The organism is Luteimonas salinisoli (assembly GCF_013425525.1).
GTDB classification, from domain to species: domain Bacteria; phylum Pseudomonadota; class Gammaproteobacteria; order Xanthomonadales; family Xanthomonadaceae; genus Luteimonas; species Luteimonas salinisoli.
Window position 1 is genome coordinate 113,146 of the sequence record NZ_JACCKA010000073.1, and the last position, 56,920, is coordinate 170,065.

General features: G+C 71.9%; 47 protein-coding genes and 1 pseudogene (2 of these 48 running past the window's edge). 20 read left to right on the top strand and 28 right to left on the bottom strand.

Translation table 11 applies throughout. The features are described from left to right. Positions 1 to 328 carry the 3' end of a Dph6-related ATP pyrophosphatase gene (locus tag H0E84_RS12835; protein WP_307774155.1) on the top strand. Its footprint begins 332 nt before the window's first position, so the window shows 328 of its 660 coding nt (coding positions 333-660); its start codon lies beyond the left edge, outside the window; the stop codon is at positions 326 to 328. A 164-nt stretch (positions 329 to 492) separates the two neighbouring features. Here H0E84_RS12835 and H0E84_RS12840 read toward each other — a convergent pair whose 3' ends face one another. The 5 genes from H0E84_RS12840 to ppc all read right to left on the bottom strand — a co-directional run bounded on the left by H0E84_RS12840 (position 493) and on the right by ppc (position 6,140). Further along, positions 493 to 825, bottom strand: a complete 333-nt coding sequence (locus H0E84_RS12840; RefSeq protein ID WP_180679042.1) for an antibiotic biosynthesis monooxygenase — start codon at positions 823 to 825, stop codon at positions 493 to 495. Positions 826 to 855: 30 nt separating this feature from the next. After that, positions 856 to 1,716 (bottom strand): S-formylglutathione hydrolase, encoded by an 861-nt coding sequence (fghA, locus tag H0E84_RS12845; RefSeq protein ID WP_180679043.1) that lies wholly within the window; start codon positions 1,714 to 1,716, stop codon positions 856 to 858. A gap of 139 nt (positions 1,717 to 1,855) precedes the next feature. Continuing rightward, positions 1,856 to 2,974 carry an S-(hydroxymethyl)glutathione dehydrogenase/class III alcohol dehydrogenase gene (locus H0E84_RS12850; RefSeq protein WP_180679044.1) on the bottom strand — a complete coding sequence of 373 codons (1,119 nt, stop codon included), beginning with the start codon at positions 2,972 to 2,974 and terminating at the stop codon, positions 1,856 to 1,858. A 37-nt stretch (positions 2,975 to 3,011) separates the two neighbouring features. Continuing rightward, a complete protein-coding gene (frmR, locus tag H0E84_RS12855; protein ID WP_180679045.1) occupies positions 3,012 to 3,287 on the bottom strand; it encodes a formaldehyde-responsive transcriptional repressor FrmR in 276 nt (91 codons plus the stop codon). Between the two features lie 126 nt (positions 3,288 to 3,413). Beyond that, a complete protein-coding gene (gene ppc / locus H0E84_RS12860) occupies positions 3,414 to 6,140 on the bottom strand; it encodes a phosphoenolpyruvate carboxylase (protein WP_180679046.1) in 2,727 nt (908 codons plus the stop codon). 201 nt (positions 6,141 to 6,341) lie between these two features. Here ppc and H0E84_RS12865 point away from each other — a divergent pair, with 201 nt between their 5' ends. Then, positions 6,342 to 6,788 (top strand): hypothetical protein, encoded by a 447-nt coding sequence (locus H0E84_RS12865; protein ID WP_180679047.1) that lies wholly within the window; start codon positions 6,342 to 6,344, stop codon positions 6,786 to 6,788. Positions 6,789 to 6,828: 40 nt separating this feature from the next. On the opposite strand, the gene H0E84_RS12870 is transcribed toward H0E84_RS12865, so the two are convergent. The 3 genes from H0E84_RS12870 to yihA all read right to left on the bottom strand — a co-directional run bounded on the left by H0E84_RS12870 (position 6,829) and on the right by yihA (position 10,105). Beyond that, a complete protein-coding gene (locus H0E84_RS12870; protein ID WP_180679048.1) occupies positions 6,829 to 8,208 on the bottom strand; it encodes a glutamate--cysteine ligase in 1,380 nt (459 codons plus the stop codon). A gap of 521 nt (positions 8,209 to 8,729) precedes the next feature. Then, positions 8,730 to 9,293 (bottom strand): hypothetical protein, encoded by a 564-nt coding sequence (locus H0E84_RS12875; RefSeq protein ID WP_180679049.1) that lies wholly within the window; start codon positions 9,291 to 9,293, stop codon positions 8,730 to 8,732. A gap of 206 nt (positions 9,294 to 9,499) precedes the next feature. Next, positions 9,500 to 10,105 (bottom strand): ribosome biogenesis GTP-binding protein YihA/YsxC, encoded by a 606-nt coding sequence (gene yihA, locus H0E84_RS12880; RefSeq protein ID WP_180679050.1) that lies wholly within the window; start codon positions 10,103 to 10,105, stop codon positions 9,500 to 9,502. A gap of 136 nt (positions 10,106 to 10,241) precedes the next feature. Between yihA and H0E84_RS12885 the strand changes: the two are divergent. The 4 genes and pseudogenes from H0E84_RS12885 to H0E84_RS12900 form a co-directional block, all read left to right on the top strand. Then, positions 10,242 to 11,015 (top strand): annotated as a pseudogene (locus H0E84_RS12885) (c-type cytochrome); the annotation flags it as partial. Between the two features lie 343 nt (positions 11,016 to 11,358). Further along, positions 11,359 to 12,039: a thiol:disulfide interchange protein DsbA/DsbL gene (locus H0E84_RS12890; RefSeq protein ID WP_180679052.1), complete on the top strand. Its 681-nt coding sequence runs from the start codon at positions 11,359 to 11,361 to the stop codon at positions 12,037 to 12,039. Continuing rightward, complete coding sequence (locus H0E84_RS12895) at positions 12,036 to 12,863, top strand: thiol:disulfide interchange protein DsbA/DsbL (protein ID WP_180679053.1); 828 nt, start codon at positions 12,036 to 12,038, stop codon at positions 12,861 to 12,863. Before H0E84_RS12890 ends, H0E84_RS12895 begins: the two co-directional genes overlap by 4 nt. Before the next feature lie 63 nt (positions 12,864 to 12,926). Then, a complete protein-coding gene (locus H0E84_RS12900; protein WP_180679112.1) occupies positions 12,927 to 13,673 on the top strand; it encodes an endonuclease/exonuclease/phosphatase family protein in 747 nt (248 codons plus the stop codon). 244 nt (positions 13,674 to 13,917) lie between these two features. Here the strand turns inward: H0E84_RS12900 and H0E84_RS12905 are convergent, their stop codons facing one another. From H0E84_RS12905 to H0E84_RS12915, 3 genes are all read right to left on the bottom strand, one after another. Then, on the bottom strand, positions 13,918 to 16,794 hold the full coding sequence (locus H0E84_RS12905) for a TonB-dependent receptor (protein WP_180679054.1): 2,877 nt from the start codon (positions 16,792 to 16,794) through the stop codon (positions 13,918 to 13,920). Between the two features lie 120 nt (positions 16,795 to 16,914). After that, on the bottom strand, positions 16,915 to 18,192 hold the full coding sequence (locus H0E84_RS12910; RefSeq protein WP_219339733.1) for an MFS transporter: 1,278 nt from the start codon (positions 18,190 to 18,192) through the stop codon (positions 16,915 to 16,917). Then, on the bottom strand, positions 18,189 to 18,977 hold the full coding sequence (locus H0E84_RS12915) for a sulfite exporter TauE/SafE family protein (protein ID WP_180679055.1): 789 nt from the start codon (positions 18,975 to 18,977) through the stop codon (positions 18,189 to 18,191). The genes H0E84_RS12910 and H0E84_RS12915 overlap by 4 nt, the downstream gene beginning before the upstream one ends. A 148-nt stretch (positions 18,978 to 19,125) precedes the next feature. Here H0E84_RS12915 and H0E84_RS12920 point away from each other — a divergent pair, with 148 nt between their 5' ends. Both H0E84_RS12920 and H0E84_RS12925 read left to right on the top strand, forming a co-directional pair. Then, on the top strand, positions 19,126 to 21,057 hold the full coding sequence (locus H0E84_RS12920; protein WP_180679056.1) for a lytic transglycosylase domain-containing protein: 1,932 nt from the start codon (positions 19,126 to 19,128) through the stop codon (positions 21,055 to 21,057). Positions 21,058 to 21,186: 129 nt separating this feature from the next. Further along, positions 21,187 to 22,482 (top strand): multifunctional CCA addition/repair protein, encoded by a 1,296-nt coding sequence (locus H0E84_RS12925; protein WP_257644210.1) that lies wholly within the window; start codon positions 21,187 to 21,189, stop codon positions 22,480 to 22,482. Positions 22,483 to 22,508: 26 nt separating this feature from the next. On the opposite strand, the gene gcvA is transcribed toward H0E84_RS12925, so the two are convergent. Then, positions 22,509 to 23,381 (bottom strand): transcriptional regulator GcvA, encoded by an 873-nt coding sequence (gene gcvA, locus H0E84_RS12930; RefSeq protein ID WP_180679058.1) that lies wholly within the window; start codon positions 23,379 to 23,381, stop codon positions 22,509 to 22,511. 120 nt (positions 23,382 to 23,501) lie between these two features. Here gcvA and bla (H0E84_RS12935) point away from each other — a divergent pair, with 120 nt between their 5' ends. Next, positions 23,502 to 24,386: a subclass B3 metallo-beta-lactamase gene (gene bla / locus H0E84_RS12935; RefSeq protein ID WP_180679059.1), complete on the top strand. Its 885-nt coding sequence runs from the start codon at positions 23,502 to 23,504 to the stop codon at positions 24,384 to 24,386. Positions 24,387 to 24,493: 107 nt separating this feature from the next. Continuing rightward, positions 24,494 to 25,393 (top strand): class A beta-lactamase, encoded by a 900-nt coding sequence (gene bla, locus H0E84_RS12940; RefSeq protein WP_180679060.1) that lies wholly within the window; start codon positions 24,494 to 24,496, stop codon positions 25,391 to 25,393. Between the two features lie 168 nt (positions 25,394 to 25,561). Here bla (H0E84_RS12940) and H0E84_RS12945 read toward each other — a convergent pair whose 3' ends face one another. From H0E84_RS12945 to H0E84_RS12975, 7 genes are all read right to left on the bottom strand, one after another. Continuing rightward, positions 25,562 to 26,392, bottom strand: a complete 831-nt coding sequence (locus H0E84_RS12945; protein WP_180679061.1) for a DUF72 domain-containing protein — start codon at positions 26,390 to 26,392, stop codon at positions 25,562 to 25,564. A gap of 103 nt (positions 26,393 to 26,495) precedes the next feature. Continuing rightward, positions 26,496 to 27,497: an aminoglycoside phosphotransferase family protein gene (locus H0E84_RS12950; protein ID WP_425600491.1), complete on the bottom strand. Its 1,002-nt coding sequence runs from the start codon at positions 27,495 to 27,497 to the stop codon at positions 26,496 to 26,498. A gap of 75 nt (positions 27,498 to 27,572) precedes the next feature. Continuing rightward, complete coding sequence (locus H0E84_RS12955; protein WP_219339734.1) at positions 27,573 to 28,622, bottom strand: acyltransferase family protein; 1,050 nt, start codon at positions 28,620 to 28,622, stop codon at positions 27,573 to 27,575. Between the two features lie 100 nt (positions 28,623 to 28,722). Beyond that, positions 28,723 to 29,862, bottom strand: a complete 1,140-nt coding sequence (gene nagA, locus H0E84_RS12960; protein ID WP_180679064.1) for an N-acetylglucosamine-6-phosphate deacetylase — start codon at positions 29,860 to 29,862, stop codon at positions 28,723 to 28,725. Further along, entirely contained in the window at positions 29,862 to 30,917 is a 1,056-nt protein-coding gene (locus H0E84_RS12965; RefSeq protein ID WP_257644211.1) for an SIS domain-containing protein, read from the bottom strand. The genes nagA and H0E84_RS12965 overlap by 1 nt, the downstream gene beginning before the upstream one ends. Before the next feature lies 1 nt (position 30,918). Continuing rightward, positions 30,919 to 31,977, bottom strand: coding sequence for a LacI family DNA-binding transcriptional regulator (locus H0E84_RS12970; protein ID WP_180679065.1), 1,059 nt, complete (start codon positions 31,975 to 31,977; stop codon positions 30,919 to 30,921). Positions 31,978 to 32,003: 26 nt separating this feature from the next. Next, positions 32,004 to 33,314, bottom strand: coding sequence for a sugar MFS transporter (locus H0E84_RS12975; RefSeq protein ID WP_180679066.1), 1,311 nt, complete (start codon positions 33,312 to 33,314; stop codon positions 32,004 to 32,006). A gap of 423 nt (positions 33,315 to 33,737) precedes the next feature. On the opposite strand from H0E84_RS12975, the gene H0E84_RS12980 reads away from it, so the two are divergent. From H0E84_RS12980 to H0E84_RS12990, 3 genes are all read left to right on the top strand, one after another. After that, positions 33,738 to 34,733, top strand: coding sequence for a glucokinase family protein (locus H0E84_RS12980; RefSeq protein ID WP_180679067.1), 996 nt, complete (start codon positions 33,738 to 33,740; stop codon positions 34,731 to 34,733). A 121-nt stretch (positions 34,734 to 34,854) separates the two neighbouring features. Further along, a complete protein-coding gene (locus H0E84_RS12985) occupies positions 34,855 to 37,659 on the top strand; it encodes a TonB-dependent receptor (protein ID WP_180679068.1) in 2,805 nt (934 codons plus the stop codon). A gap of 95 nt (positions 37,660 to 37,754) precedes the next feature. Beyond that, positions 37,755 to 40,130, top strand: a complete 2,376-nt coding sequence (locus H0E84_RS12990) for a beta-N-acetylhexosaminidase (RefSeq protein WP_180679069.1) — start codon at positions 37,755 to 37,757, stop codon at positions 40,128 to 40,130. Between the two features lie 56 nt (positions 40,131 to 40,186). On the opposite strand, the gene H0E84_RS12995 is transcribed toward H0E84_RS12990, so the two are convergent. Together H0E84_RS12995 and H0E84_RS13000 are read right to left on the bottom strand one after the other, a co-directional pair. Next, positions 40,187 to 40,621 carry a VanZ family protein gene (locus H0E84_RS12995; protein WP_180679070.1) on the bottom strand — a complete coding sequence of 145 codons (435 nt, stop codon included), beginning with the start codon at positions 40,619 to 40,621 and terminating at the stop codon, positions 40,187 to 40,189. Next, positions 40,618 to 41,799, bottom strand: a complete 1,182-nt coding sequence (locus tag H0E84_RS13000; protein ID WP_180679071.1) for a class I SAM-dependent methyltransferase — start codon at positions 41,797 to 41,799, stop codon at positions 40,618 to 40,620. The genes H0E84_RS12995 and H0E84_RS13000 overlap by 4 nt, the downstream gene beginning before the upstream one ends. Before the next feature lie 344 nt (positions 41,800 to 42,143). Between H0E84_RS13000 and H0E84_RS13005 the strand changes: the two genes are divergently transcribed. Further along, positions 42,144 to 42,887 (top strand): pteridine reductase, encoded by a 744-nt coding sequence (locus tag H0E84_RS13005; RefSeq protein ID WP_180679072.1) that lies wholly within the window; start codon positions 42,144 to 42,146, stop codon positions 42,885 to 42,887. 224 nt (positions 42,888 to 43,111) lie between these two features. Here H0E84_RS13005 and H0E84_RS13010 read toward each other — a convergent pair whose 3' ends face one another. From H0E84_RS13010 to tsaD, 5 genes are all read right to left on the bottom strand, one after another. Then, positions 43,112 to 43,942 carry a DUF6159 family protein gene (locus H0E84_RS13010; RefSeq protein WP_180679073.1) on the bottom strand — a complete coding sequence of 277 codons (831 nt, stop codon included), beginning with the start codon at positions 43,940 to 43,942 and terminating at the stop codon, positions 43,112 to 43,114. A gap of 356 nt (positions 43,943 to 44,298) precedes the next feature. Next, the gene (folK, locus tag H0E84_RS13015) at positions 44,299 to 44,832 is read right to left on the bottom strand and encodes a 2-amino-4-hydroxy-6-hydroxymethyldihydropteridine diphosphokinase (RefSeq protein WP_180679074.1); all 534 of its coding nucleotides are present in this window, start codon (positions 44,830 to 44,832) and stop codon (positions 44,299 to 44,301) included. Position 44,833: 1 nt separating this feature from the next. Further along, complete coding sequence (locus H0E84_RS13020) at positions 44,834 to 46,105, bottom strand: mechanosensitive ion channel family protein (RefSeq protein WP_180679075.1); 1,272 nt, start codon at positions 46,103 to 46,105, stop codon at positions 44,834 to 44,836. Between the two features lie 35 nt (positions 46,106 to 46,140). Beyond that, complete coding sequence (gene folB, locus H0E84_RS13025) at positions 46,141 to 46,497, bottom strand: dihydroneopterin aldolase (RefSeq protein WP_180679076.1); 357 nt, start codon at positions 46,495 to 46,497, stop codon at positions 46,141 to 46,143. Positions 46,498 to 46,556: 59 nt separating this feature from the next. Then, positions 46,557 to 47,624 (bottom strand): tRNA (adenosine(37)-N6)-threonylcarbamoyltransferase complex transferase subunit TsaD, encoded by a 1,068-nt coding sequence (gene tsaD / locus H0E84_RS13030; protein WP_180679077.1) that lies wholly within the window; start codon positions 47,622 to 47,624, stop codon positions 46,557 to 46,559. Positions 47,625 to 47,760: 136 nt separating this feature from the next. Here tsaD and rpsU point away from each other — a divergent pair, with 136 nt between their 5' ends. From rpsU to H0E84_RS13060, 6 genes are all read left to right on the top strand, one after another. Then, positions 47,761 to 47,976 (top strand): 30S ribosomal protein S21, encoded by a 216-nt coding sequence (gene rpsU, locus H0E84_RS13035; RefSeq protein ID WP_111267721.1) that lies wholly within the window; start codon positions 47,761 to 47,763, stop codon positions 47,974 to 47,976. Positions 47,977 to 48,149: 173 nt separating this feature from the next. After that, positions 48,150 to 48,599, top strand: a complete 450-nt coding sequence (locus H0E84_RS13040) for a GatB/YqeY domain-containing protein (protein WP_180679078.1) — start codon at positions 48,150 to 48,152, stop codon at positions 48,597 to 48,599. Beyond that, entirely contained in the window at positions 48,599 to 49,123 is a 525-nt protein-coding gene (locus H0E84_RS13045; RefSeq protein ID WP_180679079.1) for a GNAT family N-acetyltransferase, read from the top strand. The genes H0E84_RS13040 and H0E84_RS13045 overlap by 1 nt, the downstream gene beginning before the upstream one ends. A 222-nt stretch (positions 49,124 to 49,345) precedes the next feature. Continuing rightward, a complete protein-coding gene (locus H0E84_RS13050) occupies positions 49,346 to 50,272 on the top strand; it encodes a YihY/virulence factor BrkB family protein (RefSeq protein WP_180679080.1) in 927 nt (308 codons plus the stop codon). A 341-nt stretch (positions 50,273 to 50,613) separates the two neighbouring features. After that, positions 50,614 to 52,356 (top strand): DNA primase, encoded by a 1,743-nt coding sequence (gene dnaG, locus H0E84_RS13055; protein WP_180679081.1) that lies wholly within the window; start codon positions 50,614 to 50,616, stop codon positions 52,354 to 52,356. Positions 52,357 to 52,450: 94 nt separating this feature from the next. Continuing rightward, positions 52,451 to 54,463 (top strand): S9 family peptidase, encoded by a 2,013-nt coding sequence (locus tag H0E84_RS13060; RefSeq protein WP_219339735.1) that lies wholly within the window; start codon positions 52,451 to 52,453, stop codon positions 54,461 to 54,463. Positions 54,464 to 54,683: 220 nt separating this feature from the next. Here the strand turns inward: H0E84_RS13060 and cyoE are convergent, their stop codons facing one another. Together cyoE and H0E84_RS13070 are read right to left on the bottom strand one after the other, a co-directional pair. Further along, the gene (cyoE, locus tag H0E84_RS13065; RefSeq protein ID WP_257644212.1) at positions 54,684 to 55,643 is read right to left on the bottom strand and encodes a heme o synthase; all 960 of its coding nucleotides are present in this window, start codon (positions 55,641 to 55,643) and stop codon (positions 54,684 to 54,686) included. Positions 55,644 to 55,764: 121 nt separating this feature from the next. Further along, a protein-coding gene (locus H0E84_RS13070) for a COX15/CtaA family protein (protein ID WP_180679083.1) crosses the window boundary here: on the bottom strand, positions 55,765 to 56,920 show its 3' portion. Its footprint extends 20 nt past the window's final position; only the last 1,156 of its 1,176 coding nucleotides appear in the window; the start codon falls outside the window, past its right edge; the stop codon is at positions 55,765 to 55,767.

The window sequence follows — 56,920 nt, forward strand, 5'->3', positions numbered from 1 at the left end:
GTGCGCGCGGCTGGGCTGGAGCGCGCTGTTCCCGCTGTTCGGCGCCGACACCGCGGCGCTGGCGCGGGCGATGATCGCGGCCGGCATGCGCACGCATCTGTGCTGCGTGGACACGCAGCAGCTCGACGCCGGGTTCGCCGGACGCGCGTACGACACCGCCCTGCTCGATGCGCTGCCGCCGCAGGTAGACCCCTGCGGCGAGAACGGCGAGTTCCATACCTGCGTCGAGGCCGGGCCGATGTTCTCGCGCGCGCTTTCGCTGCGCCGCGGCGAGACGGTGTTGCGCGACGGGCGCTTCGCCTACACCGATTTCCTGGCGCCGGAGTAGCACGAGGCCGCCCGTGGCCGCGAGCCGTGTTCCTGCGGCCGGGCTGGCGGCGATCCCAGGCGTTGCCGACCGCGTCGGCCTTCGCGTGCATGGCACGCTCCTACGGTGGACTCAGCCAGCCGCCTCTGTAGGAGCGGCCCATCGCCGCGGGCGCCGCGGGCGCGTCAGTCGCGCGGCGCTGCGCGGTGCCACGCTTCCAGCGGTTCGAGCACCTGCGGCTCGCGCGGACCCTGCAGCAGGTCCGGCAGCAGCGCCTCGTACTCGCGCCGGTAGGGCTTGTCCTGGTTCTGCAGGAACGCCTCGACCGAAGGCTCGGCCCAGCGCTCGTAGAGGGTGAACAGCGTCGGGTCCTGGGCGTCGCGGTGCAGCCGGCAGGAGACGAACGTCTCCTCCTGCGACATGCGATCGATGATCGCGCGGACCGCCTGCAGCCAGTCCTCGGCGCGCTCCGGCTTCACCCGGCACTTGACGTAGAACACGAGATCCCGGTCTGACACTTCTCCTCCATCGGGGTGGTGATGCGGCGCTCAGGCCTTCAGGGCCGACGCATGGTACGCGATGTGCTCGCCGATGAAACTGGAGATGAAGTAATAGCTGTGATCGTGTCCGGCACGCATGCGCAGCTGCAGCGGATGTCCGGCCTTCTCGCAGGCGGCCTGCAAAAGTTGCGGCCTGAGCTGGCCTTCGAGGAACTCGTCGGCGCCCCCCTGGTCCACGAGCAGCGGCAGCCGCTCCCGTGCCGCCCCTACCAGTTCCACTGTGTCGTAGGCCTTCCAGGCCTCGCGGTCGTCCCCGAGGTAGGCACCGAACGCTTTCTCGCCCCAGGGCACCTGCGACGGCGCCACGATCGGCGCGAACGCCGAGACGCTGCGATAGCGACCGGGATTCTTCAGCGCGATCGTCAGGGCGCCGTGGCCCCCCATCGAGTGTCCACTGATCGCGCGCACGCCATTGGCGGCCGGGTCGGCCTCCACCCAGGCCGGCAGCTCGTCGACGACGTAGTCGTACATCCGGTAGTGCCGCGCCCACGGCTCGCGGGTGGCGTTGACATAGAAGCCTGCGCCCTTGCCGAGGTCGTAGCCGTCCGCATCGGCGACCTCGTCGCCGCGCGGGCTGGTGTCCGGCGCCACCAGGATGATCCCGTGCTCGGCGGCGTAGCGCTGCGCCCCGGCCTTGGCGATGAAGTTCTGTTCGGTGCAGGTCAGCCCGGACAGCCAGTACAGCACCGGGCACGGCGCGTGCCGGGGATGCGCCGGATCGGCCTGCGGCGGGAAGTAGACGCCCACCGTCATGTCGCAACCGAGCACGTTGGAGCGGTGCCGGTAGACGTCCTGCCAGCCGCCGAAGCAGGCGTGATGTTCGATACGGTCGGTTCGCTGGTTGGTCATTGGGTGAGTCGTGATTGGTGAGTCGTGATTGGTGATTCGAAAGAGCGGTAGAAGCGCACGGATGGAGCGATCTCGGCGATCGACAGGTGTTTCGCTCTTCGCTTTGTCGAATCACCAATCACCAATCACGCACCCCGAATCACGGCTCCTGGAAATGCACCACCGTCCGGATCGACTTGCCCTCGTGCATCAGGTCGAAGGCCTCGTTGATGCGCTCCAGCGGCAGGGTATGGGTGATGAACGGATCGAGGTCGATCTCGCCGCGCATCGCCTGCTCCACCATGCCCGGCAGCTGGGTGCGGCCCTTGACGCCGCCGAACGCCGAGCCGCGCCAGACGCGGCCGGTGACCAGCTGGAACGGCCGGGTGCGGATCTCCTGGCCGGCGCCGGCCACGCCGATGATCACCGACTCGCCCCAGCCCTTGTGGCAGCACTCGAGCGCGGCGCGCATGACGTCGACGTTGCCGATGCACTCGAAGCTGTAGTCGACGCCGCCGTCGGTCATCTCGACGATGACCTCCTGGATCGGCCGGTCGTGGTCCTTCGGATTGACGCAGTCGGTCGCGCCCATGGACCGCGCGAGCTCGAACTTGCCGGGATTGGTATCGATGGCGAGGATGCGCGCCGCCTTCGCCTGCACCGCGCCCTGGATCACCGCCAGGCCGATACCGCCGAGGCCGAACACCGCGACCGTCGCCCCTTCCTCCACCTTCGCGGTGTTGTGCACCGCGCCGATGCCGGTGGTGACGCCGCAGCCGAGCAGGCAGACCTTCTCCAGCGGCGCCTCGGGATCGATCTTCGCCAGCGAGATCTCCGGCACCACCGTGTACTCGCTGAAGGTGCTGGTGCCCATGTAGTGGTAGATGGGCTCGCCCTGGTAGGAGAAACGCGTGGTGCCGTCGGGCATCAGGCCCTTGCCCTGGGTGGCGCGCACGGCCTGGCACAGGTTGGTCTTGCCGGACTTGCAAAACTTGCACTCGCGGCACTCCGCCGTGTACAGCGGGATCACGTGGTCGCCCGGCGCGAGCGAGGTCACGCCCTGGCTGACCTCGACCACCACGCCGCCGCCCTCGTGGCCCAGCACCGCCGGGAACACGCCCTCCGGATCGTCGCCGGACAGGGTGAAGGCATCGGTGTGGCAGACGCCGGTGTGGGTGATCTTCACCAGCACCTCGCCGGCCTGCGGCGGGGCGACGTCGATCTCGACGATTTCCAGCGGCTTGCCGGCTGCGAACGCGACGGCGGCACGTGACTTCATGGGGTTTTCTCCCGGATCCGGATCATTTTTGGGCAGCTCATTTGAGATAGGAGCGAACCAGCGCGACGGCGTCGTCGATGCTGGCCTGGCTGCGCGCCGACGGCGCGGCGATCTGCCCGAGCTCCTCGCGCAGGTGGCTCTGCAGCACCTCCGACATCAGCCCGTTGACCGCGCCGCGGATGGCGGCGATCTGCTGCAGCACCGCGCCGCACTCCGCGCCCTCCTCGAGCGCACGCTCGAGCGCCTCGGCCTGGCCGCGGATGCGGCGCAGGCGGGTGAGGACGCGCTTCTTTTCGGCTGGGGAATGCGGCATGGGATCGCGAACAGATACTGGTGGGGAGTATACACCACCAACGACGCGGATGGCGTCCCCATGCAGGGGCGTGCCGTGCACGCGCAGGCCGGATGCGGCCGGCTGCCGGTTCCTGCGGGCGCGGGCTCAGCCCGTGTTCTGGATGCCCGCGGCGATGCCGTTGACGGTGGCGATCAGCGCCCGCAGCGTCTCCCCGTCCTCGCTGCCGCCGGCGCGCCAGCGGCGCAGCAGTTCCACCTGCAGCAGGCTGATGGGGTCGACATAGGGATTGCGCAGGCGGATCGACAGGCGCAGGCGGTAGTCGTCGGCGAGGATCGCGTCGCGCTGCTTGATCGCCAGGATCGCATCGCGGGTGCGGGCGAACTCGCCGGCGATGTCGGCGTAGAACGCGGCGTGCGCCTCGCCGGCGAGCAGCGAGTAGCGCTCGAAGATCGCCAGGTCGGACTTGGCCAGCAGCATCTCGACGTCGTCGATGGCGGCGGCGAAGAACGGCCAGTCGCGGGCCAGCGCCACCATCTCGTCCAGGCCGTTGCGCCCGATACCATGCGCCAGCGCGGTGCCCACGCCGTACCAGCCGGTCAGGCCGGAGCGGTTCTGCGACCAGGCGAACACCCAGGGGATCGCGCGCAGGTTGCCGACCCCGCCGTCCCGCCGCCGCGACGGCCGCGAGCCGATCTGCAGGCGTTCGATCACGTCGATCGGGGTGGCGGCGCGGAAGTAGTCGACGAAGCCGTCGCGCTCGTGCACCAGCGCGCGGTAGTGCGCGCGCGAGCGTGCGGCCAGGTCGGTCATCACCTCGCGCCAGCGCCCCTCGCGCGGCTCCGGCGGCCGCGGACGCAGGCTCGCGCGCAGCACCGCGCCGGTGGCCTGCTCCAGATTGCGCAGCGCCAGCGCGCGGATGCCGTACTTGCGGTGGATCACCTCGCCCTGCTCGGTGACGCGCAGGCTGCCGTCCACCGAGCCGCGCGGCGCGGCGATGATCGCCTTGCCGGTCTTGCCGCCGCCGCGGCTGACCGAACCGCCACGGCCGTGGAAGAACACGATGCGTACGCCGGCCGCCTTCGCCAGGGCGGTCAGCTCCACCTGGGTGCGCTGCAGCGCCCAGCGCGAGGCCAGCAGGCCGCCGTCCTTGGCGCTGTCGGAATAGCCCAGCATCACCGTCTGGCGGTCGCCGCGTGCGGCGAGGTGGCCGCGGTAGACCGGGTCGTCGAACAGCGCGCGCATCACCGCCGGGGCGGCGTCGAGGTCGTCGACGGTCTCGAACAGCGGCGCCACGTCCAAGGGCACCGCGCCGTCCTCCACGCAGCCCGCCACCCGCGCCAGCGCCAGGACCGCCAGGGCGTCGGCGGCATTGCGGCTCATGCTGATGATGTACGGGCCGAAGGCATGCTCGCCGTAGCGTTGGCGGGCGTCGCGCACGGCGCGGAACACATCCAGCGTCGACACCGCATCCGCGGCGTCCGGCGCGGCCGGCGCCGCGCCGCCGATCCAGCCGTGCAGGTCGGTGGTGCGCGCCTCCACCGCGCGCTCCGGCCAGTCCGGCTCGTCGCGCAGCGCCGCGATCGCGGAATCGTGCACCGCGGAATCCTGGCGCAGATCGAGCGCGGCCAGGTGGAAGCCGAAGCTGCGCGCGCGCAGCAGCACCCGCTGCAGCGCGTAGCGGCCGGCATGCTCGCCGCGGCCGCGCGCCAGGCTGGCGTCGATCAACTCCAGGTCGGCGATGAAACCGCGCGCGTCGGCGTAGCCGGAGGCGTGGCCGCGCCCGGTAGCCGACAGCCGGGCCGCCATCATCTCGAGCAGTTGGCGGTAGACCATGTCGGCCTGGCGCGGCTTGAGCCTTCGCCCCGCGTCCGGCAGCAGCTCGCGGTAGTGGTCGATGCGCGCGGCGACGGCCGGATCGATGGCGACGCGGTCCGGGGTCTGGGTGAGGATGGTCATCAGCCGCCGCAGGTCGTGGCGGTAGCAGCCGAGCACCTGCGCGCGCTGCGCCGCGAGGGTGGCCAGGATGGTGTCGGCGCCAACGTTGGGGTTGCCGTCCATGTCGCCGCCCACCCACGTGCCGAACTGCAGCAGCACCGGCAGCTCCGCCGGCTCGCCGTAGACCTTTTCCAGCGCCTCGGAAAAGGCGCGGTAGTAGGCCGGCAGCACCCGGTACAGCACATCGCCGAGATAGAAGCCGACGTGCTCCATCTCGTCGATCACGGTGGGCCGGGTCGGCGGCGCCTCCGAGGTCTGCCAGGCCGCGGTGAGCGCCTGGCGGATGCGCTCGACGTCGGCCTCGCGCTCGTCCGGGGTGCGGCCGCGATCGATGTCGGCGACCAGGCGGCGGACGATGTCGCGCTCCTTTTCCAGCAGGGTGCGGCGGATCGCCTCGGTGGGATGCGCGGTGAACACCGGCTCGATGCGCATGCGCGCGAGCAGCGAGCGCACCTCCTCGAGCGGCACGCCGTCGTCGCGCAGCTGCGCCAGCACCGCCTCGAGTCCGCCGGGTTGCGGGCCCTCGCCGGCACGCTGGTAGTCGCGGCGGCGGCGGATGCGGTGCACGCGCTCGGCCAGGTTGATGGCACCGAAGTAGGCCGCGAAGGCGCGCACCAGCGCCTCGGCGTCCGCCAGCGGCACGCGCGAGAGCTGCTCGGCGAGCGCGTCGATCGGGTCGCCGGCTTCGCGCCGCGCGATCGCCGCGCGCCGCACGCCTTCCACCTCGTCCAGCAGCGCCGGCGAGCCCTGCTCGGCGAGCACGCCGCCGACCAGGGCGCCGAGCCGGCGCACGTCGTCGCGCAACAGCGCATCGGTTTCGGCGAAGTCGGGTTCGCGCAGGGGTTCGTCGCGGTCGGTCGCTGATGTCGTGGCCATTCCCCGAGCCTAACGCAGGACTGCGTTGCCTGTGCGTGCGCGCCGCCGCCGGCGCGAGCAGCGCGGGCGGCCGAGGGGGCGATCCGCCGCCTGCCCCCAGGGGCACCCAGCCCGCCCGCTTGAACGTCACCCTCGCTTGGATCAGACTGCCGCGACGCACGCGCAGCCACCTTCCCACACCAACAACAGGGACGTCATCCAATGCCCGATCTCTTCCGCCCGCTGTCCTCGCGTCTGCTGTTGGCGCTGGTGCTCGCCACCGCGGCCACCGCCTGCTCGGGACCCGCCGCGCCGGGCGCCGGCGCCGCCACCGCACAGGCCGAACTCGACCCGATCCTCGCCGATCCGCAGCCTGGCGACCTCTACGCCGCCGAGGTCACCCACTTCTCGGGCGTGTCGTTCGGGGACAACGAGGACCGCAAGGCCTATGGCCTGATGAAGGTGCGCGAAGTGACCGCGGATCAGGTGATGGTGATCACCGAGATGGGCGCGTGGCCCAAGGGCCGCGGCGCCGTCAACGAACTGCGCGGCGATCTTTCCGAGATCACCTGGGACGAGCAGGAAGTGATCCCGCTGTATCGCAACGAGCTCGCCGGCCTGGTCGCCGACGGCAAGATCCTCGAGGTGCGCAGGCTCGACGCGGAGTGATTCTCCGCCGGCGCCCACGGGCGCCGGCTGCCGCGCGGGTTCAGTAGGCGAACTCGCGAAACACCCGGTCGATGTCGCCGCCCCACTCGCCGTGGTACAGCGCGAGCTTGCGCTCGGCCGGCGTCTCCCCGGATTCGGCGAACTCGATCAGCGGATCGAGGAAGTGGGTTTCGTCGGCGTCCTGGGCATTGCGCGCATCGCGGCGGCGCAGGCCGGCCACGGAGATCTTCAGCGCTTCGATCGCCAGCTCGCGCACGCTGGCGCCGCGGAACGGCAGCTTGAGCGCATGCCGCGGCACGCCGTCGCGCAGGGCGTGGCGCTCGGCCAGGGTGAAGTCCTTCACCAGGTCCCAGGCGGCGTCGAGGGCGGCATCGTCGTAAAGCAGGCCGGTCCAGAACGCCGGCAGCGCGCAGATCCGGTTCCAGGGCCCGCCGTCGGCGCCGCGCATCTCCAGGTACTTCTTCAGCCGCACCTCCGGGAAGGCGGTGGTCATGTGGTCGGACCAGTCGCGCAGGGTCGGCAGCGTCCCGGGCGCGGCCGGCAGGCGGCCGGCGAGGAAGTCGCGGAAGCTCTGGCCGCTGGCGTCGGCGTAGTTCTGTCCGGAATTCGCGCCGCCGCGGTACACGAAGTACATCGGCACGTCGAGGATGTAATCGACGTAGCGCTCGTAGCCGAAACCCTCGTCGAAGACGAAGTCGAGCATGCCGGTGCGGTCGGGGTCGGTGTCGGTCCAGATGCGCGAGCGGTAGCTGAGGTAGCCGTTGGGCCGCCCTTCCGTGAAAGGCGAGTCGGCGAACAGCGCGGTGGCGACCGGCTGCAGCGCCAGCGACACGCGGAACTTGCGCACCATGTCCGCTTCGCTGGCGTAGTCCAGATTGACCTGCACCGTGCAGGTGCGGGTCATCATGTCCAGGCCGAGGCCGCCGACCTTCGGCATGTAGGCGCGCATGATCCCGTAGCGGCCCTTGGGCATCCACGGCATCTCCTCGCGCCGCCACTTCGGCTGGAAGCCCATGCCGAGGAAGCCCAGGCGCAGGTCGTCGGCCACCGTCTTGACCTCGAGCAGGTGCGCGCCGACCTCGCTGCAGGTCTGGTGGATCGACTCGAGCGGCGCACCCGAGAGCTCCAGCTGCCCTGCCGGTTCGAGGGTGACCGACGCGCCGTCGCGCACCAGGGCGATGGTGCGCTCGTTCTCGCGCACCTCCTCCCAGCCGAAGCGCGTCATGCCGCGCAGCAGCGCCTCGATCCCGCGCTCGCCGTCGAAGGCCGGCGGCTCCAGGTCGTCGAGCCGGAAGCCGAACTTCTCGTGCTCGGTGCCGATGCGCCAGTCGGCGCGCGGCTTCTCGCCGGCGGCGATGTAGTCGACCAGCTGCTGGCGGTGCTCGACCGGCGCGTCGCCGGCTTGGCTGGGGCTGGACAAGGGCGCGCTCGCTCTGGAAACGGAAGCGACGCCGGCACGATGCGGGCGTCGCAGGCGCTCACTATATCCGCTGCGGTGCCCCGGTTAAGCGCCGCACGCGGCGCATCAGTGTTCCGCCACCGTGTGGTGCCGGGCCGGCATCCGGGGGAGCCACCAACGCCGGCGGGACCGCAGGAACCTGCCATGCACGCGAAGACCGGCGCGGCTGGCAGCAACGGAGATCACCGCCCACCCCGCTGGAGCCTCCCGCGGCCTTCGCGGCCATGGGCCGCTCCTACAGAGGAAAATCGCCTGCGCCGTCGGGCGACTGCCCGCGGCATCGAGCTTCCTGTAGGAGCGGCCCATGGCCGCGAAAGCCGGCGCGGCCGAAGACGTCCGCGATCACCGCCAACCCCGGCGAAGTGTTCGTGGCCTTCGGCCGTGGGCCGCGGAGGCCGGCGCGGCGGATGCGTCCGCGAGCACGGCCACTCCAACGGGCCTCCGAGCGCGCCAGGATCCGGCGGCCGGATCGGCGCGTCCGCTCACAGCGGCCGATGGTAGACCTGGAACGCCATGTCGCGGATGCCGCCGGCATCGAACAGCTCGATCCAGGCCGGGCCGTTTCCGTCGGCGATGAAGTAACCGCGCCCGCCGGGGTAGCTGCCCCCGTTCGGCCCCACGTACACGCCGCAGTCGCCGTCGTAGGCGGTCAGCGTGAAGGCGTACTGCCCGGCATCGAGCTTGGCCGGCCTGGTGAACTCGACCATGCGCATGCCCACCGCCGGAGTCGGGATCGAGGTGAACACGTAACCGGGAACCTTCTCCTCGGCCACCACCGAGCCATTGGGCACGCCGCCGCTGGTCTTCTCGATGGTGACGTAGACCGTGGCCTTGGGCTGGCAGGACAGCGGCAGCATCAGGTGGCTGAGCAGCCCCGGCTCGTACAGCTCGAAGGCCTGCGCCAGGCGCTGGTTGACCGACCCGCCGAGGCCGAGCACCAGCGAGGTATCGATGTTCACCTGCTCGGCGCCGAGCTCGGGTTCCACCGCGGCGGCATCGCCCGCGGCCAGCAGTGCAGCCGCCAGGGCCAGGATCCGGATCTTCATCGCGTCTCTCCGTACCGGCAGGGCGCCGGCTCACAGAGGACATACGGAGTGCGGCGCTCGCGAATGCCACCCTCGCCAGAAGGGCGCCGGGTCACGGGTCCTGCCAGCCCCGCGCCACGTCACGGGCGTCGTTCCCCGGAGCGAATGCGGCGGCCATGCAAGCATGTCGGCCGGACGCCGCGGTGGGTGCCGGGCGCGGCGCGGTTTCAGAGCCCGAGCCAGCCCTCGACCACGGCGCGCGCCTCGTCCAGCCCCTGCTTGGCCAACGCCGAAAAGGTCTGCACGCCGACGCCCGCGCCGAACTCGGCCTTCAGGTCGCGGCGGACCGCCTGCAGCGCGTTGCCGGCGCCGCCGCGGCTGAGCTTGTCGGCCTTGGTCAGCAGCACGTGCGCCGGCAGCGCGCGCTGCACCGCGTAGCCGAGCATCTGCCGGTCGTAGTCCTTGAGCGGGTGGCGGATGTCCATCACCACCACCAGCCCGCGGAGCGCCTGGCGGCGCTCGAAGTAGCCGGCCACGAATGCCTGCCAGTGCGCCTGCAGCTCGCGCGGCACCTTGGCGTAGCCGTAGCCGGGCAGGTCCACCAGGTGCCGGTCCTCGTGCGGGGCGATCTGGAAGAACACCAGCTGCTGGGTGCGGCCGGGGGTCTTGGACACCCGCGCCAGGGCGTTCTGGCGGCACAGGGCGTTGAGCGCGCTGGACTTGCCGGCGTTGGAGCGGCCGGCGAAGGCGACCTCGAAGCCGGCGTCGGGGGGCAGCTGCGCGGGAGTGTGCGCGGCCAGGCGGTATTGCGCGCGGGCGAGGGGCTCGGACATGGCGATAGCATCGCACGGCGCGGTCTCCGCGCCGCGACGCGAGGGCGCGGTTTGACCGCGCTCGCGGCCGCCGACGATAATTCCGGGTCATGCCGGGCGCAGGTCGCGCCCGAATCCCGTGCTTCGGAGCCCAGCAATGCGCCACGCCCGCGCCTACGGTATCGCCGGTCTCACCGCCCTCGGGGTGGTGGCTGCGGTCGCTTTCGCCCAGTCCACGACCGTGCCACTGCCCGAGGAGGCGCCGATCGAGGCCGCGCCGCTGGGCGAGACGGCGGTCGCCGACCTGGCCGAGGCCGACTGGGGCGACCCCCAGAACGGCGCCACCCTGGCCGCCACCTGCGCGGCCTGCCACGGGCTCGACGGAAAGGCCACCGTCCGCGAGGTCTACCCGGGCATCGCCGGCCAGAGCGAGCGCTACATCGCCCGCCAGCTGGCGCTGTTCAAGAGCGGCGAGCGGGTCAGCCCGATCATGCAGCCGTTCGCGGCGCCGCTGAGCGCGCAGGACATGCGCGACCTCGGCGCCCACTACGCCATGCAGCAGGCCGGTGCCGGCGTCGCCGACGACACCGTGGTCGCGGCCGGCCCCTACGAGGGCATGAAGTTCTTCGAAATCGGCCAGCAGCTGTTCCGCAGCGGCGATCCGGGCCGCGGGGTTCCCGCCTGCATGGCCTGCCACGGCCCCACCGGCGCCGGCAACCCCGGCCCGCCCTATCCGCACGTCGCCGGGCAGAGCAGCTGGTACTCGGCGCGGCGCCTGCAGGAGTACCGCGACGGCACCACCGGCGAGAGCGATACCCGCCTGTTCGACATCATGCACGAGGTGGCCCAGCGCCTGACCGACGAGGAGATCCAGGCCCTGTCCAGCTACATGGAAGGCCTGCATCCGCGGCCCGACGCGGCGATGCGCGCGGCGATGGCCAGGATCGAGACCGGCCCTGCGCCCATCGCGGCCCCGGCGGCCGGCGACCCGGGCGAGGCCGACATCGGCACCCAGGACGGCGGCACCGTCGCCATCGAGCAGCAGGGCCAGGCCGCCGACGGGGATGCGCCCGAGACGGGCTCCGACCCCGCCGGCCCGCGCAGCGAAGACGCCCAGGCCGAGCCCGATGCCGATGCAGAAGGCGCGACGGGCGATCCGTCGCGGCAGTGAACTTCCGCGGCCACCGCAGGTCGAACCGTCCACAGCCCTTGAAACGATCCGCCGGCCGAGGCACATCGGCCGGCGTTTTTTTTCCCGCCAGGAGGCCCCGCCGATGAACCCGATCCGACGCTGGCTGCCGCCGGTCCTGGCCGCCCTGGCGCTGTGGGCCAGTGCCGCCCATGCCCAGCAGGGCCCGGTCGAGGGCCGCGACTACGTCGTGATCGCCGATGGCGCGCCATGGCAGGCAGCGGACGGGCGCATCGAGGTGGTGGAGATCTTCTCCTATGCCTGCCACGTCTGCGACGAGCTCCACCCGCTGGTCGAGGCCTGGCGCGGCCGCCTGCCCCGCGACGTGCGTTTCGAGTACCTGCCGGTGGTCTACCAGCGCCAGGACGCGTTCGCGACCGGGTTCTTCGCCGTCCAGTCGCTGGGCCAGCTGAGCCGGGTCCACGGCGCGACCTTCGACGCGGTCCATCGCGGCGGCGAGCTGGCCCGCAACGCCAGCACTGCAGAGCTCGCCTGGTTCTACGCGCAGCAGGACATCGATCGCGACGCGCTCGAGCGGGCGATGCACGAGGTCCAGACCGGCCAGAAGCTGAATGCGGCCCGCGAATTCCTGCTTCGCAGTGGCGCGGAAGGCACGCCCACCTTCATCATCGACGGACGCTATCGCGTCCAGGCGCGCAGCCTGCGCGATCTGCTGCGGATCGCCGACCAGCTGATCGCCAAGGTGCGCGCCGAGCGCCCCGACCCGGCAACTTCCGCCACCGACCACGAGGCCAACTCGCCATGACCAAGCGCCTGGGCTTTCTCCCGCTGCTGCTGACCGTGATGCTCGCCGCCTGCTCCGGCGACGATGCCGCTCCGCAGCCGGACGCCACGCCAGCCACCCCCGCCACGACCGCGGCCGAAGGCCCGCCGGCCGCCGCCGAAGCCGTCCCCGGCGCGCAGGCGGAGGCGCCCGCCGCCGACGGCGCCACCATGGACGGCAGCGCAACCGACGCGGGCACCCCCGCCCCGGCGGCGCAGCCGCCCCAGGGTCCCGCCCCGCAGGCGGGAACCGACTACGTCGAAATCCCCAACGGCCAGCCCTACCAGCCGCTCGACGGCAAGATCGAGGTGGTCGAAGTGTTCGGCTACACCTGTCCGGCCTGCGCGCAGTTCGAGCCGCAGATCGCGGCGTGGAAGCGCCGCCAGCCGGCGGACGTGCGCGTGACCCCGGTGGCGGCGCCGTTCGGCGGCTACTGGATGCCCTACGCCAAGGCCTACTACGCCGCCGAGTCGATGGGCCTGGTCGAGCGGACCCACCAGGCGATGTTCGAAGCCGTCCACCTGCAGCGCAGCCTGCCGGTGCAGAACGCCACGCCGCAGGCGATCGGCGAGTTCTACGCCGGTCACGGCACCGACGCCGGGCAGTTCGCCAGCACCATGGAGAGCTTCGCGGTCAGCGGCAAGCTCAAGCGCGCCGAGCAGTTCATCGACCGCGCCGGCGTCGACTCGACCCCGACCATGGTGGTCAACGGCAAGTACCGCGTGCTAGGACCGAAGCAGTTCGACGAAGTGCTGCGCATCGTCGACCACCTGGTGGCGCGCGAGCGCGCCGCGATGCAGCCCTAGCCGGCGGCCGCCCCCCACGGCCGCCCCATGCCGACCGATCCCGAATCGCTGCAGCGGCTGCGACTGCTCAGCGCCAACATCCAGGCCGGTTCGAGCACGCGCCGCTACAGCGACTACGCGATGCGCAGCTGGTCGCACGTGCTGCCGGCCGGCAACAAGCTGCGCGCGCTCGACCAGATCGCCGAGCTGGCGGGCGGCCACGACATCGTCGGCCTGCAGGAGAGCGACCCGGGCAGCTGGCGCTCCGGGTTCACCAACCAGACCCACTACCTGGCCGAGCGCGGCGGCTTCGACTACTGGACCCACCAGCCCAACCGCCGCGTGGCCAATGTCGCCTCCAGCGCCAACGCGCTGCTCAGCCGCTTCGAGCCGATCGAGGTCCACGACCACCCGCTGCCGGGCCGGGTGCGCGGCCGCGGGCTGCTGCTGGCGCGGTTCGGCGAGGGCGACGCGGGCCTGACGATCGCGGTGGCGCACCTGTCGCTGGGCGCGCAGTCGCGGCGCGCGCAGCTGAGCTACATCGCCGAGCTGCTCCAGCAGTATCCGAACGCGGTGCTGATGGGCGACTTCAACTGCACCCCGGATCGGCCGGAGATGGAGATCCTCTACCGCAGCACCTCGCTGCAGCCGCCGTCCTGCCAGGTGCACACCTTCCCCAGCTGGCGCCCGCAGCGCGCGATCGACCACGTGCTGGTCACCAGCAGCCTGGCCTGCGACAACATGCGGGCGATGCCGGCGGCGCTGTCGGACCACCTGGCGCTATCGGTCGAGCTGGTGATTCCGGAACACGCGCTGCGCACGGAAGGCTGATCGGCCCGACGCCCGTGCCTGCGCCTGTAGAGCCGAGCTCGCTCGGCTGCGCGGGCCCCGGAGCCGGGAGCAGCGGAGCAAGCTCCGCTCTACGCATGCCGAATCGCCGGCCCAGGCCCCGAAGCCGCCTGTAGAGCCGAGCTTGCTCGGCTGCGCGGGCCCCGGAGCCGGGAGCAGCGGAACAAGCTCCGCTCTACGAGGGCGGGGCCGGCAGGCGACGATGGTCGCCTGCCGGGCTGATCCGTCAGAACCGCAGGTCCGCGCGCAGGTACCAGAAGCGCCCGCCGGGGATGTCGTAGGTCGAGGCGTCGTAGCCGTTGAGCGAACACGACAGGCAGATCGGCGGGTCCTTGTCGAACACGTTGTTGACGCCGGCGGTCAGCTCCAGCCCGCGCATCCAGTCGAAGCGATAGCCCAACTGCACGTCGTGGTAGGTGGTGGCGTCGAGCGTGTTGAGGCCCCGGGCCTGGTCGCTGCAGACCGGGAACGCGACGGCGGCGCCGCAGTCCTCGGTCAGCTCGGAGATGTGGCGCACCGCCCAGGACGCGCGCCAGGCCTCGCGGCTCCAGTCCAGGGTGGCGGTCGAGGTCCACTCCGGAATCGCGCTGTCCTCCACCTCCACGCCCGGCTCGCGCGGCTGGCGCTGGCCGGCCACGCCGATCGCCTCGTAGCGGGTGACGAAGCTGTTCTGCCAGGCGAGCTTGAACTGCCCGGCGTCGCCGGCCGGCAGGGTCCAGTACAGGTCCACGTCCCAGCCGTCGGTCTTGATCGAGCCGAGGTTGGTCAGGCGGTTGTTGAAGGCGTTGATGCCGCCGGTGGCGGCGCGGCCGATGCCGTCGCAGTACAGCGGATCGAGGGTCTCCACGCACAGGTCCAGCTGGGCCTGGGCGCTGAGCGCCTGGATCGGCCCCTGGATGTCGTGGCGATAGAAGGTGACCTCAAAATCGAGACGCTCGGACCAGCTGGCGCCGCTGGCGAACCACGGACTCCATACGAAGCCGGTGGTGAAGCTGCGTGCGCGTTCCGGCTCGAGCTCGCTGTTGCCGCCGGTGGTCACCGAGATCTGCGGGTTGGGCTGCGCATAGCCGGCGGGCACCCCGAGGGTACGGCAGTTGGGCTCCAGCGACGGATCGAGGAACGGCTCGGAACAGGGATCGCGCAGCTGCGCGTCGAAGCGGCTGTCGGAACCGAACAGCTCGCCGATCGACGGCGCGCGGAAGCCTTCGGCGTAGGTGGCGCGCATCAGGAAGTCGTCGGTGACCTGCCAGCGCAGGCCGTACTTGGGGGTGAACTCGCCGCCGAAGGTCGAATAGTCCGAATACCTGCCCGCAAGGTTCAGGTCCAGGCGCTTGCCCAGCGGCGAGTCGGCGAAGATCGGCACGTTGAATTCGACGAACACCTCGTTGACGTCGTATTCGCCGGAGGTCGGCAGCGACGGGACGCCGTTGTAGTCGCCGCGCACGGTCAGCGGGTCCGGCTGGTACCAGCCCTCGTACTTGCGGTACTCGTAGCCCGCGGCGAAAGCCACGTAGCCGGCCTCGCCCGGCATCCGGAACAGGTCGCCGGACAGGTTGGCGGACACGAGGGTGAGTTCGTTCTCGCTCTCGTCGTGCACCACCGGCTGGATCCAGGCCAGCATCTCCGGGGTGATGGTGCCGGGGCCGCCGAAGATGTTGAGCGGCACGCACCCCGCCACCGCCGCGCAGGCGGCGGGGTCGCCCAGCCCGAGGGCGATGTTGCGGATGTTGTAGCTGCCGTAGTTGGTCTGCTCGGCCTTGTTCTTGCTGTAGGCGGCGTTGACGTCCCAGAACCAGATCGTATCGCGCACGTCGAAGCTGCCTTCCAGGCCGGTGCTGACGTAGGCGGTGTCGACCTCCTGCTCGAACACGCGCGCCCCGCCCTCGACCGGACGGCGGCCGATCAGGATCAGGTTGTCGGACGAATCCAGGTCGAAGCCGAACGGGTTGTAGGGGTTGAGCGCCGAGATGAAGATGCCGTCGGCCTGCGGGTTTCCGGTGCCGGCCTCGGGGCCGAGGAAGATCGGCTCGGGCGCGGCCTGGTTGGTGGATTCGCGGCGGTTGTACAGCGCCTTGGCGTACCACTGCAGGCCGGGACTGATGTCGAAGCGGAACTGGCCGAACACGCCGGTGCGCTCGGAGGGCGTCATCAGCAGGTTGTACTCGGCGAAGTTGAAGCGGTCGGCGTTGGTGAAGCAGTGGAAGCCGTCGGTGCGGTCGCAGCCGGTCTGGGTGGGGTCGTAGGTCGGATCGCTGTCGCCGGTGTTGGGGGTGATGTCGTGGGTGGCGCCGGTGTTCGGGTCGGTGACGATGAAGCGACCGGTCGGCGTGCCCGAACTGCCGAACGCCACCCCGGTGCCGGGGGTCGGGAAGCGCGACTGCTCGCGGGTGCGCGAGTACACCACGCCCTGGTCGACGTGGCTCAGCCCCAGGAACAGGTTGCTGCGTTCGGTGGTGCGGCCCCAGGCGAAATCCACGCCCTTGACGGTGCCGTCGCCCTCGCCGAATTCGCCGTAGTTGAGCGTGACCTGGCCGCCGTCGAAATCGCGCCGGGTGATGATGTTGACCACGCCGGCGATGGCGTCCGAGCCGTACAGCGACGAGGCGCCGTCCTCGAGCACCTCGATGCGCTCGACGATCGCCAGCGGAATGGTGTTGAGGTCGGTCGAGGCGCCGACGCCCGAGGCCGACGCCTCGTTCACCCAGCGGATGCCGTCGACCAGCACCAGCACGCGCTTGGAGCCGAGGTGGCGCAGGTCCACCTGCGCCGAGCCGGCGCCCACGCCGCTGCCGTCGGGCGGGAAGCCGAAGTTTCCCGAGGAGTTGAACTTGGTGTTGAGCGCCGAGCCCGAACCGCTCAGCTGCTGGATCACGTCGCCGATCGAGGTCAGGCCGCTGCGATCGATATCCTCGCGGGTGACCGTGTGCACCGGCACCTGCCCCTCGATCTCGGCGCGCTTGATCCGGGTGCCTGTGACCTGGACGGCATCGAGCGTACGGGTACGCTCCTCGGTGCTTTCCTGGGCGCCGGCAACGGCGGGAACGGCGAGCAGGAGCGACAGCTGGACCGCGAAGGCCAGCCGGCAGGGGTTGGGCGACGTCATCGATCTCTCCTCAGGTTGTGAACGGCCGCCGCGCGCCCCTGTCCACGCGACAATGCACCCCTTGTAAACAATCTGTAAAAAGCGGACTGCGACGGCCATCACTTAAATCGTGAGATCCGCTCAAGTTTTCGTCATGTTCGGCCCATTCGCGGCAGCGTCCGGATCGGCGCCGGGGCCGATCCCCGGACCGGCGTGCCGCGGCCGCTGCAGCGCCAGCATGGCCGCGATGCCCAGCAACGGCCCAGGCACGAGCACGAGGAACACCCAGCGCCAACTGCCGAGCGCGGCGGCGAGCAGGGGCACGATCCAGATGGTGGCCACGGTCAGGGCGAAGCCCAGCGCCAGCTGCAGGGTGAGCGCGGTGCCGATGCTGCGCTGGTCGCCGTGCTCGGTGACCAGCGCCGAGAACTGCGCCGAGTCGGCGATCACGCTGATCCCCCAGACCAGGGCCACCGCCACCAGCAGCCAGCCGGGCCCGGCGTGGGCCCAGCCGGCGGCGACGCAGCAGGCGCCCGAGACCGCCATCGCCGCCGCCGCGGTGCGTGCGCGCCCGAAGCGGTCGGCGAGCGCCCCGGCCAGCACGCAGCCGGGAAGGCCCGCGGCGATCGCGGCGAAGGCCAGCAGCGACGCGCGGACCGGGTCGCCGCCGACGGCCGCCGCGGTCAGCGCGAACGCCGAGAACCAGGCCCACATCGCGTACAGCTCCCACATGTGGCCGAGGTAGCCGAGCGAGGCCAGGACCACGCCGCGGTTGCGCACGATCGCCGCCACGTCGCCGACCCGGAACGGCGCGCGCGGAAAGGGGTACGGGCCCTCGCGCACGCCGAAGGCGACCACAGCGGCGCCGGCCAGGGTCAGCGCCGTGGTCCAGACGATCACGCCCTGCCAGCGCGCGCCGCCGAGCGCGTTGACCAGGTGCGGCAGTGCCGAGCCGACGGTGATCGCGCCGATCAGCACGCCCAGCGCCAGCCCGCGGCCGCGCACGAACCAGGTGGCCATGAGCTTCATCGCCGGCGGGTACACCGCCGCCAGGCAGGCGCCGGTGACCGCGCGCGCCAGCAGCAGCTGGGCCGGAGACTCCACCAGCAGCACCAGGGCATTGGCGAGGGCCGCAGCGCAGGCCGCGGCGGCGATCAGCCGCGGCGCGGGCACGCGGTCGGCCAGGCCGAGCAGCGCCGAGGCCAGCGCCCCGGCGACGAAGCCGAGCTGCACCGCGATGGTGATCCAGGCCGCCAGCGACTCGCCGAAGCCCCACTGCGCGCGCAGCTGCATCACCACCGCGCTCGCCGAGAACCATGGCGACATCGCCAGCACCAGCGCCAACGCCATCAGCGCCAGCGCGCGGCCGCGCCCCGGGAGCGGAGCCGCGTCCGCCGCCGGTGCCGCCGCGCCGCTCACCACAGCAGCAGGCTGGCGCCCACCAGCACCATGAACGCCGCGAACACCCGCTTCAGCGTCGCGCCGCTGATCGCGTGCGCCAGCCGGGTGCCCAGCGGCGCGGCCAGCACCGAAGCGAACGCCACGCCGATCGCCGCCGGCAGGTAGACGTAGCCGACCGCGTGCTCCGGCAGCGCGCCCGGGGGCGCCTGCAGCGCATAGCCGGCCGCCGCGGCGATGCCGATGAAGATACCGCAGGCCGACGAGGTGCCGACCGCGCGCACCGGCGCCACCCCCAGCCACACCAGCAGCGGCACGGTCATGCTGCCGCCGCCGATGCCGACCACCGCGGAGATCGCGCCGATGCCGCCGCCGGCGGCGGCGATCCCTGCGCCGCGCGGCACCACAGCGGCGCCGCCGCCTGCGCGCGTGCGCGACAGCGCCATCTGCGCGCCGACCACGAAGCAGTAGATCGCCACGCACCATTTGAGGACGTCGCCGTCCAGCGCGATCGCGAGGCGGCTGCCCAGCCAGCCGCCGAGCAGCACCCCGGGCACCATCCAGGCCACGGTGGGCCACAGCACGCTGCCGCGGCGGTGATGCGCACGCGCGGACGAGGCCGCGGTGAGGACGATGCTCGCCATCGAACTGGCCAGCGCCGCGTGCATCGCCGCCTCCTTCGGCACCCCGTGCAGCGGCAACAGCCACGCCAGCGCCGCCACCAGCACCAGACCGCCACCGATGCCGAGCAGGCCGGCAAGCACCCCGGCGATCGCGCCGAGCAGCAGGAACGTCAGCAGGAGCATGTGGGAATCCGCAGGCGGAACCGCATCATCATGCCGGACAACGCACCACTCCCGCACCGCGCCCGTACCCCACCCGCGCCCTGCCACCGCAGGCGCTTCATGTCCGCTCCGCTATAGTCCGGCGCTCCCCCGTTCGTCCGCACCCCGCATGAGACTACTGCTCGCCGCCGCCCTGGCCTTCGCCGCCATCCCCGCCGACGTCCGGGCGCAGAGCGACGACCTGCAGCTGCGCGAGGCGCTCGACGCCGCGGCGCGCGGCCAGCCGGTGCCCGCGCACCTGTCCTCCCATCCGGCCCATGGCTGGATCGAGTACGCCGGTCTGCGCCGGAACCTGGACAGCCTGCCGGCGGCGCAGGCGCAGGCATTCCTTTCGCGCCATGCGGACCAGGCGGTGGCCGGAGCGTTCCGCGAGGACTGGCTGCGCGCGCTGTACAAGCGCCAGGACTGGGCCGGGATCCGCGCCGCGTGGTCGCCATCGATCCGCAATACCGCGCTGCGCTGCATCGAGCTCGACGCGCGCCAGCGCGCCGGCGCGGCCGACGCACGCTGGGACGCCGAGGTGCAGGAGATCTGGCGCAGCAGCGGCAACTCCCTGCCCGACGAGTGCGACGCGCCGTTCGCGGCGCTGGCCGCGCGCGGCGGGCTGGCGCCGGAACTGCGCTGGGAGCGCATCGAGAAGGCCGCCGCCGAGTGGAACGCCGCGGTGATGCGCAGCGCGGCGCGCGGCCTGCCGGCCGAGGAGCGCGCCCTGGCCGACGACTACGCCGCCTTCCTGCAGGCGCCGCACGAGCGCGCGCTGCGCTGGCCGCGCACCCCGCGCAGCCGGCTGGTCGCCTCGCACGGCCTGGCGAAGCTGGCCAAGGCGACGCCGGCCGCAGGCGAGGCGCAACTGCCGCGCTATGCCGATGCGCTCGGGTTCACCGAGCAGGATCGCGGCCGCGTGCTGTACCAGGCGGCGCTGTGGACCGTGGCCTCCTACGAGCCGGACTCGGCGCGGCGGCTGGCGCGCGTGCCCGCGGCGTCCTACGACGACCGCCTGCACGAGTGGCGCGCACGCGAGGCGCTGGCGCGCTCCGACTGGCGCGCCGCGCTGGCGGCCATCGACGGGATGGGCGACAAGCAACGCAACGATGCGCGCTGGACCTACTTCGCCGCGCGCCTGCACGAGCTGCTCGGCGACGCGCCGCGCGCGCAGGCGCTCTACGCGCAGGCCGCGCAGGAGCCCAATTTCCACGGCTTTCTCGCCGCCGACCGCCTGGAGCAGCCGTATGCGCTGTGCCCGATGGACGTCGCCGGCGACGCTTCGGCGCGCGCGCGCGTGGCCAACGACCCGGCGATGATGCGGGCGATGGCGCTGTATCGCGCCGATCGCCCCGGCTGGGCCACGCGCGAGTGGAACCACGCGCTCGAGCGTTTCGACGACACCCAGCGCCGCATCGCGGTGCAGGTGGCACAGGACAACGGCTGGAACGATCGCGCCCTGTTCGGGCTCGGCCGCCAACCCGAGGAAACCCGCCTGTACACGCTGCGCTTTCCGCTCTCGCACGACGGGCTGATCCGCGCCGAGGGGGAAAAGCACGCGCTCGACCCGGCCTGGATCGCCGCCGAGATCCGCGCCGAGAGCGTGTTCAATCCGCGCGCCCGCTCGCCGGCCGACGCCCGCGGGTTGATGCAGGTGCTGCCGTCCACCGGCGCAGCGGTGGCGCGCCGGCTCGGCCTGGCCTGGGGCGGCGCGGCCAGCCTCTACGACCCGGCCACCAACGTCCGCATCGGGACCGCCTACCTGCGCGAGATGAAGGAGAAGTACGGCCGCCCGTACGTGGCCATCGCCGCCTACAACGCCGGCCCGGCGCCGACCGCGCGCTGGCAGTCGCAGCGCCCGGGCATGGACGCCGACTTCTGGATCGAGACGATCAGCTACAAGGAAACCCGCGAATACGTGGCACGGGTGCTGGCCTTCAGCGTGATCTACGACTGGCGCCTGCACGGCGCCGCGGTGCCGGTCAGCGACCGCATGCACGGGCGCCTCGGCACGCCGCGGCGCAGTTTCCATTGCCCGGTCTCCGCCGCCGCCGGCTGAGCCGGCGGTGACGCACGACGCCGCGCCGGTCCCGGCGGCCGCACGCCGCCCCGATCGGGCATGCTGCCCTGCTCGCGGCACGGAACACCGATCGCTGTCCTCCACCGTCCAGGCCCGAGCCCCCAGCGCTTGCGAATCACCAATCACCCATCGCCGATCACCGCCGCCAGAACCTACCTCGTCGGCGGCGCCGTGCGCGACCGCCTGCTCGGGCTGCCGCCGGGCGATCGCGACCACGTGGTGGTCGGCGCGACGCCGGAGGCGATGATCGCGGCCGGCTTCCGGCCGGTTGGGCGCGACTTCCCGGTGTTCCTGCACCCGGACACCGGCGAGGAGCACGCGCTGGCGCGCACCGAGCGCAAGTCGGCGCGCGGCCACCGCGGCTTCGTGGTCCATGCCGACCCGTCGGTGACGCTGGAACAGGACCTGGAACGGCGCGACTTCACCATCAACGCCATCGCCGAAGACGCGGACGGCGCACTGGTCGACCCGTTCGGCGGCGCCCGCGACATCGAGGCGCGGGTGTTGCGCCACGTCGGCCCGGCCTTCGTCGAGGACCCGCTGCGGGTGCTGCGCGCGGCGCGCTTCATGGCGCGCTTCGCCGGCCTGGGCTTCCGCGTCGCCCCGGAGACCATGGCGCTGATGCAGGCGATGGCCGCCGGGGGCGAGCTGTCGGACCTGGTGCCCGAGCGGGTCTGGCAGGAGCTGTCGCGGGCGCTGGCGATGCCGACCCCGTCGGCGTTCCTGTCCACCCTGCGCGCGGCCGGCGCGCTGGCCGCGGTGCTGCCCGAGGTCGATGCGCTCTACGGCGTGCCGCAGCGCGCCGAGTACCACCCCGAGGTCGACACCGGCGTGCACGCCGAGCTGGTCTGCGACATGGCCGCGCGCCTGGCGCCGGGCGACGCCGTGGTCGGCTTCGCCGCGCTCGCCCACGACCTGGGCAAGGCGCGCACCCCGCCGGACCAATGGCCGAAGCACATCGCCCACGAGCGCCGCGGCCTGAAGCCGCTGGCGGCGCTGTGCGACCGCCTGAAGGTGCCCACCGCGCATCGCGAGCTGGCGGCGATGGCCTGCCGCGAGCACCTCAACGTGCACCGCATCGACGAACTGCGCGACAGCACGGTCCACGACCTGCTGGCCCGCTGCGACGCGTTCCGCCGGCCCGAGCGCATCGCCCCGCTCGCCCTGGTGTGCGAGGCGGACAAGCGCGGCCGCCTCGGCCGCGCCGACGACGACTACCCGCAGGGCCGCGAGCTGCTGCGCCTGCACGCCGCGGCGACGACCGTCGCGGTGCGCGACCTGGCCGTCGACGGACTCGCCGGCCCCGCCATCGGCGAGGCGCTGCGCAAGGCCCGCATCGCCGCGATCGCGAAGGCGCGAGGCGCCGCGGGCGAGGCCGGCAGCGCCCGCCCCGGCGCCTGCTGACCCATCGCGGGCGGGTCTTCGAGGGCTCAGGCCACCGCCGCCCCGGCCTCGATCCATTCCCGGAACGTTCGCATCGCCGCCGTCTCCGTGCGCGAACGCAATCGGGTGAGCCAATAGGCGCCGGCGTCGATGGCGACGTCGAACAAGCGCACCAGGCGTCCGGCGGCGATGTCCTGGCCGAACATGGGCAGCGGCAGCAGCGCCACGCCGGCCCCGGACGCGGCGGCGCTGGCGATGGCCAGCGAGGAGTCGAACACCGGGCCGCGCGCGCGCGGCACCGGCAGGCCTGCGGCCGCGAACCAGCGCGACCACTCGTCGGGACGATAGGACCGCAGCAGCGGCGCACCGGCGAGGTCGCGCGGGCGCAGGATCCGCCGCGCCAGCGCGGGCGAGCACATCGGCACCAGCGGCGCGGCGCAGATCCGCACCGCGTCGAGCCCCTGCCACGCGCCGTCGCCGAATCTGATCGCCAGGTCGAGTCCCTCGCCCGCCTGGTCGATGCGGTTGTTGTGGGTCAGCAGGCGCAGGTCGACATCCGGATGCGCGATGGCGAAGCCGTCCAGGCGCGGCAGCAGCCAGCCGGTGGCGAAGGTCGCCACCGCACTGACGGTGAGCGCCTCGCGCAGGCGCCCGCCCTCGAAGCGGCCGAGCACGGCGCCGATCCGGTCGAAGGCGTCGTTGATCACCGGGAACATCGCCGCGCCCTCGTCGGTCAGCGCCACCCCGCGCGGCAGCCGCCGGAACAGGGCGAAGCCCAGCCGCGCCTCCAGCCCCTTGATCCGGTGGCTGAGCGCGGCCTGGGTGACGCACAACTCCAGCGCCGCACGGGTGAAATTGAGGTGCCGGGCGGCGGCCTCGAAGGCGCGCAGCCCGTTGAGCGGCAGGTTGGGGCGGTCCATGGAGCCATGAATCCGATTAATGACTTCGATGAGATAACGTCGCTTGTCGCCCACCGTCAAGCTTTCGAGAATTCCGGCAGCGCATTGGCGTACCGCCATGCCAGACACCGGAGCGAAACGATGGGAACGAAAGCCAGGGCCGCCGTGGCGGCGGTCGCGATCGGCGCGGCCGCATCCACGGCCTACGCGCAGGAGGCCACGCCGCTGCCGCAGCTGCAGGCCTACGAAGTCCGCGCCGCCTGGCGCCAGCCGGTCGCGCCGCTGCGCATCGCCGAGCGCACCTGGCAGATCGGCACCGCCGGCCTGAGCGCGATCCTGCTCAAGGGCAGCGACGGCGCCATCCTTATCGACGGCGGCATGCCGCAGGCCGCCGACCACCTGCTCGCCAACCTGCAGGCACTGGGCCTGGCGCCCTCGGACCTGAAGCTGATCCTGCACAGCCACGCGCATGCCGATCACGTGGGCCCGCTCGCGGCGCTGCGGCGCGCGACCGGCGCAAGCGTGCTGAGCAACGCCGAGTCGGCCCGGCTGCTGGCGCAGGGCGGCGCCGACGACATCCACTTCGGCGACCATCTGCTATACCCGCCCGTGCACGTCGACCGGGTACTGCAGGACGGCGAGAACGTGGTGCTCGGCGACCTGCGCCTGCGCGTGCATTTCACCCCCGGCCATACGCCCGGCAGCATGAGCTGGACCTGGGACGACCGCCGCGACGGCCGGCGGCTGCGCATCGCCTATGTCGACAGCCTGAGCGCGCCCGACTACCGGCTGCTCGACAACCCGCGCTACCCGCGCATCGTCGACGCCTACCGCGCCACCTTCGCCACGGTACGCGCCCTGCCCTGCGATCTGCTGATGACGCCGCATCCCGACGCCAGCGGCTGGCGCTTCCAGGCCGATGCGGCCACGCAGCCCACACCGGTCGACTGTCGCGGCTACGCCGAGGCGGCCGAGGCCAGGCTGGAGGCGCAACTGGCCGCCGAACGCGGCGAGACGGAGCGCTGAGCCGTGCCCGGACGCATGCGCCTTCGCCCTCGGCACCAACCGAAGCGGATACCCCCCGTCGCCGCGCGCCAGGGCAGTCCCGGCGCGCTCCCCACCCGGAGACCGACATGATCGACAGACGCGACTTCCTGCGCGCCGCCGGCGGCGCGCTCGCGCTCACGGGACTGGGCAGCACGGCGGCGGCGATGGCCACGCCCGGATTTTCCGGGCTGGCGCCCGCCCTGGCCGCACTGGAGCGCGACAGCGGGGGCCGCCTGGGCGTGGCGGTCCTCGACAGCGGCAGCGGCCGGCATGCCGGCCTGCATGCGGACGAGCGCTTCCCGATGTGCAGCACGTTCAAGGTCCTGTTGGCCGCCGCCGTGCTGCAGCGCGTCGACCGCGGCTTCGAGCGGCTGGACCGCAGCGTGCCCATCGCCGAATCCGACCTGGTCTCGCACTCGCCGACCGCCGCGAAGCACGTCGGAGCGGATGGCATGCCCGTGGCCGACCTGTGCCGCGCCACCATGATCCAGAGCGACAACGCCGCCGCCAACCTGCTGCTGCGGACCATCGGAGGTCCGGCGGGGCTGACGCGCTTCGTGCGCGGGCTCGGCGATCCGCATACCCGGCTGGACCGCTGGGAAACCGCACTCAACAGCGCCACTCCCGGCGATCCGCGCGACACCACCACGCCTGCGGCGATGGCGCGCAATCTGCAACGCCTGCTGCTGGGCAACGTCCTGCACGACGCATCGCGCGCCCTGCTGACCGGCTGGCTGGTCGACAACCGTACCGGCGACGCGCGCCTGCGCGCCGGGCTGCCGGAACGCTGGCGCGCGGGCGACAAGACCGGCACCAGCATCAGCGCCGAGGGGCGCGGCACCGCCAACGACATCGCCATCGTCTGGCCGCCCGGGCGCCCGCCGCTGCTGGTCGCCTGCTATCTCACCGGGGCGGCGCCGGATGTCGACGCGATGAGTGCCGTGCATGCGGCAGTCGCCCGCGCGATGGCGGCGGCGATCGGCTGAGCCCGCGGGTTGCGCGCGGCGGAACGGGGGGACGTCCTGTCGCGGCCGCTCCCGGCTGCGGCCGAACGGCTGCCCTGCGCACGGGGCGATGCATCCGCGCATGGGGGGTGCGATCGACCCCGGCGAAGCACGGCCGCGACGCCGCGGGCCGGTGCGGCGCGCAGGCCGCTACAGGCGCGCCTGCAGCGCCATCGCCGCCGCCGGGTTGCGCGCCTTGGCGGCGCCGATGAAGTAGACGAAGACCTCGCGCGGCCGCACCGGGGCCGCCGCCGTGTCCGGGTCCGCGTAGGGCAGGTCGTCCGGCGCTTCGCCGCCGGCCCAGGCGCGTGCGCGCCGGGTCCAGGCATCGAGCTCGTCGCCGGGATAGCCGGCGACGACGGCTTCCCGGCTGCGCATCAGCCGCGCATAGACGAAATCGCCGGTCAGATCGGCGAACGAAGGATAGTCCGGCGAATCGGTGAACACGCTCGGCAATCGATGCGCGCGCGCCAGGGCCAGATAATCGGCGCCGGCGAAGCTCGGATGCCGCACCTCCAGCACGTGGCGCAGCGGCGCCCCGTCGAGCTCGCGCGGCAGCAGCTCGAGGAACGCGGCGAAGTCGTCGCGATCGAACGCGCGGCGCGGATCGAACTGCCACAGGATCGGCCCGAGCCTGTCGCCGAGCTCGGCCAGCCCGCCGAAGACGAAGCCCTCGACCGATTTTCCGACCCCGGCCAGGCGCCTGGCGCCGGTGCAGTAGCGCGGCGCCTTGAGCGAGAACACGAAGCCATCGGGCGTCTCCCCGCGCCAGCGCGCGTAGGTGGCCGGCTTCTGCGCGCCGTAGAACGTGCCGTTGATCTCGATCGTCGCCAGCTGCCGGCTGGCGTATTCCAGCTCGCGCTTCTGCACCAGGCCGGCGGGGTAGAAGTTGTCGCGCCAGGGCGCGAAGGTCCAGCCGCCGATGCCGGTGCGGATGCCGTGGTCCGGCGCCCCTGGGCCGGCGAACAGGTCTGTCGTCATGGGTCGTTCCCTGTGCGGATCGGTGCCTCATCTTCCCCCGTAGAGCGGAGCTTGCTCCGCTGCTCCCGGCTCCGGAGCCAAGAGCAGCCGAGCAAGCTCGGCTCTACGTCTCGGCGCCGGGCCGGGGCAGGTGACGGTCCAGGATGGCGGCCAGCGGCGCGAGCTCCGGGTACTGCGGCAGCACCTGGCCCACATAGGCGACGAAGCGCGGCGCGTCGGCCAGGTACTTCGGCTTGCCGTCGCGGTAGTGCAGCCGCGCGAACAGGCCGAGGATCTTCAAGTGGCGCTGCATGCCCGCGCAGTCGGCGTCGCGCCGGAACTCGTCGCGCGCCGGGACCGGCAGCCCGGCCGCGCTGGCGCGCGCATGGTAGCGGTCGAGCCAGGCGCCCACCGTTTGCGGCGGCCAGGAGTGAAAAGCGTCGCGGAACAGGCTGATCGGGTCGTAGGCGAGGGGCCCGCGCACCGCGCCCTGGAAATCGATGACGGCCACGCCCCCGGGCACCGGCATCAGATTGCGCGGCATGAAGTCGCGATGCACCAGCACCTGCGGCTGGGCGAGCATGTTCGCGACCAGGAAATCGCAGACCCCCTGCAGGGCCTCCCGCTCCCGCGCGTCGAGCGACACGCCCAGGTGGCGGCCCAGGAACCATTCCGCGAACAGGTCGAGTTCGCGCTGCAGCATCGCCCGGTCGTACCGCGGCAGGTCCGGCGGGCACTCGATCGCCTGCAGTGCCAGCAGCTGGTCGAACGCCGCCTCGAACAGCGCGTCGGCACCTTCCCGTTCCATCGCCTGCAGGCAGGTGTCGGCGCCCAGATCCTCCAGCAGCAGGAAGCCGGCGTCGACGTCCTCCGCCAGGATCCCGGGCACGCGCACCCCGGCGCCGCGCAGCAGCGCATGGACCCGCAGCCACGGCCGCACGTCCTCCAGCGCCGGCGGCGAGTCCATGACGATACGGCTGCCGGCGGCCGTCGCGGCGCGCCAGTAGCTGCGAAAGCCGGCGTCGGCCGAGGCCGGTTCGAGCTCGAGCGCGTCGTCGCCGACGGCCTCGCGCGCCCAGCGCAGGCGGGCCGCCGCGCGGACGGCGGCAGGAGCGAGTGCCGCGATCTGGATGGCGTTCATTCGCGCAGGGTAGCAAGCGCGCGGGCGGCCCATAAGTGCGTCGCGCCCGCCGCGTACGGGTCAGATCCCGGGATGCCAACCGCGACGGTCCATCGCGTAGACGATCGCCCACCACAGCCCGACGAAGGCCACTGCGAAGGCCAGCGAAGGCAGATAGGGGCCGACATGCAGCGCCATCCAGCCGAACCCCACCCGGTAGAGCGGCTCCCACAGCCCGGCCGCGATCAGCAGGTAGACCATGGCCGCCGATCCGGCGTAGGCGACGATCGCATTGACCCCGAAACGACGCCCCAGCGGCGGCCAGCCGCGGCGATCCACCAGCACGTGCGCAGCCGCCAGCGCCAGCAGCGCCCAGCCTGCGGTCCAGAGCACGAAGGAAGGGGTCCACAGGTTCTTGTTCAGCGGCAGCGCCTGTGCCCAGAGCGCTCCCAGCGCCAACGCTGCCGCTCCCGCCACCCACAACCGCGCGATCCTCCCGCGCCGCAACCACGCCCCTGCACGCAGGCCGATCAGGGTCGTGGCGAGCGCGCCGAGGGTGGCCAGCAGCCCCTCGGGGTCGTGGCCCCGTCCGGTGACGGCATCGAAGCGGTACAGCAGCGGGCCGAACAGGTTGGCGTCGACGCGGCTGGCCGGGTTGGTCCAGGGCTCGACCCCGCCTCCGTACGCGAGCAGCCCGGCATAGCCGGCCAGCAACCCGGCCAGCAGCCACCACTGCGTCCGCGGCCCGGTCCACAGCGCCAGCGACCCCGCCGCCAGGAAGCAGACGCCGATCCGCTGCAGGACTCCCCACAACCGCAGTGGCGACCCGTCCAGGGCCCACCACGCGAGCAGATGCAGCAGCAGACCCAGGGCGACGATGCGCAGCGCGCGCCCCAGCACCGCGCGCTGCAGCAGGGCGCGATCGGTGCCGGTTTCGGCCCGCGCCGCCACCCCCAGCGCGATCGACACGCCCACCACGAACAGGAACAGCGGGAACACCAGGTCGGCGGGCGTGCAGCCATGCCACGCTGCGTGCAGCAGCGGCCGGTAGACGTGCCCCCAGTCGCCCGGATTGTTCACCAGCAGCATCGCCGCCACGGTCAGCCCCCGCAACGCATCGACCGAAGCCAAGCGCGACGGCGACCGGGCCGCGGCCACCCCGGGGCTCGCGGGCGGGCGCCGCGCACGCTCCACGGATACGCCCTGCGGCAGCGGCGCAGGTCCCCGAACGCTATCCCGCGTCACCGCCGACCCAGGTCCGGCGCACCTGCAGTTCGGCGTCGAGCAGCACCAGGTCGGCGCGGTAGCCGGGCGCGATGCGTCCGTAGCGGTCGTCGACACCGAGGCATTCGGCGGGATACGTCGACGCCATGCGCGCCGCCTCCTCCAGCGACAGCCCGAGCAGGCGCACGCAGTTGCGCACCGCCGTGGCCATGTCCAGCGCCGAGCCGGCCAGCACCCCCGCCGCGTTGCGGCAGACGCCGTCCAACGCGGTGATGGTCTCGCCGTACAGGACGTAGCTCGGGTCGCCGGAGCCCACCGGCGGCATCGCATCGGTGACCAGGAACACCTTGCCGCGCGGCTTGGCCGCGAGCGCCACGCGCAGACTCGCCGGATGGGCGTGCACGCCGTCGACGATGATGCCGCACCAGCTGTCGTCGTCCTCCAGCGCGGCGCCGACCGCGCCGGGCTCGCGGCCCTGCAGCGGCGTCATCGCGTTGAACAGATGGGTGAAGCCGCGCACGCCTGCCGCCAGCCCCGCGCGCAGCTCGTCGTAGCTGCCGGCCGTGTGCCCCGCGAACACCACCACGCCAGCCGCGGAGAGCGCGCGGATGGTGGCGGCCGGAACGCGCTCCGGGGCGAGCGTGAGCAGCGTCGGGCCGTTGTCCAGCGACGCGGCCAGCGCGATCTCCCCGGCATCGGGCACGCGGAACCTGGCTGCGTCGTGGGTGCCCTTGCGGGCGGGCGCGAGGTAGGGCCCCTCGAGATGGATGCCGAGCACGCCGGGCACGCCCTGCGCGATCGCCTCGCGCACCGCCGCGATCGCCGCCCGCATCGCCTCGGGCGTATCGCTGATCAGGGTCGGCAGCAGCGCGGTGGTGCCGAAGCGGCGGTGCGCGCGGGCGATCGCGCGCACGCCCTCGACCGTCGGCTGGTTGTTGAACAGCACCCCGCCGCCGCCGTTGACCTGCAGATCGATGAAACCCGGCAGCAGCGTCGCCCCGCCCAGGTCGACGATGTCCGCGTCCGGCAGCCGCGGGGCGTCCGCCGCGACCAGGGCCTCGATGCGCTCGCCGTCCAGCAGCACCGCGACATCGTCGCGAAAACCCCCGTCCACCAGCACCCGGCCATTGCGCAGCGCTACCGCCATCACACCGTCTCCGTGACCTTGTTGAGGTGCGGCGGCACATCGGGGGCGAAGCCGCGCGCGCGCGACAGCGCCTCGACCGCGCGGTAGAAGCTCTGCGCGGTCAGCAGGGGCGCGGCGGCGGCATGCGGCGCCTCTGCGACCGGCAGATTGCCGTGCCGCGAAGCGGTCCACATCGCGGCGCCACGGGCGCGGAACTCGTGCGCCATCGCCAGGGTGCCGCTCTCGGTCTCGTCGGGCTGCGCGAGCACCAGCACCGGGAAGCCCGGCCCCACCAGCGCCATCGGGCCGTGCTTGACCTCGGCCGAGCTGTACGCTTCGGCGTGCAGGCCGCAGGTCTCCTTGAACTTCAGTGCCGCCTCCTGGGCCACCCCGAGTCCCAGCCCGCGCCCGAGCACGAACAGGTTGGCGGTCGCGGCCAGGCCATCGACCAGCGCCGTCCAGTCCTGGGCCCACGCGGCGCGCAGCGCATCGGGCAGCGCCGCCAGCGCTTCGCCCATCCGGGCGTCGTCCTTCCAGCAGGCGGCCAGCTGCAGCAGCGCGGCCAGCGAAGCGATGTAGCTCTTGGTGGCCGCGACGCTGCGCTCGGGCCCCGCGTGCAGCGGAATCACCGTGTCGGCGAGGGCGGCGAGCGGGGAATCCTCCACGTTGACCAGGGCCACCACCCGGGCGCCCGACGCGCGCGCGGCCTCGGCGTTGCGCAGCAGGTCGGGGCTGCGCCCGGACTGCGAGATCACCAGGTAGAGCGCGCCGCGCAGGTGCTGGCTGGCGGCATACACCGAGCCCACCGAGGGCGAGGCCGAGGCCGTCGCCCGCCCCAACTGGGTCTCGAACAGGTACTTGCCGTAGGTGGCGGCGTGATCGGAACTGCCGCGGGCGCAGGTGACCACGAACGGCGGCGGGTCCCGGCGCAGCGCGCGCGCCAGCTCCGCGACCGCCTCGACGTTGCGCGCGAACTGCCGGGCGACCACGTCGGCCGCCTGCGCGGCCTCGTCGAACATCCAGCTCGGGCCGGCCGGCGAGGCAGCGGGATCGACGAGATCGGCGGGGGCTTGCATGTCAGGCGTCCTGGGCGGGGGGCGGGCGCGGGCGCATCGGCGCGGTCGAGCCGCGCACCACCAGTTGCGGCACGAAGCCGTGGTTGTGCACCGCGGCGGGCGCCTCCGGTGCATCGTGGCGCAACTGCGCGATCAGCAGCCGCGCGGCGTGGCGGGCGATGTCCTCGGTGGCCTGCTTGGCGGTGGTCAGCGGCGGCCAGGACTGCTTGGAGAACGGGCTGTCCTCGAAGCCGGCGATCGACAGGTCGTACGGCACGTTCATCCCGACCGACTTGGCCGCGGCCAGGACCCCGGCGGCGATCTCGTCGTTGGAACCGAAGATCGCCGTCGGCGGCTCGCGCAGCGCCAGCAGCCGGCGCGCGCCGCGGAAGCCGTCGTCGAAGGTGTAGTCGCCGGGCACCACCAGGTGTTTGTCGAGGGTGATCCCGTAGTCCTTCAGCGCCTTCTCGTAGCCGAGATAGCGCTCGGAGCTGGAGCGATGCTCCTGTCCGCCCCAGAGAAAGCCGATCCGCTGGTGGCCGAGCTGGACCAGGTGCTCGGTGACTTCGTAGGCGGCGTCGCGGTCGTCGACGAACACGCAAGGGTAGCCGTCTTCCGGGTCCTCGGCGGCGGCGATGATGCGCACCAGCTTCACGCCGCGCGAGGCCAGCGCCTCCACCAGCTCCATCCGCTCGGACATCGGCGGGGCGAGCACCAGCCCGGCCAGGCGCGAGCGCCGCATCCAGTCGCACAGCTCGTCCACCAGCAGCGGCGAGCTGGCGTCGCAGGGATGGATCTGCAGGTCGAAGCCGGTCTCGCGGCAAGCGGAGAGGACGCCGTTCTGCACGCTGATGATGTAGTAGGGATTGGGGTTGTCGTAGGCCACCCCGATCACGAACGCGGTGGCGCTGCGCAGGTTGCGCGCCGACGGATCCGGCTCGTAGTCGAGCTCGGCGACCGCGTGCAGGACCCGCGCCCGGGTGGCCTGCATGACCGACGGCTCGTTGTTGATGACGCGCGAGACCGTCTTCAGCGAGACCTTGGCGCGCTCGGCGACGTCGCGGATCGTTGGCTTTCGCATGCTCGTCTATCCCGGCCCTGGGCGGATCATGATGCGCCCGTCGGCCGTGCGCCGGCCAGGCCGACGCGATGGCCACGCCGGGCGTAGAACAGGATGTACAGATAACAGGGCAGCATCAGCAGCAGGAACACAAGCTGGAAATCGAAGTGCTGCTTGAAGACCGCGAACGCCTGCGGAATGATCGCGCCGCCGGCGATGCCCATCACCAGCAGCGCGGAACCGGTCTCGGTGGAGCGTCCCAGGCCGCGGATCGCCATCGGGAAGATCGCCGGCCACATCATCGCGTTGGCGAAGCCGAGCGCGGCGACGAATCCGACGGACAGGTAGCCGCCGGTCAGGTAGGCGGCGGTGGTGAATGCGATGCCCATCAGCGCCGAGACGCTGAGGTACCGCTCCTGCGAAACGAAGCGCGGGATCAGCACCATCCCCGCCAGATAGCCCAGCAGCATCGCGAACAGGGTGAACGAGGTGAAGAACTTGGTGTGGTCCAGCGGCAACGCCAGCGCCTGGCCGTAGGTGCCGATGGCGTCTCCCGCCATGACCTCCACGCCGACGTAGGTGAACAGGCACAGCACGCCCAGCCACAGGTGCGGGAAGCGGAAGATCCCGCGTGCCGCACCCGGCGCGCCGGCCCCAGGGGCGCCGGTGTCCGCATTCGCCTCGACCGGTCGCAGCTCCGGCAGCGGCGAGAACAGCACCCCGACGGCCACCAGCATCAACAGTCCGGCCATCGCCAGGTACGGCGTGTGGATCTTGGCGGCGAAGGCGTCGAGCAGCCGGGCCCGCACGGCGGGATCGGCGGCGGCGACCTCGCCGGCGAGATCGCCGATGCCGTGCAGCACCAGCGTGCCCAGCACCAAGGGGGCGAGGATGCCCGCCACCTTGTTGCAGATCCCCATTAGCGCGATCCGCTGCGCCGCGCTTTCGATCGGACCGAGGATGCTGACGTAGGGATTGACCGCGGTCTGCAGCAGCGCGAGGCCGCCGCCGATCACGAACAGTCCCGACAGCGCCCCCGGATACCAGCGCTGGGTCGAGAACTCGCCGAACAGCATCGCCCCCGCCGCCATCACCGCCAGGCTCAAGGCCAGGCCCTTCTTCATGCCGGTTCGTTTCAATACCCAGGCCGCGGGCAGCGCGAGGAAGAAATAGGACAGGTAGAACACCATGAGCACGAGGAAGGCGTTCACCTCGTCCAGTTCGAAGGCCAGCTGCACGAACGTGATCAGCGGACCGTTGATCCAGGTGAAGAAACCGATGATGAAGAACAGCAGCCCCATGATCGCGATGGCCAAGGGGAAGGGCGAGCGGGCGCTCGCGGGCACGGCAGCGGACATCCTGGCGTCTCCTGATGCAATGGCCCCGGCTTGCGCGGAGCGCGCGGGCGCCGGTGTCTTACCCACGTCATTCGAGTCTAACGTTGTCATAAATCCACCGGATTTGCCATGCGATCGCTCGATTGTGCGGGGGCGATCGGTGTTGTCCTGCAGCATTTGTCCTGCTGTCGTCGCCGATGTCCTGCCTCAGACAGCGCTAATTGTCGACATATATGTGATCAATGGCTGGCTTACAGCCCATTATTCGATGAATACAGTGTCAATCGAGCCAAACCTGCAAGGAAACCTTCAAACCATGTTGACATCGTTGTCAAACTATTTTCAAACTCGGTCACGACTTTCGCGGCACCCCCTGCCGCAAGCACGCACATCCGCACCGAGGACCATGTGGCAGCTACCGCAAGCCCGCTACGGATCGACGCCATGACCAGGAGCGCGAAGCCGTTCATCGCCGCCGACGTCGGCGGCACCCACGTGCGCATCGGGCTGGTGCGGCGCAGCGACGACCCGTCGCACCCGGTCTCGGTCCTGCAGTACCGCAAGTACGTCTGCGCCGATTGGCCCGGGCTGGCGGACATCCTCGAGGATTTCCTCGGCCGGCTCGGCGACGTCGGGGTCGAGGAGGGCGCGATCGCAAGCGCCGGCTACGCGCTCGAGGACGGCTCGGTGATCACCGTCAACCTGCCCTGGGGCATCTCGCTCAACGCGATCCGCGAGCGGCTCGGCTTCCGCGAGTTCCGGCTGGTCAACGACTTCGAGGCCGTGGCCCATGCCGCCGCCTACGTCGATGCCAGCGAGGTGCTGCAGCTGGCCGGACCGGAGACCGCGCCCGCCGGCCCCACGCTGGTCGTCGGCCCCGGCACCGGCCTGGGCGCGGCGGTGTGGATCCCGACCGCGAAGGGACCGGTGGTCCTGGCCACCGAAGCCGGCCAGGCGGCGCTGACCACCGGCAACGACCTGGAGGCGGCGCTGCTGCGCGAACTGCTGCGCGAGCGCGACCACGTGCCCAACGAGCACGCGCTCTCCGGCCCCGGCCTGATGAACCTCTACGCGGCCCTGGCCAAGCTGCGCGGCGCGACCCAGGCCTACGCCTCGCCCGGCGAGATCACCGCCGCAGCCCTCGACGGCAGCGATCCGCTGGCGCGCGAGAGCCTGGAGGTGTTCTGCGGCCTGCTGGGAAGCACGGTCGGCGACATGGCGCTGCTGTACGGCGTCCACGGGGGGATCTACCTAGCGGGCGGGATCCTGCCGCAGATCCGCGAATTCCTGCTGCAGAGCAGCTTCGTGGCGCGGTTCCTCAACAAGGGGCCGATGCGCGAGGCGCTCGAGCGCATCCCGGTGAAGCTGGTCGAGCACGGCCAGCTGGGCGTGATCGGCGCCGCCACCTGGTACCTCGGCACCGGCGCGGGCGGGCGCTGATCGGGCGGCGGCGACAAGGGCAGCAGGCGCGCGGGCGGGCAGCGACGCGCGGTACGGAGACGCAGGGCACGGCACCGGCCGCACGGCCGCCGCCGCAACTCAGACAGCGACGAGGAGAGACATGATGAATCACCGTAAATCCGTATTGTCCGCGGCGATCCTGGCCTGCCTGGGTGTGAGCGCGCAGGTGCAGGCACAACAGGCTCCCGCGCAGCAGCAGGAGGAGGCCGCGGAACTCGACCGCGTGGTGGTGACCGGCATCCGCGGCAGCCTGCAGCAGGCCCTGGACACCAAGCGCAACGCCGACGCCTTCGTCGACGCGATTACCGCCGAGGACGTGGGCAAGTTCCCCTCCACCAACGTCGCCGAGGCGATGACGGTCATCCCGGGTGTGACCATCGACCGCCTGTTCGGCCAGGGCGAGAAGGTGAGCATCCTCGGCACCGACCCGGCGCTCAACCGCACGCTGCTCAATGGCCAGACGGTGGCCTCGGCCGACTGGTTCATCGTCGACCAGCCCGGCCGCACCTTCAACTACGCGCTGCTGGCGCCCGAGATCGTCGGCAAGGTGGAGGTCTACAAGTCACCCGAGGCGCGCATCGACGAGGGCTCGATCGGCGGCACCGTCATCGTCAGCACGCGCCGGCCGCTCGACCTGGACGCCAATACCTTCGCCGGCTCGATCGGCTATCTCTACAACGACCGCTCCGAAGAGGCGGACCCGCAGGGCTCGCTGATGTACAGCTGGAAGAATCCGGCCAGCACCTTCGGCGTCGCCGTCTCGTTCCAGACCTCCACCGAGAACCTGCGCCGCGACGGCGTCGAATCCTACGGTTCGGTCTCGGCGCGCGACTATCGCGACGGCCAGGGCGGCGGCGGTTCGGTCAACAACCTGCCCCCCGACTGGTCGCAGCCGCCGAACCCGGACGGCTCGCAGCCGACCCTGCCCCCCAGCTGCACCGGCACCTGCGCCGAGACCCTGGAGAACAACCTCGACGCGCGCGGCCCCAACTCGCTCAGCGCCTCGTTCTTCGAGCAGGAGCGCAAGCGCAACAGCTTCACCCTGTCGTTGCAGGCCCGACCGGTGGAGCGGCTCGACCTGGAATTCAACGCCCTGCGCGTCGATGCCAGCTACGACAACCTGAACCAGTCCATGTTCGCCTTCATGGGCAACCCCTGGAACGGGCTGATGAAGATGACCGACGTCACCATCGAGGACGGCGTCATCACCCGCGGCACGTTCGCCAACGCGCTTTCGGTGTTCGACGTGCAGAACCGGCTGGCGGAGATCGATACCGAGTCGTACGACTTCAAGGCCGGCTGGGACGACGAGCGCTGGTTCGTCTCCGCCCACGTCGGCACCACCAAGGCCACCGGCGGCACCAGCCAGCAGGTGTTCGGCGAGTTCCTCAACTGGGCCGACTACAGCTACGACATCAGCGGCGCCCCGGGACGCCCGGGCAGCGTCGACTTCTCCGGCGCGAATCCCTTCAGCGATCCGTCGGCGTTCCGCATCGACGGCGGCTGGGGCAGCGATCCGGACGATCCTGCAGCCTGGAACCCGGGCTGGGGCGGCAACGTGGTCTTCAAGCCCACCAGCGACCGCGAGCGCTACGGCCAGGTGGATCTCGGCATCCGCCTGGATTCGCCGGTGTACCTGCTGCGCTTCGGCGCCAAGCGCCGCGAGCACGAGACCGAGCAGCTGATGGGCGGCGTATCGCTGGCCTCGGTGGCCGGCTACGGCGATGCGCCCGCCTCGCTGTTCGACCCCAAGCGGGTGCCGGGCAACTACCTCGACGGATTCGACGGCGTCAGCGACGAGATGAAGAACCGGTTCTACATCGACGGCTGGGCGCTGGCCGACTACATCCTCGGCGGCGAGTGGCTGGCGCCATGGCAGTCGATGCCGGTGCCGAGCACGTTCAACGACCCGTCGTTCGCGGCCAATACCTTCAAGATCACCGAGGACGTGGACGCGGCCTATGTCCAGGCCGACTTCAGCTTCGACCGCCTGCGCGGCAACGTCGGCCTGCGCTACGTGCGGACCGAATCCGAAAGCGCGGGCTGGGCGTGCATCGCCACCGACGTGCCGCCGCCGTGCCCCGCGGACGGCTACGCGCCGGTGAGCGTGAACAAGCAGTACGACAACCTGCTGCCCAACCTCAACCTGGTCTACGAGGCCACCGACGACCTGCTGCTGCGCTTCTCCGCCGCCAGCGTCATCGCCCGTCCCAACTACGCCGACATGTCGAGCTACCTGTGGCTGGGGGACCAGACCCTCACCGGCGGCGGCGGAAACCCGGATCTCGAACCCTACGAGGCCAACAACTTCGACGCCTCGGCCGAATGGTATTTCGCGGAGAACTCGATCCTGTCCGGCACCGTGTACTACAAGGACATCGACAACTACATCCTCACCACCACGCGCCCGGAAACCCACTTCAACCAGGCCCAGGGCGAAGAGACGGTCTACCAGGTGTCGCGGCCGGACAACGCCGGCACCGCCAGGATCAAGGGCGTGGCCGTGGCGTTTCAGCAGAGCTTCGACAACGGCTTCGGCGTACTGGCCAACTACACCTACTCCGACGGCGAGTCGAGCACCGGGGAGCCGATGCCGTACAACTCGGAGAACCAGGTCAACCTCAGCCCGTTCTTCGAGGCCGGCGCCTGGAGCGCGCGCGTCACCTACTCCTGGCGCTCGAAGTACTTCACCAACGTCGACCGTGGCGACGAGCTGTGGGTGCGTCCGTACGAATCGGTGGACGCCTCGCTGGGCTACCGCTTCAACGACAACTTCAGCCTGACCCTCAACGCGATGAACCTGCTCGACGAGGCCTACCACAGCTACGCCACCGACGAACGGCTGACCCGCGGCGTGTACCGCAGCGGCCGGCGCTACACCGCGATGCTGCGGGTGAACTTCTGAACCCGCCCGGCGCACGCCCCCGCCGGTGAGGCGACCTGCGCGGGCCCGGCACGCCGGGCCCGCATTCTTCCGGACACTGGACAGAGGACGACGCGATGACGCGCGCTTGCAGCCCCCCCTTCCGCACGCTTCTCCTCGGCCTGGCCGCCCTGCTGGCGGCCGCCTGCAGCCCGCTCGATGCGACGCCCGCGGCGGCAGAGGAAGCCGTCGCGACCGCGTCCGGCCCGGCCCCGGCCCTGGTTCCCGCGCCGGTATCGCTGCGCGCCGGAGACGGCCGGTTCGCCCTGTCCGCCGCCACGCCGGTGCACGCCGAGGGCGCCGGCGCGGCCGCGGCCGCGCGCCACTTCGCGACGTACGCGGCGCGCAGCCACGGGCTTTCGCTGGAGGTCGACGGCAGCGGGAAAGGCGGCACCGGCGGCATCCGCTTCGACATCGACGCCGCCGCGGACTTCGGCGGGCCCGAGGCCTATGCGATCGAGGTCGACCCCGAGGCGGTGCGCGTCAGCGCCGCCGATCCGCGCGGGCTGTTCTACGGCGCGGTGACGCTGTGGCAGCTGCTCGAGGGCGATGCGGACGGCGCCGGCGGCGTCGCGCTCCCGGCGGTGCGGATCGAGGATGCGCCGCGCTTCGGCTGGCGCGGCTTCATGCTGGACTCGGCGCGGCATTTCCAGAGCGTCGACGAGATCAAGCGGCTGCTCGACGCGATGGCCCGCCACAAGCTCAACGTCTTCCACTGGCACCTGACCGACGACCAGGGCTGGCGCATCGAGATCCGCCGCTATCCGCGCCTGACCGAGGTCGGCGGCTGCCGCATCCCCGCCGGGGACGGCGGCGTCGATCCGCGCACGGGCGCGCCGGTGCCGTACTGCGGCCACTACACCCAGGCGCAGATCCGCGACATCGTCGCCTACGCCGCCGAACGGCACATCACCGTGGTCCCGGAGATCGACGTGCCGGGGCATGCGCAGGCGGCGGTGGCGGCCTACCCGGAACTCGGGGTGACCGGCGAGCAGATCGAGGTGCTGAACGAATGGGGCGTGAACCAGACCCTGTTCAACGTCGAGGAAAGCACCTTCGAATTCCTGGAGAACGTGCTGGCCGAGGTGGTGGAGCTGTTTCCCGGGACCTACATCCATCTCGGCGGCGACGAGGCGGTCAAGGACCAGTGGCAGGCATCGGAACGGGTGCAGGCGCGGATGCGCGAACTCGGCCTTGCCGACGAGGCGGCGCTGCAGAGCCATTTCATCAAGCGCATGGAACGCTTCCTGGTGGCCCGCGGCCGGCGCCTGATCGGCTGGGACGAGATCCTGGAAGGCGGCCTGCCGCCGGAGGCCACGGTGATGTCCTGGCGCGGCATCGAGGGCGGCATCGAGGCGGCCCGCCAGGGCCACGACGTGGTGATGACGCCATCGTCCGAGCTCTACCTGGACTACCTGCAGACCGACTCGCCGAACGAGCCGCCGGGGCGCCCGGCGATGGTGACGCTGGAGCAGGTCTACCGTTTCGAGCCCGTGCCGGAGGCGCTCGAGACGGACCAGCAGGCGCACGTGCTGGGCGTGCAGGCGAACCTCTGGACCGAGCATGCGCGCACGTTCGATCGCGTGCAGCACCACGTCTTCCCGCGCCTGGCCGCCCTCGCCGAGACCGCCTGGACGCCAGCGGCGCGGCGCGACTATGCGGACTTCCTGGAGCGGCTGCCCGCGCAGATGGGACGCTACCGCGCGATGGGCATCGCGGCCGCGACCACGCCGTTCGAAGTGCTGGCCGACGTGGAAGAAGACCGCGCCGGCGGCGCCGTCGCCATCGCGCTGCGCAATCCGCTCGGCTACCCGGTGCGCTACACCCTCGACGGCAGCGAGCCCGGCCCCGACGCCGTCCTCTACCGCGCGCCGCTGGAGCTGGCGCTGCCCGCCAGCGTCCGGGCGGCGGCGTTCCACGACGGCGCGGCGCTGGCGCCGCCCGTTGCCCATGCCTTCGATGCCGCCTCGCTGCTGGTCCGTACCGACGAGCAGCTCGAGACCTGCCCCGATACCGGCCGGCTGCTGCTGCGGCTCGAGGACGACGGGCCGCTGCACGGCGAGCGCGCCATCTTCGACGTGACGATCTTCTATCCGTGCTGGCTGTGGCCGCAGGCGGGCCTGGGCGGCATCGCCGCGCTGGAGATCCGCGCCGGCCGCATGCCGTACTACTTCCAGCTCGCCCACGACGAGCCGAACCGCAAGTTCCTGCCGGCGCAGACCGCGCACGGCGAACTGGTGGTGCAGTCCGGCGGCTGCGAGGGGCCGCTGCTGGCCACCCTGCCCCTGCCGGCGCGGCCCGATGCCGACGGCTTCGTCACCCTGCGCACGCCTCCGCTCGCCGCCGCCGCCGACAGGACCGACCTCTGCTTCACCTTCACCGGCGACACCCGGCCGACGATGTGGGTGCTCGACCAGGCGCGCCTGATTCCGGACCAACCCTCGCCCCCGTAGAGCGGAGCTTGCTCCGCTGCTTCCAGCCCGTAGCCCGTAGCCGAGCAAGCGCGGCTCTACGGAGCGGCGTCGCGGCGGCCGGGAGGCGCGAGGCGCCGGTCGAGCGCCAGCAGCGCGTCCCGCCAGGGCGTCAGCCGCGTCGCCAGCCCGGCGATCACGCCCAGCGTGTTGGCGAGCGCATCGGCGCGCTCGGCCTGGCGCAGTTCGGTCAGCGCGCCCTGCGCGTACTCCAGTCCGATGCCCATCAGCACCAGGCCGAGGCCGGCGCCGAGCAGCGCGGGCCAGCGCGCGTGGAGCTGCACCGCGCCGGCGGCCAGCACGAAGTAGGCGGCCAGGTGGCCGAGCTTGTCGCCGCCGTCGACCGGCGGCATCGGCGGCGGCGGCGCCAGCGAGGCGACCACCACCGCGGCCACCGCCAGGCACCAGAGTCCGCTCCACAGCAGCGGACGGCGGAACGGCTTGAGCGAGCGGCCGGGGCCCGGGCGGTTCACAGGCGGTAGCTCAGGTCGCCGGCGAGGAACGCGTGGCCGAACCCGACGTCGCGGGCGAAACCCATCGCCTGGAAGCGCTCGCCCATGGCTCCGGGCAGGGTCAGGGTCTTGACCTGCTGGCGCAGGGCGTAGCGGGCGGCCTCGTCGACGGCACGCGCCTCGTGGGCGGCCAGCACGCGGTCGAGGCCGTTGCCGAGCAGGAAGCTGGCCTGCGAGCAGTAGCCGGAGAACTCGAAGCCGGCGCCGGTGCCGGCCTCGGCCAGGGCGGTGAAGTCCACCGAGGCGGTGAGGTCCTGCAGGCCGAGGTTGGCGTACACGTCATCGACCAGGCGGTGGCGGTGGAAGGCGCGCAGGGTGCCGTCGCCGCGCTGCGGCTGGTAGTACTCGCAGCGCGGATGGCCGTAGTCGACGAACAGCAGCGCGCCGGCGTCCATGCCGCCGATCACCGCCTGCAGCCAGTACGGCAGCTGCGGCAGCAGTTCCGAGCGGTAGCCGTCGGCGAAGGGGGCGTCGAGCTGGCGTTCGACGTGGCGCACGGCGGCGGCCAGCAGCGCATCCGCGGGCCAGTCGACGCGGGCGAAGCCGCCGCCCGCGTCGATCCCGACGTGCTCCTCGAACACCTCGCCATCGCGCAGCACGAATCGCGGGGTGGGCAGCGCGTCGATCACCTCGTTGGCGAACAGCACGCCGCTCCAGCGCTCCTCGATCGGGCGGTCGAGCCAGCGCACGCGGTCGAACACCGGCGGGGTGAGCCGCCGCTGCAGGTGCTCGCGCTGGCGTTGGCGCAGGTCGGCGCTGGGTTCGAGGATGGCGTAGCTGGCGGGCATCGCGTCGAGCAGCATCAGCTGCTTGATGGCGTACTCGGCGAAGCGGCCGCTGCCACCGCCGATCTCGACGAACCGGGCATCCTCGCCGATGGCGCGCAGCACCGGCGCCAGCGCCTCGGCGATGCATTCGGCGAACAGGGACCCGAGTTCCGGGGCGGTGACGAAGTCGCCGGCGGCGCCGAACTTGGCGGCCCCGGCGCTGTAGTACCCCAGGCCCGGCGCGTAGAGCGCCAGCTCCATGAAGCGAGAGAACGGGATGGCGCCGCCGGCCTGCGCGATCTGCTCGCGGATCAGCGCCTGCAGGCGCCGGCTGTGCGCCAGGGCATCGGCGTCTGCGGGGGAGATCGACATCGCGGCTCCAGGAAGTCCTGCGGCCGAGTTTACGCAAGACGCATTGAACGGCCGATGGCGGCAGCGGGCTGCCGGCGTGCTCGCGCGGGCTTCGGGCGGCTTGCGGACGGGGCCGATGCGCGGCTTCCGGCGCAGGCGTGGTCGCGCTGCCGTCCGGCAGACGCGAACCGGACACGTCTCGAAGCGCGCCGCGACCCGCGGCGGCAGGTCCGCGCGGCGTGCGCCGGCTCGGGGGAAAACGGCGCCGCTCGAGCGCGCGCAAGCCGACGCTGCCTGACGGCGGCCCGGGCCGCCGGCGATTGCCGGTATCGTGTCGGCTGCAGCATCGCACCGGGAGTTCCGCCATGGCCGCAGACCCGTGTCCCGTCGCCCTCGTCACCGGCGCCGCGCGCCGCCTGGGCGCGGCGATCGCGCAGCGCCTGCACGCCGACGGCTACCGCATCGCCCTGCACTACCGCAGTTCGGCGGCGGAGGCGGAAACCCTGCTCGCCGGCCTCGAGGCGGCGCGGCCCGGCAGCACGCTGGGGCTGCAGGCGGAACTGGGCGACTTCGACCGGCTGCCCGAACTGGTGGCGCGCACCGTCGGCAAGTTCGGCCGGCTGGATGCGCTGGTCAACAACGCCTCGACCTATGCCGCCACGCCGCTGGGCAGCGCCACGCCGGAACAGTGGGATGCGCTGTTCGCCAGCAACGCACGCGCGCCATTCTTCCTCGCCCAGGCCGCGGCGCCGCACCTGAGGGCGGCGCGTGGCGCGATCGTCAACCTCACCGACATCCATGCCGAGCGCCCGCGGCCCGGCTACGGGCTGTACTGCATGGCCAAGGCTGCGCTGGTCATGGCGACCCGCTCGCTGGCGCTGGAGCTGGCCCCCGAGGTGCGGGTGAACGCGGTGGCGCCCGGGGCGATCCTGTGGGCCGAGGAAGAGACCGACGAAGCCCGCCAGCGAACCCTGCTGGCGCGCACGCCGCTGGGCCGCACCGGCACCCCCGAAGAAGTCGCCGATGCGGTGGCCTGGCTGCTGGACGGCGCCGGCTACGTCACCGGCCAGGTGATCGCCGTCGACGGCGGCCGCCTCATCGCCGGCTGATATGGGCGGGCGACGCGGGCACCGGGGCCCCGTAGAGCCGAGCTTGCTCGGCTGCTTCACCCGGTTGCGGGCTCCGGGCCGGGCGCAGCGGAGCAAGCTCCGCTCTACGAATGAGGGCCGGGCCGGCGACGCGGGCGCCGGGGCCCCGTAGAGCCGAGCTTGCTCGGCCGCTTCACCCGGTTGCGGGCTCCGAGCCGGGCGCAGCGGAGCAAGCGTACGAGCGCTCAGCGCCTGTCGAAGGCGTGATCGAGCTGAAGGTCGCGGAACGCCTCCGGAGTTTCGTGCGAGACCGCGTAGCGATACAGCACCGCCGAGTAGACCCCGCTCAACGCCGCCTGGAACACGCCCATCAGCAGCAGCGCGATCAGGAACAGGCCGCCGACCAGGAACGCCAGGCCCAGCCAGGCCTGCGCGGCCAGGATCGTCAGGCCGATGCCGGCCAGCGCGACGACGAAGGTGATCAGGCCGAACGCCGCGCCGATGCCGATGTTGCCGATGGCGTTCTCGCCCCAGGTGCGCTTGAGCAGGGCCACGCTTTCCTTCAGCGCGTCGATCGGCCCGACATCGCGGCTGACCAGCACCGGCACCACCAGGAAGGTGGCCAGGGTCCACGCCGCGCCGAGGCCGCTGCCGATCAGGCGCACGATGAAGTTGTTGCGGTGGTTCTTCAGCGACTGCAGCAGCACGCCGACGGTGGCGGCGATGGCGGCATAGCCAAGGATCGCCGGGATGCGCCGCTTGGCCGCGTTGAAGCCGTCGGCCAAGGTGGGGTCGCCACCGTCCAGGCGGATCATCGCCGCCGACACCAGCGCGCTGTTGAAGAAGATCACCACGCTGTACTGGCAGAAGTAGAACAGGAAGCCGAACACCACCGCGCCCGCGCCCCAGCCTTCCGCGAAGATCCCGAACAGCGAGATCGGGATCAGGAACGTGGCCAGCACCACCAGGGTGGCGACCCCGGAGATCACCGGGAACAACATCAGCTCCTTGTCGGATCGCAATACCGCGGCGCTGGCCTTGACCAGCCCCCAGCTGCGGGAAAATTTCTCGAACATGCCTGCCCCCTTGGTTTTCGGCTCCCATTCATCCTGCCGGCAGCGGCGGCCGACGGCAAGTCTCGCGGAACTGGACGGGAGCCGGGGGGCGGGCGTGACCCGTTCCGCCGCATGCCCTTGCAGGCGCGCGCCATGCGCGCGAAAACCGGCTCGGTTGGCCACGCCGGTATCACCGCCATGCCCGCCGGAGCCGTCCGCGGCCTTCACGGCCACGGGCCGCTCCTACAGGAAGGCGCCTCCGGCGGTCCTACCTTGTAGGAGCGCGCCATGCGCGCGAAAGCCGGTGCGGTTGGCCGCGCCCGGGATCACTGCCATCCCGCCGGGGCCTCCCACGGCCTTCGCGGCAAGGGGTGCTCCTACGGAATCCCGGAGGACGCGGTGTCAGCCAGCGACACCTGCGCCATCGGCACCGCGCGCTCGGGCGAGAGCGCCCAGAGTTCGGCCAGGGTACGCCCGCTGATGGGCTCGACGATGTCGGGCGCGATCTCGGCCAGCGGACCCAGCACGAAGGCATGGCGCAGTTCGGGCCTCGGCAGCCGCAGCGGTCGACCCGGGCCTGGCTCCGCGCTCCCGGTTCCGTCGAGCACCAGGTCGTCGAACAGGACGATGTCGATATCGAGGGTGCGGTCTCCGTAGCGTGGGCCGGACCGATCGCGGCCGTGGGCATCCTCGAGCGCATGCAGCCAGGCATCGAGGGCGTGCGGATCGAGGTCGCTGTCGATCACCGCCGCGGCGTTGACGAAGTCCGGACCGTCGAAGCCGACCGCCGGGGTGCGGTAGGCCCGCGAGAAACGCGCTCCGGGAAAGCGTTCGCACAGCGCGGCGATGGCCGCGCCGAGGTGCCGGGCGGGGTCGATGTTGCTGCCCAGGCTCAGGCAGGCGCGGGCCACGTCAGGACGCCGCGTCCGCAGCGCCGCGCCCTTCGTCGAGACGGGCCAGCGCACCCGTCACGTCCGCGCCGGACGGCGACTGGAACAGCCGCAGCCCGAACTCCGGCAGCACCGCGAGCAGGTGATCGAAGATGTCCGCCTGGATCCCCTCGTACGCGGCCCACTCGGTGGTGGCGGTGAAGCAGTACACCTCCAGGGGGATGCCATGGGCATCGGGCTGCAGCTGGCGCACCATCAGGGTCATGTCCTGGCGGATCTGCGGATGCGCGCGCAGGTAGGCGGCGACATAGGCGCGGAAGGTGCCGAGATTGGTGACCCGCCGGGTGTTCACCGGGTCCTTGCCGGCGGCCGCGAGCTGCGCGTTCCACTCCTCCAGCTCGCGGCGCTTGGCGTCGAGGTAGTCGTCGATCAGCGCGATCCGGCGCAGCGCATCGCGCTCGCCGGGCGCGAGGAAGCGCACCGAACTCTGGTCGATCAGCAGCGGCCGCTTGATCCGGCGCCCTCCGGACTCGCTCATTCCGCGCCAGTTCTTGAACGAGTCGCTGATCAGGCGATAGGTGGGGATGGTGGTGACGGTCTTGTCCCAGTTCTGCACCTTCACCGTGTTCAGGGCGATGTCGATCACGTCGCCGTCGGCGCCGAGTTCCGGCATCTCGATCCAGTCGCCGACCCGCAGCATGTCGTTGCTGGCCAGCTGTACGCTGGCCACCAGCGAGAGGATGGTGTCCTTGAACACCAGCAGCAGCACCGCGGTCATCGCGCCGAGGCCGGACAGCAGGATCAGCGGCGAGCGGTCGATCAGCGCGGCGATCGCCAGCACCGCCGCGAGCAGGAACACCACCAGCTTGGCGACCTGCAGGTAGCCCTTGATCGGCCGCGTGCGGGCGCGGTCGGCGTTGCGCGCGTACAGGTCGCCCAGGGCGTTGAACAGGTTGCCGAGGGACAGCGCCACGGTCAGGATCACGTAGGAGCGGGCGACGTTGCGCACCACCAGCACCGCCGCCTCGGGCAGGTCCGGAACCGCGGAGATGCCGAACGAGATCACCAGTGCCGGCACCACGTGGGCCAGCCGCGACAGCACCCCGCGCGCCAGCAGGGCGTCGTCCCACTGCATCGGCGAGGCCTGTACCACCCGGCGCACGATGCGCAGCAGCACCCGCTGGGTGAGCCAGCTGGCGAGCGCGGCGACGACGATCAGCAGCAGCAGGGCGAGCAAAGTATCGGCGTGCGGCACGCCGGCCAGGCCGGGAATGGAGTCGCTGAATCTCTGCATGCGGACAGGTTAACAGGCGGCCGCGGGCGGTCGCGTCATGCGCCGCGCGTGCGCTCGATCACCACGCCCACCGCGCGCGCGCCGCGCACCGCGCCGGGTTTGCCGAGTTTCAGCCGCAGCCAGGCGACCCCGAATTCGGACAGCACGATCTCCGCGCAGCGCTCGGCCAGGGTCTCGACCAGGCCGAATTCCGACTGCGAGACGTATTCGATCAGCCGTTTGCTGACCGCCTTGTAGTCCAGGGTATCGTCGATGGCGTCGCTGGCCGCGGGCACGCGATTGTCGAACGCCATCTCCAGGTCGATCACCAGCGGCTGGCGGATGCGCCGCTCCCAGTCGTAGATGCCGATGGTGGTCTCGATCTCGAGACCTTCTATGAAGACTTTGTCCATGAGGGGCCGGGAGTCGGGAATGGAGAATCGGGAATGGTAAGAGCAATGGCGAAGCGCCGTTACGATTCCCGATTCCCGATTAACGATTCCCGGCTTGCCGCCGCCAGCGGCGGCAACCCCGCCATGTCCCAGCGCGGCAGCGCGCGGACCGCGGCGTCGTCGTGCTGGCCGGCGGCCAGGCGCAGGGCGCCGGCGAAGGCGATCATGGCGCCGTTGTCGGTGCACAGTTCCGGGCGCGGGAAGCAGACCCGGCCGCCGCGGGCCGCGGCCATGGCGTGCAGCCGTTCGCGCAGGCGGCGGTTGGCGCCGACCCCGCCGGCGACCACCAGCACCTCGCTGCCGGCCGCGTCCAGCGCGCGGCCGCACTTGATCGCCAGGGTCTCGACCACCGCGTCCTCGAAGCCGCGGGCGATGTCGGCGCGGGTCTGCGCGGCCTGGTCGCTGCCGCGCCAGGCCAGCAGCACCTGGGTTTTCAACCCGCTGAAACTGAAATCCAGGCCGGGTCGGTCGGTCATCGGCCGGGAGAAACGGAACGCGCCCGGGAGGCCTTCCGCGGCCAGCGCCGCCAGCTGCGGCCCGCCCGGATAGGGCAGGCCCATCAGCTTGGCGGTCTTGTCGAAGGCCTCGCCGGCGGCGTCGTCCAGGGTCTCGCCCAGCAGCCGGTAGACGCCGATGGCGTCCACCGCGACCAGCTGGGTGTGGCCACCGGAGACCAGCAGGGCGACGAACGGCGGTTCCGGGGGATCGTCCTCCATCAGCGGCGCCAGCAGGTGGCCCTCCATGTGGTGGACCCCCAGCGCCGGCACGTCCAGGGCCCAGGCCAGGGCCCGCGCCACCCCGGCCCCGACCAGCAGCGCACCGACCAGCCCCGGGCCGGCGGTGTAGGCCACCCCATCGAGATCCCGGACCCCGAGGCCGGCCTCGGCGAGGGTCCGGCGCACCAGCGGCAGCAGCTTGCGCACGTGGTCGCGGCTGGCCAGTTCCGGCACCACGCCGCCGTATTCGGCGTGCAGGGCGATCTGGCTGTAGACCGCCTGGGCGCGCAGGCCGGCGGCGCCCGGCAGCGCGGTGTCGTAGACGGCCACGCCGGTCTCGTCGCAGGAGGTTTCGATGCCGAGGACGCGCATGGGCTGCCAGATGAGGGCGGAAGGGGCCGGATACCACCCGGAAGGCCCTGCGATGGCTTGCGGGCGGCCTGCCGGTGCCGCTATCATACGCGGCTCGCCGTGCCCAGCCCGGCGAAGCTACCGTCCCGGAGAGTCCATGCCAAGCGTCAAAGTCCGCGAAAACGAGCCGTTCGAGTTTGCCCTCCGCCGCTTCAAGCGCACCTGCGAGAAGGCCGGGGTGCTGGCCGAGACGCGCAAGCGCGAGTACTACGAGAAGCCGACCCAGGAGCGCAAGCGCAAGGCCGCGGCCGCCGTCAAGCGCCAGGCCCGCCGCGCCTCGCGCGACGTCACCAAGCGCCAGCGCCTGTACTGAGTTCCGCCCCCGCGCCTTCGGCGCGGAGCGACCCGTACACCTGCGAGAAGCCGGCACGCGCGAGCGTCGCCGGCTTTTTGCGTTCCCGTGTCGATGCCGGCGCATCAACTGCCCCCGTAGAGCGGAGCAAGCTCCGCTCTACGGGAACAGACGACACACCGAGAGAAACCACCATGACCCTGAAGCAGACCCTCACCGACGACATGAAGGCCGCGATGAAGTCCGGCGACAAGGCCTCGCTCGGCGTGATCCGGCTGATCAATGCCGCGATCAAGCAGAAGGAGGTCGACGAGCGCGTCGAGCTCGACGATGCCGCGGTGATCGCGGCGATGGAAAAGATGGTCAAGCAGCGCCGCGATTCGGTCGCACAGTACGAGGCCGCCGCGCGCGAGGACCTGGCCGCGGTGGAGCGCGACGAGATCGCGGTGATCGAGCGCTACCTGCCGGCCAAGCTCGACGAGGCCGCAATCGCGCGGGCGGTCGACGCGGCGATCGCCGCCACCGGCGCCAGCGGCCCGGCCGACATGGGCAAGCTCATGGGCGTGCTCAAGCCGCAGCTCGCCGGCCAGGCCGACATGGGCCAGGTCTCGGCCCTGGTGAAAAAGAAGCTCGCAGGCGGCTGATGGCGGCGGGCGCTTCCGGGCCGGGGCATATCGCGCTGCGGCCGGCGCGGCGCGACGACGTGCCGCAGATTCTCGCCTTCATCCGCGAGCTCGGCGAATACGAGCGCCTGGCGCACGAGGTGGTCGCCAACGAGGCCACCCTGGCCGACAGCCTGTTCGGCGCGCGCCCCGGCGCGGAGGTGGTGATCGCCGAGGCCAATGGCCGCGCGGCGGGTTTCGCGCTGTTCTTCCACAGCTTCTCCACGTTCCTGGGGCGCCGGGGCCTGTACCTGGAAGATCTCTACGTGCGTGCGGAGTTCCGCGGCCAGGGCATCGGCCGCCGGCTGATGGCGCACCTGGCGGCGATCGCCGTGGAGCGCGGCTGCGGCCGCTTCGAGTGGTCGGTGCTGGACTGGAACGCCCCCGCGATCGGCTTCTACCGCGACATCGGCGCGATGGGGATGGACGGCTGGACCGTGCAGCGCCTCGACGGCGAGGCGCTGCGGCGGCTTGCCGCCAGCGATCCGGAAGGCGCCAACGTTTAGACCCGCCGCTGGCGACCCGTCGAGCCGCTCTCCGGCACGCTGCTGGGTGATCGGCCTCCCGCTCCCACCGACTCCCCGGCGGCCGCCGGCGGATGCGCGCCCGGCCGGGCCGTGGCTGCATGCGGTTGACCAGCCGTGGCCGGCCGGGCGCGTGGGTCTCACACGCCACCCACGCGGCTCTGGCATGCTGCCGGCTCGACGCACCCGCGACCTCCGAAAGAGATGCCGCTGCCCGCCAACGACCTCAGAACGCGCCTGCTGCGCACCGTCCAGGACAGCCTTCCGGCGGCGGTCGTGCGACGCTTCATCGAGATCGACCTGCTCACCCACGCCGCGTCGCTGTCGTTCTTCACCCTGATCTCGCTGGCACCGCTGCTGGTGCTGCTGCTGTGGCTGACCTCGCTGCTCTATCCCTCGGCGCAGCAGGCGCTGCTCGACCAGGTCGGCGAGCTCGCCGGCACCAGCGCCGAGAAGGTGGTCGGCACGGTCATCGACAACGCCAAGCTGCGGCCCGACCTGGGCTCGCTGGCCGGCCTCTGGAGCACGCTGCTACTGCTGCTCGGGGCGACCGTGGTGTTCGCGCGGCTGCAGCAGACCCTGAACCTGATCTTCCATACCGATGCCAAGCGCCTGGCCCTGCTGGCCTGGCTGCGCAAGCGGGTGTTCTCCTTCGGTGTGGTGCTGGCGCTGGGCTTCCTGCTGCTGGTCTCGACGCTGCTGTCCACGGTGCTGGAACTGGTGTTTTCGGGGGTGCCGTCGCTGCTGCCGGCGATCGGCAACGCCAGCGCGTTCGCGCTGTACGGGGTCGCCTTCGGCCTGCTCTACCACTACCTGCCCGACCGCCGGGTGCGCTGGCACCAGGCGCTGCTCGGCGGCGTGATCACCGCCGCGCTGTTCGTGCTCGGCCGCTGGGGGATCGGGTTGTACATCCGCGAGGCCGCCCCCGGCAGCGCCTACGGCTCGATGGGCACGCTGGTGGTGCTGCTGGTGTGGATGTACTACGCGGCGATGGTGTTCTTCGTCGGTGCGCTGATCACCGCGGTGATCGACGAGCGCTCGCGCGAGCGCCGGGACCCGCCGCCGGAGGAAGCGTCGCTGCCGCCCGACCTGGCGGTCGACGCGGAGCCGCCGCAGCGCAGGACGCCCTGACCGGCCAGGCGGCGGCGGGGGCCGGACGAACCCCCGCCCCGCGCACGATGCGATCCCGCCAACGCACGGCGATCGCTGCAGGAGCGGCCCAACGCCGCGAAGGCCGCGGGCGGCTCCAGCGGGATGGATGACGATCGCAGGCACCCGCCCGCGTCGCCGGCATGCGTCGGCCGCCCGGGTTGCGTGGCATCCTAGCGCGGCCATGGTCCGCACCCCAGACGCCCTCATCGACGATCGCGCCTCCGCAAGTCGGGGACGCCGCGCGGCTGGGCGCGCCGCCGCGCGCGGTCCTACTGCGGGTTCCTGCGGCATCCGTATGCGGTCGCAGCGGAGAGATTGAGATGGCGCGCATTCCGGACGCCTTCATCGACGACCTCCTCGCCCGCACCGACATCGTCGAGGTGGTCGGCGCGCGCGTGCCGTTGAAGCGCCAGGGCAAGGAGTACGCCGCCTGCTGCCCGTTCCACGACGAGCGCTCGCCCTCCTTCACGGTCTCGCCGGTCAAGCAGTTCTACCACTGCTTCGGCTGCGGCGCGCACGGCAGCGCGATCAGCTTCCTGATGAATTACGACCGCATGGAGTTTCTCGATGCGGTCGAGGAGCTGGCGCGGCGCGCCAACATGGAGATCCCACGCGAGACCGTGCAGCGCAACCAGGACGGCGAGACCCGGGAGCTGTACGCCGCGCTCGACGCCGCCGACCGCTTCTTCCGCCGCCAGCTGGCCGGCAGCGACAAGGCGCGCGCCTACCTGGACCGCCGCGGCGTCGACGAGGCGATCCGCACGCAGTTCGGCATCGGTTACGCCCCGGACGGATTCTCGGCGCTGAAGGACGCGCTGGGCAGCGACCAGCGCCGCCTCGGGCTGCTCGAGCGCGCCGGCCTGCTGTCGAAGAACGACCGCGGGCATAGCTACGACAAGTTCCGCGACCGGGTGATGTTCCCGATCGCCGACCGCCGCGGCCGCACCATTGCCTTCGGCGGCCGGGTGATGGACAAGCAGGACGGTCCCAAGTACCTCAACTCGCCCGAAACCGCGCTGTTCCACAAGGGCCGCGAACTGTACGGCCTGTGGCAGGTACGCCAGGCCAACCAGAAGATCGCGCGGCTGATCGTGGTGGAGGGCTACATGGACGTGGTGGCGCTGTTCCAGCACGGCATCGCCCAGGCGGTGGCGACGCTCGGCACCGCGACCACGCCCGACCATGCCGAGCTGCTGTTCCGCAACGCTCCCGATGTGTTCTTCTGCTTCGACGGCGACGCCGCCGGCCGCCGCGCCGCGGTGCGGGCGATGGAGTCGGTGCTGCCGCGCATGCGCGACGGCCGGCAGGCGTTCTTCCTGTTCCTGCCGGAAGGCGAGGATCCTGATTCGCTGGTGCGCGCGGAAGGCGCGGAAGGCTTCGACGCGCGGCTGCGCGAGGCGGTGCCGCTGTCGCGGTTCCTGTTCGACAGCCTCGGAGCCGACGTCAACCTCGGCACCCTCGACGGCAAGGCGCGGCTGGCCGAACGCGCCCAGCCGATGCTCGCGCAGATCCCCGACGGCGCCTTCGCCGACCTGATGCGCCAGCGCCTGACCGAGCTGACCGGCGTCGGCGCGCGCGCCAGCGCCCCGCAAACCCACGTCCCCACCCATCGCGTGCGGCGCGGCCACGCCGTTCCGGCGCCGAAACGCAGCCTGGTGCGGACCGCCATCACCCTGCTGCTGCAGCGGCCGGCGCTGGCGCTCGAACTCCCCGGCGAGCAGCGCTTTCCCGTCCTGCGCCAACCGGGGATCGCCCTGCTCGCCGAGCTGGTGGAGGTCGTCCGTGCGCGTCCCGGCATCGCCACCGGCGCCCTGCTCGAGCACTTCGAGGGCCGCGACGAGGCCGAGGCGCTGCAGAAGCTCGCCGCGGTCTCGCTGCCGGGCGACGAGGCGAGCTGGCGCGAGGAGTTCCTGGGCGCGATGTCGCAGCTCGACCGCCAGACCCTGCAGCAGCGCGTCGACGAGCTGCAGGCGCAGCTCGGCGCGGGCGGCTTCGCCGCGCTCGGCGATGCCGAGAAGACCGAACTGCGCGAGCTGCAGCACGCTCTGAGCGCGCGCCGCTGACCTCGCGAGGGCGGCGAACCCGCCGGCACCGGCCGGGCGGCGGCGGCCCCGACCCGTCGGTTAAGCTGGAGCCTCCAGACGCCGGAGGCCGACGATGCGCAGCACCCGTTCCCTGCCCGCCGCGGCAATGCTCCCCGCCCTGCTCCTGCTTGCCGGCGTCCCGGCCGCGGCACAGGAAGGCGCGCAGGTCGAACGCCGGCACGTGGGCAACCGCGTCACCGAGAGTGTCCCGGAGATCCCGGCCGATCTGCTCGCACGACTCAACCGCTACCAGAACACCCGCGGCGCCAGCGTCGCCGGCTGGACCGCCGACGGCTGCCTGCTGATCGGCACCCGCTTCGCCGAGACCACCCAGGCGCACCGGGTCTGCGAGCCGATGGGCATGCGCGAACAGCTGACCTTCGAACCCGAGCGGATCGGCCTGGGCGACATCGCCCCGGCGGGATCCGGCCTGGACGGCTTCGTCTACAGCCGCGACCTGGGCGGCGACGAGTTCTGGCAGCTGTTCTGGTACGACCTGGGCAGCCGCGAGGCCACCCTGCTCACCGACGGCGCACGCAGCCGCAACCAGGGCGCGCTGTTCTCGCGCGACGGCGGCCGCCTGGCCTACAGCAGCACCGCGCGCAACGGCACCGACACCGACGTCTGGCTGATGGACCTCGCCACGCGCCAGGCGCGGCCGGTGGTGACCGAGGGCGGCAACTGGAACGCCGAGGACTTCTCGCCCGATGGCTCGCGGATGCTGGTGACCCGCTACGTGTCGATCAACGAGTCCTACCCGGGCGAGGTGGACCTGGCCAGCGGCGCGCTGCGGATGCTGCCGGTCGACGGCGAGAAGGCCGGCTTCGGCGGCTTCCGCTACGCGCCCGACGGCAAGGGCGTGTTCTACGTCTCCGACGAGCCGGTCGACGGCGCGGCGCAGGAGTTCCGCACCCTGCGCTACCACGTACCCGGCAGCGCGCCGCGGATCGTCAGCGGCCACATCCCCTGGGACGTGCGCGGCTTCGAGATCTCCGACGACGGCCGCCACCTCGCCTACGCCACCAACGAGGACGGCATCGCGAAGCTGCATCTGCTGCGGCTGCCCGGGCTCGAGCCGGTGGCGCTGCCGGACCTGCCGGTGGGCGTGTTCGGCGGCGCCAGCTTCTCCCCGGACGGCGGCAAGCTCGCGCTCTCGCTCAACACCGCCACCTCCCCCAGCGACGTCTACGTGGTCGATATCCAGGCTCGCTCGCTCGAGCGCTGGACCCGCAGCGAGGTCGGTGGCCTGCCCGTCGACGGCTTCGTCGAGCCGGCCCTGGTGCGCTATCCGACCTTCGACGAGGTCGACGGCGCGGCGCGCACGATCCCGGCGTTCTACTACCGGCCCAAGGCGCCGGCGCCGGCCGGCGGCTACCCAGTGGTGGTGAGCATCCACGGCGGGCCCGAGGGCCAGGCGCTGCCCGTCTTCAACCCCAGCTTCCAGTTCCTCGCCAACGAGCTCGGCATCGCCGTGCTGGTGCCGAACGTGCGCGGCTCCTCGGGCTACGGCAAGAGCTATCTGCTGCTCGACAACGCGATGCTGCGCGAGGATTCGGTGAAGGACATCGGCGCGCTGCTGGCCTGGATCGGGGAGCAGCCCGAACTGGACAGCGAGCGCATCGGCGTGTCCGGCGGCAGCTACGGCGGCTACATGGTCCTGGCTTCGCTGATGCACTACAGCGACCGCATCCGCGCCGGCATCGACATCGTCGGCATCTCGCATTTCGGCACGTTCCTGCAGAACACCGAGGACTACCGCCGCGACCTGCGCCGCGCCGAGTACGGCGACGAGCGCGACCCGGAGATCGCCGCGTTCTTCGACCGCGTCTCGCCGCTCACCAACGCCGAGCGCATCACCACCCCGCTGTTCGTCGCCCAGGGCCGCAACGACCCGCGAGTGCCCTACACCGAGGCCGAGCAGATCGTCGAGGCGGTGCGCGGCAACGGCCAGCCGGTCTGGTTCCTGATGTTCGACGACGAGGGCCACGGCTTCGCGAAGAAGTCCAACAGCGATTACTTCGGCGCAGCGGCCATGCTGTTCTGGCAGCGTTTCCTGCTCGACGGCGAGGCCTCCACCGGGGATTGAAAGGCACGCGCAGTCGCGGCTCCCGGCTGCGCGGCCACGGCACCGCGCCCCTCGATCGCGGTAGGAGCGCGCCATGCGCGCGAAAGCCGACGCGCCTGGCCGTACCCGCAATCGCCGCCCGCCCGCCCGGAGCCTCCCGCGGCCTTCGCGGCCTTCGCGGCCATGGGCCGCTCCTACCGGCGGCGGCTCGACCGTGACGAGCCGGCTGCCGCAGCGCGGTTCATCCCACCCGCTGGAACTCCATCAGCGGCGGCGGCTGCAACCACGGCAGCAGCCAGTGGTCGACCAGCAGGAACGCGAACAGCGCCATCAGGTAGACCACCGAGTAGTTGAACACCCGCATCGCGAAGAACTCGTCCGGCGGATCCAGCAGCTTCCACGCGTACCACAGGAACACCGCGCCCAGCACCACGGCGCTGCCGAGGTAGAACAGCCCGCTCATGCCGGTGACCCACGGCAGCAACGTGACCAGTACCAGCAACACCGTGTAGAACAGGATCTGCCAACGCGTGTAGACCACGCCGTGGGTGACCGGCAGCATCGGGATCAGGGCGCGGGCGTAGTCGTCGCGGCGGAAGATCGCCAGCGCCCAGAAGTGCGGCGGCGTCCACACGAAGATGATCAGCACCAGCAGCAGCGCGTGCGGATCGAGGGTGCCGGTGATCGCCGCCCAGCCCAGCGCCGGCGGCGCCGCGCCGGCGATGCCGCCGATGACGATGTTCTGCGGAGTGGCGCGCTTGAGATAGCCGGTGTAGACGATCGCGTAGCCGATCAGCGAGGCGAAGGTCAGCCCGGCGGTCAGCGGATTGACCAAGGCGATCAGGATCGCCATGGATGCGGCGCCGAGGAACACCGCGAACGCCAGCACCTGCGCCGGCCGCAGCGCGCCGGTGGCCAGCGGCCGGTGCGCGGTGCGCGCCATCAGCTTGTCGATGCGCTGGTCGATCAGGTGGTTGATCGCCGCCGCCGACGCCGCGGCCAGCCAGATGCCGAGCAGGCCGAACGCCGCCTGCCGCAGCGGCGGCAGGCCCGGCACCGCCAGGAACATGCCGACCAGCGCGGTGAACACGATCAGCGCCACCACCCGCGGCTTGGTCAGGCTCCAGTATTCATGGGCGATCGACGCCATGGCTAAACCCGCCTCCCGTGCCGCGCTACTGCCGGCGACACGCGCGGACAATGAAGCCTGCCCAGCGCCCCACCGATGTCGAGCGGAGCTTGCTCCGCTGCCTTCGGCTCCGGAGTCCGGCTCAGCGGAGCAAGCTCCGCTCTACGGGAGAGGGGGACCCGGCGCAACGATTTCACCTCGGCTCCTCCAGCCGCGCCAGCAGCGAGACCAGCACGAACAGCAGCAGCGCCGCACCGGCGTTGTGCAGCACCGCCACCGAGAGCGGCAGCGACAGCTTGACGTTGAGGATGCCGAGGGCCACCTGGGCCAGCGCCAGCGCGCCGAGCATGCCGCCCCAGCCGCGCAGGCCCGGCGTGCGCAGCAGCCGCGCGGCGATCCACAGCAGCGCGCCGAGCACCGCCACCGCCATCAGCCGGTGCGCCATCTGGATGGCGATGCGCGCCTCGCCGCCGAGCACGCCGCCCTCGTAATCCGGGCCGAGCCCGCGCCAGAGCACGAAGCCCTCGCGGAAGTCGGCCGGCGGCCACCAGCGCCCGACGCATTGCGGGAAGTCGAACCAGTGACCCTCGGCGGTGGTCCAGCCGCCGCCGCCGCAGGCCAGTGCGGCGTAATTGGCGCTGACCCAGCCGCCGAGCGCGATCTGCAGCGCGAGCAGCGCCAGGCCGGCCGCCAGCCAGCGCCGCAGGGCCGCCGCGCCGGCGAACCGGATCGGAACGTCGGTGGCGCGCCAGGCCATCCAGGCCAGCAGCGAGAAGGTCAGCAGGCCGCCGAGCAGGTGGCCCATCACGATCACCGGCTTGAGCAGCAGCGTCACCGTCCACTTGCCCAGCAGCGCCTGGAACACGATCACCGCCAGGGTGAGCGCCGCGGCGCGGGCGAGATCGACATTCGACCAGCGGAACGCGGCGAACAGCAGGACCGCCTCGCCGAGCCCGGCCAGGGCCAGGGCGGCGCCGACGTGGCCGCCCATGTAGGCCGGGATCGCCGCCGCCACCAGCAGCGATGCGCCGAGGATCTGCGCCACGCCGAAGCGCCGGCGGCGCGCGGCCAGCAGCGCCAGCACCAGCACCAGCACGCCCAACACGGCGGCGATGTGGCGGTGGACCTGTTCGCGCCAGGCCTTGTGGGTCTCGAACGGTCGGATGCTGCTGGCGGCGTGCGCGTCGGCCTCGGCGGGCGCCTGCGGCCAGGCCGCACGCCCGTAGCAGGTCGGCCAGTCGGGACAGCTCAGGCCGGCATCGGACAAGCGGACGAACGCACCGAACACCACCACGCACAGGGTCAACGCCACGGCGAACCAGGCGATGCGGTGGAAGTGGCGATACACG

What these genes read in the sequence shown, in the direction of transcription:
- fghA (WP_180679043.1), bottom strand. Translation starts at nt 1,716, where the DNA reads ATGACCAACCAGCGAACCGACCGTATCGAACATCACGCCTGCTTCGGC.
- H0E84_RS12850 (WP_180679044.1), bottom strand. Translation starts at nt 2,974, where the DNA reads ATGAAGTCACGTGCCGCCGTCGCGTTCGCAGCCGGCAAGCCGCTGGAA.
- frmR (WP_180679045.1), bottom strand. Translation starts at nt 3,287, where the DNA reads ATGCCGCATTCCCCAGCCGAAAAGAAGCGCGTCCTCACCCGCCTGCGC.
- ppc (WP_180679046.1), bottom strand. Translation starts at nt 6,140, where the DNA reads ATGGCCACGACATCAGCGACCGACCGCGACGAACCCCTGCGCGAACCC.
- H0E84_RS12865 (WP_180679047.1), top strand. Translation starts at nt 6,342, where the DNA reads ATGCCCGATCTCTTCCGCCCGCTGTCCTCGCGTCTGCTGTTGGCGCTG.
- H0E84_RS12875 (WP_180679049.1), bottom strand. Translation starts at nt 9,293, where the DNA reads ATGAAGATCCGGATCCTGGCCCTGGCGGCTGCACTGCTGGCCGCGGGC.
- yihA (WP_180679050.1), bottom strand. Translation starts at nt 10,105, where the DNA reads ATGTCCGAGCCCCTCGCCCGCGCGCAATACCGCCTGGCCGCGCACACT.
- H0E84_RS12890 (WP_180679052.1), top strand. Translation starts at nt 11,359, where the DNA reads ATGAACCCGATCCGACGCTGGCTGCCGCCGGTCCTGGCCGCCCTGGCG.
- H0E84_RS12895 (WP_180679053.1), top strand. Translation starts at nt 12,036, where the DNA reads ATGACCAAGCGCCTGGGCTTTCTCCCGCTGCTGCTGACCGTGATGCTC.
- H0E84_RS12905 (WP_180679054.1), bottom strand. Translation starts at nt 16,794, where the DNA reads ATGACGTCGCCCAACCCCTGCCGGCTGGCCTTCGCGGTCCAGCTGTCG.
- H0E84_RS12915 (WP_180679055.1), bottom strand. Translation starts at nt 18,977, where the DNA reads ATGCTCCTGCTGACGTTCCTGCTGCTCGGCGCGATCGCCGGGGTGCTT.
- H0E84_RS12920 (WP_180679056.1), top strand. Translation starts at nt 19,126, where the DNA reads ATGAGACTACTGCTCGCCGCCGCCCTGGCCTTCGCCGCCATCCCCGCC.
- gcvA (WP_180679058.1), bottom strand. Translation starts at nt 23,381, where the DNA reads ATGGACCGCCCCAACCTGCCGCTCAACGGGCTGCGCGCCTTCGAGGCC.
- bla (WP_180679059.1), top strand. Translation starts at nt 23,502, where the DNA reads ATGGGAACGAAAGCCAGGGCCGCCGTGGCGGCGGTCGCGATCGGCGCG.
- bla (WP_180679060.1), top strand. Translation starts at nt 24,494, where the DNA reads ATGATCGACAGACGCGACTTCCTGCGCGCCGCCGGCGGCGCGCTCGCG.
- H0E84_RS12945 (WP_180679061.1), bottom strand. Translation starts at nt 26,392, where the DNA reads ATGACGACAGACCTGTTCGCCGGCCCAGGGGCGCCGGACCACGGCATC.
- nagA (WP_180679064.1), bottom strand. Translation starts at nt 29,862, where the DNA reads ATGGCGGTAGCGCTGCGCAATGGCCGGGTGCTGGTGGACGGGGGTTTT.
- H0E84_RS12965 (WP_257644211.1), bottom strand. Translation starts at nt 30,917, where the DNA reads ATGCAAGCCCCCGCCGATCTCGTCGATCCCGCTGCCTCGCCGGCCGGC.
- H0E84_RS12970 (WP_180679065.1), bottom strand. Translation starts at nt 31,977, where the DNA reads ATGCGAAAGCCAACGATCCGCGACGTCGCCGAGCGCGCCAAGGTCTCG.
- H0E84_RS12975 (WP_180679066.1), bottom strand. Translation starts at nt 33,314, where the DNA reads ATGTCCGCTGCCGTGCCCGCGAGCGCCCGCTCGCCCTTCCCCTTGGCC.
- H0E84_RS12980 (WP_180679067.1), top strand. Translation starts at nt 33,738, where the DNA reads ATGACCAGGAGCGCGAAGCCGTTCATCGCCGCCGACGTCGGCGGCACC.
- H0E84_RS12985 (WP_180679068.1), top strand. Translation starts at nt 34,855, where the DNA reads ATGATGAATCACCGTAAATCCGTATTGTCCGCGGCGATCCTGGCCTGC.
- H0E84_RS12990 (WP_180679069.1), top strand. Translation starts at nt 37,755, where the DNA reads ATGACGCGCGCTTGCAGCCCCCCCTTCCGCACGCTTCTCCTCGGCCTG.
- H0E84_RS13000 (WP_180679071.1), bottom strand. Translation starts at nt 41,799, where the DNA reads ATGTCGATCTCCCCCGCAGACGCCGATGCCCTGGCGCACAGCCGGCGC.
- H0E84_RS13005 (WP_180679072.1), top strand. Translation starts at nt 42,144, where the DNA reads ATGGCCGCAGACCCGTGTCCCGTCGCCCTCGTCACCGGCGCCGCGCGC.
- H0E84_RS13010 (WP_180679073.1), bottom strand. Translation starts at nt 43,942, where the DNA reads ATGTTCGAGAAATTTTCCCGCAGCTGGGGGCTGGTCAAGGCCAGCGCC.
- H0E84_RS13020 (WP_180679075.1), bottom strand. Translation starts at nt 46,105, where the DNA reads ATGCAGAGATTCAGCGACTCCATTCCCGGCCTGGCCGGCGTGCCGCAC.
- folB (WP_180679076.1), bottom strand. Translation starts at nt 46,497, where the DNA reads ATGGACAAAGTCTTCATAGAAGGTCTCGAGATCGAGACCACCATCGGC.
- tsaD (WP_180679077.1), bottom strand. Translation starts at nt 47,624, where the DNA reads ATGCGCGTCCTCGGCATCGAAACCTCCTGCGACGAGACCGGCGTGGCC.
- rpsU (WP_111267721.1), top strand. Translation starts at nt 47,761, where the DNA reads ATGCCAAGCGTCAAAGTCCGCGAAAACGAGCCGTTCGAGTTTGCCCTC.
- H0E84_RS13040 (WP_180679078.1), top strand. Translation starts at nt 48,150, where the DNA reads ATGACCCTGAAGCAGACCCTCACCGACGACATGAAGGCCGCGATGAAG.
- H0E84_RS13045 (WP_180679079.1), top strand. Translation starts at nt 48,599, where the DNA reads ATGGCGGCGGGCGCTTCCGGGCCGGGGCATATCGCGCTGCGGCCGGCG.
- H0E84_RS13050 (WP_180679080.1), top strand. Translation starts at nt 49,346, where the DNA reads ATGCCGCTGCCCGCCAACGACCTCAGAACGCGCCTGCTGCGCACCGTC.
- dnaG (WP_180679081.1), top strand. Translation starts at nt 50,614, where the DNA reads ATGGCGCGCATTCCGGACGCCTTCATCGACGACCTCCTCGCCCGCACC.
- H0E84_RS13060 (WP_219339735.1), top strand. Translation starts at nt 52,451, where the DNA reads ATGCGCAGCACCCGTTCCCTGCCCGCCGCGGCAATGCTCCCCGCCCTG.